General features: G+C 63.6%; 46 protein-coding genes (1 of these 46 running past the window's edge). 16 read left to right on the forward strand and 30 right to left on the reverse strand.

Annotation, left to right across the window (positions count from 1 at the left end; genetic code table 11):
- Nucleotides 1–58: 58 nt before the first annotated feature.
- Nucleotides 59–601: a hypothetical protein gene (locus HNP33_RS16320; protein ID WP_184710454.1), complete on the reverse strand. Its 543-nt coding sequence runs from the start codon at nt 599–601 to the stop codon at nt 59–61.
- Nucleotides 602–1,072: 471 nt separating this feature from the next.
- Between HNP33_RS16320 and HNP33_RS16325 the strand changes: the two genes are divergently transcribed.
- The 10 genes from HNP33_RS16325 to HNP33_RS16370 all read left to right on the forward strand — a co-directional run bounded on the left by HNP33_RS16325 (nt 1,073) and on the right by HNP33_RS16370 (nt 15,322).
- Complete coding sequence (locus HNP33_RS16325) at nt 1,073–2,800, forward strand: VRR-NUC domain-containing protein (RefSeq protein WP_184710452.1); 1,728 nt, start codon at nt 1,073–1,075, stop codon at nt 2,798–2,800.
- The gene (locus HNP33_RS16330) at nt 2,797–5,115 is read left to right on the forward strand and encodes an ATP-dependent DNA helicase (RefSeq protein ID WP_184710450.1); all 2,319 of its coding nucleotides are present in this window, start codon (nt 2,797–2,799) and stop codon (nt 5,113–5,115) included. The genes HNP33_RS16325 and HNP33_RS16330 overlap by 4 nt, the downstream gene beginning before the upstream one ends.
- A 375-nt stretch (nt 5,116–5,490) precedes the next feature.
- Nucleotides 5,491–6,153, forward strand: coding sequence for a DUF2760 domain-containing protein (locus HNP33_RS16335; RefSeq protein WP_184710448.1), 663 nt, complete (start codon nt 5,491–5,493; stop codon nt 6,151–6,153).
- A 2-nt stretch (nt 6,154–6,155) separates the two neighbouring features.
- A complete protein-coding gene (locus HNP33_RS16340) occupies nt 6,156–8,033 on the forward strand; it encodes an Hsp70 family protein (protein ID WP_184710446.1) in 1,878 nt (625 codons plus the stop codon).
- Between the two features lie 89 nt (nt 8,034–8,122).
- Nucleotides 8,123–8,755 carry an HNH endonuclease gene (locus HNP33_RS16345; RefSeq protein WP_221452101.1) on the forward strand — a complete coding sequence of 211 codons (633 nt, stop codon included), beginning with the start codon at nt 8,123–8,125 and terminating at the stop codon, nt 8,753–8,755.
- Between the two features lie 73 nt (nt 8,756–8,828).
- Nucleotides 8,829–11,759: an Hsp70 family protein gene (locus tag HNP33_RS16350; RefSeq protein ID WP_184710442.1), complete on the forward strand. Its 2,931-nt coding sequence runs from the start codon at nt 8,829–8,831 to the stop codon at nt 11,757–11,759.
- A gap of 107 nt (nt 11,760–11,866) precedes the next feature.
- On the forward strand, nt 11,867–12,328 hold the full coding sequence (locus HNP33_RS16355) for a GNAT family N-acetyltransferase (protein ID WP_184710440.1): 462 nt from the start codon (nt 11,867–11,869) through the stop codon (nt 12,326–12,328).
- Between the two features lie 83 nt (nt 12,329–12,411).
- Nucleotides 12,412–13,437, forward strand: a complete 1,026-nt coding sequence (locus HNP33_RS16360; RefSeq protein ID WP_184710438.1) for a Bug family tripartite tricarboxylate transporter substrate binding protein — start codon at nt 12,412–12,414, stop codon at nt 13,435–13,437.
- Nucleotides 13,430–14,500, forward strand: coding sequence for a P1 family peptidase (locus HNP33_RS16365; RefSeq protein WP_233464563.1), 1,071 nt, complete (start codon nt 13,430–13,432; stop codon nt 14,498–14,500). Before HNP33_RS16360 ends, HNP33_RS16365 begins: the two co-directional genes overlap by 8 nt.
- Nucleotides 14,501–14,503: 3 nt before the next feature.
- Nucleotides 14,504–15,322, forward strand: a complete 819-nt coding sequence (locus HNP33_RS16370; protein WP_184710436.1) for a M55 family metallopeptidase — start codon at nt 14,504–14,506, stop codon at nt 15,320–15,322.
- 42 nt (nt 15,323–15,364) lie between these two features.
- Here the strand turns inward: HNP33_RS16370 and HNP33_RS16375 are convergent, their stop codons facing one another.
- From HNP33_RS16375 to cphA (HNP33_RS16385), 3 genes are all read right to left on the reverse strand, one after another.
- Nucleotides 15,365–15,853, reverse strand: coding sequence for a CreA family protein (locus HNP33_RS16375; RefSeq protein ID WP_184710434.1), 489 nt, complete (start codon nt 15,851–15,853; stop codon nt 15,365–15,367).
- 144 nt (nt 15,854–15,997) lie between these two features.
- Nucleotides 15,998–18,577 carry a cyanophycin synthetase gene (gene cphA, locus HNP33_RS16380; RefSeq protein WP_184710432.1) on the reverse strand — a complete coding sequence of 860 codons (2,580 nt, stop codon included), beginning with the start codon at nt 18,575–18,577 and terminating at the stop codon, nt 15,998–16,000.
- A gap of 95 nt (nt 18,578–18,672) precedes the next feature.
- The gene (gene cphA, locus HNP33_RS16385) at nt 18,673–20,853 is read right to left on the reverse strand and encodes a cyanophycin synthetase (protein WP_184710430.1); all 2,181 of its coding nucleotides are present in this window, start codon (nt 20,851–20,853) and stop codon (nt 18,673–18,675) included.
- Nucleotides 20,854–21,085: 232 nt separating this feature from the next.
- Here cphA (HNP33_RS16385) and HNP33_RS16390 point away from each other — a divergent pair, with 232 nt between their 5' ends.
- From HNP33_RS16390 to HNP33_RS16405, 4 genes are all read left to right on the forward strand, one after another.
- Nucleotides 21,086–23,434, forward strand: coding sequence for an ABC transporter ATP-binding protein (locus HNP33_RS16390; protein ID WP_184710428.1), 2,349 nt, complete (start codon nt 21,086–21,088; stop codon nt 23,432–23,434).
- Between the two features lie 24 nt (nt 23,435–23,458).
- Nucleotides 23,459–23,959, forward strand: coding sequence for a DUF1854 domain-containing protein (locus HNP33_RS16395; RefSeq protein ID WP_184710426.1), 501 nt, complete (start codon nt 23,459–23,461; stop codon nt 23,957–23,959).
- A 114-nt stretch (nt 23,960–24,073) separates the two neighbouring features.
- Nucleotides 24,074–24,553 carry a hypothetical protein gene (locus tag HNP33_RS16400; protein WP_184749481.1) on the forward strand — a complete coding sequence of 160 codons (480 nt, stop codon included), beginning with the start codon at nt 24,074–24,076 and terminating at the stop codon, nt 24,551–24,553.
- A 228-nt stretch (nt 24,554–24,781) separates the two neighbouring features.
- Nucleotides 24,782–26,902 carry a TonB-dependent receptor domain-containing protein gene (locus tag HNP33_RS16405; protein WP_184710422.1) on the forward strand — a complete coding sequence of 707 codons (2,121 nt, stop codon included), beginning with the start codon at nt 24,782–24,784 and terminating at the stop codon, nt 26,900–26,902.
- A gap of 122 nt (nt 26,903–27,024) precedes the next feature.
- Here the strand turns inward: HNP33_RS16405 and HNP33_RS16410 are convergent, their stop codons facing one another.
- From HNP33_RS16410 to gcl, 7 genes are all read right to left on the reverse strand, one after another.
- Nucleotides 27,025–27,924, reverse strand: coding sequence for a 5'-nucleotidase (locus HNP33_RS16410; protein WP_184710420.1), 900 nt, complete (start codon nt 27,922–27,924; stop codon nt 27,025–27,027).
- A gap of 71 nt (nt 27,925–27,995) precedes the next feature.
- Nucleotides 27,996–29,213 carry a type II secretion system inner membrane protein GspF gene (gspF, locus tag HNP33_RS16415; protein ID WP_184710417.1) on the reverse strand — a complete coding sequence of 406 codons (1,218 nt, stop codon included), beginning with the start codon at nt 29,211–29,213 and terminating at the stop codon, nt 27,996–27,998.
- Between the two features lie 185 nt (nt 29,214–29,398).
- On the reverse strand, nt 29,399–30,049 hold the full coding sequence (locus tag HNP33_RS16420) for a glutathione S-transferase family protein (protein ID WP_233464564.1): 651 nt from the start codon (nt 30,047–30,049) through the stop codon (nt 29,399–29,401).
- Nucleotides 30,050–30,127: 78 nt separating this feature from the next.
- Entirely contained in the window at nt 30,128–30,823 is a 696-nt protein-coding gene (locus HNP33_RS16425) for a helix-turn-helix transcriptional regulator (protein WP_184710413.1), read from the reverse strand.
- Nucleotides 30,824–30,999: 176 nt separating this feature from the next.
- The gene (gene glxR, locus HNP33_RS16430; protein WP_184710411.1) at nt 31,000–31,914 is read right to left on the reverse strand and encodes a 2-hydroxy-3-oxopropionate reductase; all 915 of its coding nucleotides are present in this window, start codon (nt 31,912–31,914) and stop codon (nt 31,000–31,002) included.
- A 54-nt stretch (nt 31,915–31,968) separates the two neighbouring features.
- Nucleotides 31,969–32,772, reverse strand: coding sequence for a hydroxypyruvate isomerase (gene hyi, locus HNP33_RS16435; protein ID WP_184710409.1), 804 nt, complete (start codon nt 32,770–32,772; stop codon nt 31,969–31,971).
- Between the two features lie 32 nt (nt 32,773–32,804).
- Nucleotides 32,805–34,595 (reverse strand): glyoxylate carboligase, encoded by a 1,791-nt coding sequence (gene gcl, locus HNP33_RS16440; RefSeq protein ID WP_184710407.1) that lies wholly within the window; start codon nt 34,593–34,595, stop codon nt 32,805–32,807.
- Between the two features lie 198 nt (nt 34,596–34,793).
- Between gcl and HNP33_RS16445 the strand changes: the two genes are divergently transcribed.
- Nucleotides 34,794–35,711 (forward strand): LysR family transcriptional regulator, encoded by a 918-nt coding sequence (locus HNP33_RS16445; protein ID WP_184710405.1) that lies wholly within the window; start codon nt 34,794–34,796, stop codon nt 35,709–35,711.
- A gap of 71 nt (nt 35,712–35,782) precedes the next feature.
- On the opposite strand, the gene HNP33_RS16450 is transcribed toward HNP33_RS16445, so the two are convergent.
- The 11 genes from HNP33_RS16450 to HNP33_RS16500 all read right to left on the reverse strand — a co-directional run bounded on the left by HNP33_RS16450 (nt 35,783) and on the right by HNP33_RS16500 (nt 47,933).
- On the reverse strand, nt 35,783–37,117 hold the full coding sequence (locus HNP33_RS16450; protein WP_184710403.1) for a glycerate kinase type-2 family protein: 1,335 nt from the start codon (nt 37,115–37,117) through the stop codon (nt 35,783–35,785).
- A 116-nt stretch (nt 37,118–37,233) separates the two neighbouring features.
- Complete coding sequence (locus HNP33_RS16455) at nt 37,234–37,791, reverse strand: hypothetical protein (protein WP_184710401.1); 558 nt, start codon at nt 37,789–37,791, stop codon at nt 37,234–37,236.
- 108 nt (nt 37,792–37,899) lie between these two features.
- Entirely contained in the window at nt 37,900–38,904 is a 1,005-nt protein-coding gene (locus tag HNP33_RS16460) for an LLM class flavin-dependent oxidoreductase (protein WP_184710400.1), read from the reverse strand.
- A gap of 65 nt (nt 38,905–38,969) precedes the next feature.
- Entirely contained in the window at nt 38,970–40,157 is a 1,188-nt protein-coding gene (locus tag HNP33_RS16465) for an acetyl-CoA C-acyltransferase family protein (RefSeq protein ID WP_184710398.1), read from the reverse strand.
- Nucleotides 40,158–40,193: 36 nt separating this feature from the next.
- Nucleotides 40,194–40,976, reverse strand: a complete 783-nt coding sequence (locus HNP33_RS16470; protein ID WP_184710396.1) for an enoyl-CoA hydratase/isomerase family protein — start codon at nt 40,974–40,976, stop codon at nt 40,194–40,196.
- Between the two features lie 64 nt (nt 40,977–41,040).
- Nucleotides 41,041–42,864, reverse strand: a complete 1,824-nt coding sequence (locus HNP33_RS16475) for an AMP-dependent synthetase/ligase (protein ID WP_184710394.1) — start codon at nt 42,862–42,864, stop codon at nt 41,041–41,043.
- Nucleotides 42,865–43,033: 169 nt separating this feature from the next.
- A complete protein-coding gene (locus tag HNP33_RS16480; protein ID WP_184710460.1) occupies nt 43,034–43,855 on the reverse strand; it encodes an ABC transporter ATP-binding protein in 822 nt (273 codons plus the stop codon).
- Nucleotides 43,856–43,899: 44 nt separating this feature from the next.
- Complete coding sequence (locus HNP33_RS16485) at nt 43,900–45,087, reverse strand: ABC transporter substrate-binding protein (RefSeq protein WP_184710392.1); 1,188 nt, start codon at nt 45,085–45,087, stop codon at nt 43,900–43,902.
- Between the two features lie 48 nt (nt 45,088–45,135).
- Nucleotides 45,136–46,173 carry a branched-chain amino acid ABC transporter permease gene (locus tag HNP33_RS16490; RefSeq protein ID WP_184710390.1) on the reverse strand — a complete coding sequence of 346 codons (1,038 nt, stop codon included), beginning with the start codon at nt 46,171–46,173 and terminating at the stop codon, nt 45,136–45,138.
- 12 nt (nt 46,174–46,185) lie between these two features.
- Entirely contained in the window at nt 46,186–47,067 is an 882-nt protein-coding gene (locus HNP33_RS16495; protein ID WP_184710388.1) for a branched-chain amino acid ABC transporter permease, read from the reverse strand.
- Entirely contained in the window at nt 47,064–47,933 is an 870-nt protein-coding gene (locus HNP33_RS16500; RefSeq protein WP_184710386.1) for an ABC transporter ATP-binding protein, read from the reverse strand. The genes HNP33_RS16495 and HNP33_RS16500 overlap by 4 nt, the downstream gene beginning before the upstream one ends.
- A 127-nt stretch (nt 47,934–48,060) precedes the next feature.
- Here HNP33_RS16500 and HNP33_RS16505 point away from each other — a divergent pair, with 127 nt between their 5' ends.
- Nucleotides 48,061–48,837 carry a TetR/AcrR family transcriptional regulator gene (locus tag HNP33_RS16505; RefSeq protein WP_184710384.1) on the forward strand — a complete coding sequence of 259 codons (777 nt, stop codon included), beginning with the start codon at nt 48,061–48,063 and terminating at the stop codon, nt 48,835–48,837.
- Between the two features lie 15 nt (nt 48,838–48,852).
- On the opposite strand, the gene HNP33_RS16510 is transcribed toward HNP33_RS16505, so the two are convergent.
- From HNP33_RS16510 to HNP33_RS16545, 8 genes are all read right to left on the reverse strand, one after another.
- On the reverse strand, nt 48,853–49,137 hold the full coding sequence (locus HNP33_RS16510) for a hypothetical protein (RefSeq protein WP_184710382.1): 285 nt from the start codon (nt 49,135–49,137) through the stop codon (nt 48,853–48,855).
- An 89-nt stretch (nt 49,138–49,226) separates the two neighbouring features.
- The gene (locus HNP33_RS16515; RefSeq protein WP_184710380.1) at nt 49,227–50,588 is read right to left on the reverse strand and encodes a GspE/PulE family protein; all 1,362 of its coding nucleotides are present in this window, start codon (nt 50,586–50,588) and stop codon (nt 49,227–49,229) included.
- Between the two features lie 19 nt (nt 50,589–50,607).
- Nucleotides 50,608–52,923 carry a type II secretion system secretin GspD gene (gene gspD / locus HNP33_RS16520; protein WP_184710378.1) on the reverse strand — a complete coding sequence of 772 codons (2,316 nt, stop codon included), beginning with the start codon at nt 52,921–52,923 and terminating at the stop codon, nt 50,608–50,610.
- Nucleotides 52,924–53,014: 91 nt separating this feature from the next.
- Complete coding sequence (gene gspN, locus HNP33_RS16525) at nt 53,015–53,824, reverse strand: type II secretion system protein N (RefSeq protein WP_184710376.1); 810 nt, start codon at nt 53,822–53,824, stop codon at nt 53,015–53,017.
- 14 nt (nt 53,825–53,838) lie between these two features.
- Nucleotides 53,839–54,393 carry a type II secretion system protein GspM gene (gspM, locus tag HNP33_RS16530; protein WP_233464565.1) on the reverse strand — a complete coding sequence of 185 codons (555 nt, stop codon included), beginning with the start codon at nt 54,391–54,393 and terminating at the stop codon, nt 53,839–53,841.
- Entirely contained in the window at nt 54,390–55,652 is a 1,263-nt protein-coding gene (gene gspL, locus HNP33_RS16535; protein WP_184710374.1) for a type II secretion system protein GspL, read from the reverse strand. The genes gspM and gspL overlap by 4 nt, the downstream gene beginning before the upstream one ends.
- Nucleotides 55,653–55,932: 280 nt before the next feature.
- Nucleotides 55,933–56,937 (reverse strand): type II secretion system minor pseudopilin GspK, encoded by a 1,005-nt coding sequence (gene gspK, locus HNP33_RS16540; protein WP_184710372.1) that lies wholly within the window; start codon nt 56,935–56,937, stop codon nt 55,933–55,935.
- Nucleotides 56,934–57,671, reverse strand: the 3' portion of a protein-coding gene (locus HNP33_RS16545) for a PulJ/GspJ family protein (protein WP_233464566.1). The gene runs 75 nt beyond the window's last position; the window shows 738 of its 813 coding nt (coding positions 76–813); its start codon lies beyond the right edge, outside the window; it ends in the stop codon at nt 56,934–56,936. The genes gspK and HNP33_RS16545 overlap by 4 nt, the downstream gene beginning before the upstream one ends.

Here is a 57,671-nt window from a genome sequence, read left to right on the forward strand (position 1 = left end):
AGTTTGTGGTGCGGTACTTGCGCCGACCCCAGTTCGTCTCACTCATCATCCGAGCCTACTACCGCTGCGGCCCGGATTTGTGCAACAAAGCCCCTACCAAGCCAAAAAATCCGGCTATTCGTACATCGCTGCCAAGCACATTCCAACGGCTAAAAATCTCTGTCCAGTCATGATCACCGCCACCAACTAGTGGTAGCAGCTGTGCACGTGCATCTTTCATGTAGCGCGCCACATTCAACAGGCTTGCGCCAAACCACAGCCAGCTAGCGGCAAAACCCAGGCTTTGGCGCTGTCGCCAAAAATGGTGCACGAACAAGAGCGGAAACAGCAGTTGGAAAAGGGTGCCGCCGTACACGGCCAGGTGGCTGGAAAAGATGCCTACGATGGGATGCCCGGCTTCATGGATGGCAAGGTTGGCGTGGTCCAGCAAGAACACCCAACGACCCTCAGTAAACAGATGCTGCCATAGCACATACAGCGCTGCCACGGTGAGGGCAATGCATGCCTTGGTGCTGGTGGGTTGCCAGTCTTCTGTAGTCACTTCTTCCCAATAGTCCCTCAGCCACATACGTTGCCTTTGTTGTCTGTTCTTTAAACCCACTAAAACCACCCTTGATACGTCATTGCTTCGCCGGTGCGCCCAGCCGGGGGCCTAGCCTTGTTGTACGTCTGTACTGCGTGCGGCTTCGCCCGGCGTGGCCCGGCCTGACGCGGCCCGGCCTGACGTTGCCCGGCGCCTCGTCTCAACGGCAAATCTACGATTTGCTGGTTTGTGTTAGCGGCTCTTCATGTGTGGTGAGCGGGCATGCCTGTGCAGATGGTGCTGTCCGCGTTTCACCACGGGGTCGATCCTTTTAAGTGTTTGCCACAGGCCCAGCCATGTCAACCAGGGGTGTTGGGTTATGTGCTTCTGCGTTGAAGTAGTCCGGTTTTGTATGACGCATTGAGCCAGCCGCTTGCTTCGCCCAGCAAAGCCAGGGCGCCATGCACGCGCATGAATCCCTGCTTGCGTGTGACGGTGGAGTGACCGCACTGAATAGGGCTGTATGAAAAAACAGTATCATTTGCGCAAATGCTGCCGCCCCACCGTTTCTACTACCTGCACAACTTCCAGCGGGCGCTCGACTGGATTGGCGAGCGCTATGCGGATTTGCTGGATGCGCGCGAGCAGGCGTTTCTGGCTGGGTTTTCCGGGCTGCCGCAGCCGTCGCAGGCGCTGCTGGTGCGCATGCTGATGCGACGGGGGCCGTGGTTTCGGGCGGACAAGCTGGTGTATGAGGAAATCCCCGATATTCCAGAGGCCGCGGGCCCTTTGCTCGCGCAAGGCTGGATCGATGCGGATGCCGCCATGGCCTTGGACGAGTTGTTTGCGCTGCACACGAAGCCAGAGTTGCTGCAGATACTGAATGGTTTTGGCCTGCAGCGCTCGCTGGGTAAGCGCGAAATGCTTCAAATTTTGCAGCAGACCGAACCAGAGGCGAAGCCCTACGCGGCATGGTTTCCCGCTGCTCCGCATGCGGCGTGGCGCGTGGCGATCAGCGATCTGGCCGAGCGGCTGCGGCTGATGTTCTTTGGCAATCTCCACCAGGATTGGTCGGAGTTTGTGCTGGCCGATCTGGGTATCTTCCAATACGAATCGGTGGCGTTCGATGCGCAGTCGCGGGCTTTTCAGTCGCGTGCCGATGTGGACGGCTACCTAGCCCTGCAACAGTTGCGCCAGTTGCTCGACGAGAGCGGTGATGCGGCGGCGGTGCTGGCGGCCATTGACGATGGCCGCAGCGAAGACTGCTGGCGCAACCCCTGGCTGGAGCGGCGCCGCTCCAAGCTGCTGCTGCGTGTGGGCCAGGCTTGTGAGCGCGCGCAGGATTGGGCGCTTGCCAGCAAGGCGTATGCGCTGTGCAACTACCCGGGCGCGCGCCACCGGCGCATTCGGGTGCTGGAGCGGCAGGCGCTTTTCGGCGATGCGCTTGCACTGGCGCGGGCGGCGCAGGCTCTGCCAGAGAGCGACGAGGAAAGCCAGCGCATCGCGCGCATGCTGCCGCGCCTGTTGCGCAACCTGGGCGAAGCCCTCCCTGGCCGCCGTGCCCATCTGCAGCCCGAGGTGGCGCAGATGCGCATCGATGTGGAGCTGGATGCGCCACGCCCGCCCACGGCGGTGGAATACGCACTGCGTGACCACTGGCAGAGCGATGCGGCGCCGGTGTTCTATGTGGAGAACGCGCTCATCAACTCGCTGTTTGGCCTGCTGTGCTGGCCGGCCATTTTTGCGCCGCTGCCGGGAGCGTTTTTCCACCCTTTCCAAACCGGCCCGGCAGACCTGAGCGCGCCGGATTTTGCAGCGCGCAGGGCGGCGCTGTTTGATGAATGCCTGGCGCTGCTTGATGGCGATGGCTGGCGCGAGGTGATCCTCCAGCGGTTTGACGCCAAGGCGGGCACGCAGTCGCCCTTTGTGTTCTGGGGCACGCTGACGCCCGAGCTGCTGGCGCTGGCGCTGGCCTGCATTCCTGCGGCGCATCTGAAGCTGCTGTTTGCGCGGCTGCTGCGCGATGTGAAGGCCAACCGCAGCGGTTTTCCCGATCTGGTGCGGTTCTGGCCTGCAGAGCAGCGTTATGAGCTGGTGGAGGTGAAGGGCCCGGGCGACAAGCTGCAGGACAACCAGATCCGCTGGCTGGAGTACTGCGCCGCGCACGGCATTGCGGTGCGCGTGTGCCATGTGCGCTGGCGCGATGGGGAGACGCCCCCTCTGGGGGCGCCCTTGGGCGACTCCGCCGTGGGCACCTTGGGTGGAGGCACCGCGTGAGCTACACCGTTGCCGTGCGCGCGCTGTGCGAGTTCACGGCCCGCGCGGGCGATCTGGATTTGCGTTTCACCCCTGCGCCCACGGCTCTCGAAGGTATGGAAGGCCACGGCGTGGTGCGCGCACGGCGCAGCCCGGGGTACGAGGCAGAAATCAGCCTGTGCGGCCAGTGGGAGGATTTGCAGGTGCGAGGCCGGGCCGACGGGTTTGACCCGGAGGCGCAGCAGCTGGAGGAAATCAAGACCTACCGTGGCCAGCTGGAACGGGTGCCCGCCAACCACCGCGCGCTGCACTGGGCGCAGGCCAAGGTGTATGCGCACCTGCTGTGCCAGGCGCGCGGCCTGCCGCAGATACGGGTGGCGCTGGTGTATTTCAACATCGGCACGCAGCAGGAGACGGTGCTGGCCGAGAGCTGGGACGCCGCGCCGCTGCAGCAGTTTTTTGAAGGGCTTTGCCAGCGCTTTCTGGCCTGGGCGCGCAGCGAGGCGGCGCACCGCAGCGCACGCGATACGGCGCTGGCGGCGCTGCGGTTTCCGTTTGCGCAGTTCCGTGCCGGGCAGCGCGAGCTGTCGGTGGCGGTGTACCGCACAGCCAGCACTGGCGAGGCGGGCGCCTGCCTGATGGCGCAGGCCCCCACAGGCATCGGCAAAACGCTGGGCACGGTGTTTCCCATGCTCAAGGCCTGTGCCACACAGGGGCTGGACAAGCTGTTCTTTCTGACGGCCAAAGGCACCGGCCATGGGTTGGCGCTGCAGGCGCTCGCCACGGTCAACGCACAGTTGCGCAGCCAGGGCGAGGCCGTGCAGCTGCGGGTGGTGGATTTGCAGGCGCGCGACAAGAGCTGTGAGCACCCGGACAAGGCCTGCCATGGCGAATCCTGCCCGCTGGCACGTGGTTTTTACGACCGGCTCGCCGCTGCACGCGCCCAGGCGTTTGCCCACCACAGCGCACTGGAGCCTGCGCAGGTCCGCCAGGTGGCGCTGGCGCACCAGATCTGTCCGTACTACCTGACGCAGGAGCTGGCGCGGTGGAGCGACGTGGTGGTGGGCGATTACAACTACTTTTTCGACAGCGCGGCCATGCTGTATGCGTTGACGCACGTCAACCAGTGGAAGGTGGGCGTGCTGGTGGACGAGGCGCACAACCTGCTCGAACGCGCCCGCCGCATGTACACGGCCGAGCTGCCGCAGTGGGCGCTGGTGGCCGCGCGTGCATCGGCCACCGGTGCGGTCAAAAAGGCGCTCGATGGCCTGCAGCGCCAATGGGCCGCCATCAACCAGGCGCAGGTGCAGGATTACGAGGTGCATGAGAGCGTGCCCGCTGGCTTGCTGGGCGCCCTGCAGCGCGTGGTGGGCGCGATTGCCGATGCCCAGGGCGACAGCCCGCTGCTGCCGGGCGACGCGGTGCTGGATTTTTACCTGGCAGCGCTGCAGTGGCTGGCGCTGGCCGAGCAGTTTGGCCCGCATGCGCTGTTTGATGTGAGCCGGCATGCCAGCGGGCAGGCTGCCATGGCGCGCACTGCTGGCCGCAGAAAGCCATTGTCCACCCTGTGCATTCGCAATGTGGTGCCTGCACCGCACCTGGCGCCCCGCTATGCGGCAGCGCAGGCCGTGGTGCTGTTTTCGGGCACGCTCAGCCCGTCGCAGTTCTACCAGGATCTGCTGGGGCTGCCAGAGGCATCGCGTTGCGTTGATGTGCCCGCGCCCTTTGATGCGGCGCAGCTGCAGGTGCGGGTGGCGGGCCATATCTCCACCCGTTTCAAGGACCGCGAGCGCTCGCTGGTGCCGATTGCCGATCTGGTGGCAGAGCAGTACGCCCGCCTGCCGGGCAATTACCTGTGTTTTTTCAGCAGCTTTGATTATCTGCAGCGCGTGGCGGCCTGCATGTTGGAGCGCCACCCCCGCCTGCCCCTATGGCAGCAGACGGCGGCAATGGACGATGCCAGTCGCACGGCCTTTCTGGACCGTTTTGTGGAAGACGGGCAAGGCATTGGTTTTGCCGTGCTGGGCGGCGCGTTTTCCGAAGGGGTGGATTTGCCGGGCAAGCGCTTGATTGGCGCCTTTGTGGCAACCCTGGGCTTGCCGCAGGTCAACCCCATCAACGAACACATGATGCAAGCCATGGCCGGGCGGTTTGGCGCTGCCCGGGCCTATGACTACACCTATTTCTACCCCGGCCTGCGCAAGGTGGTGCAGGCCGCAGGCCGGGTGATCCGCACCGAGCAGGACCGGGGTGTGGTGGTGCTGATCGACGATCGCTACCGGCGCGCCCAGGTGCGCGCCTTGCTGCCCGCGTGGTGGCATGTAGAGGGGCGGTAGCAGGCAGTTTGCTATGCTATTTGATGGTTTGGTGCGCATCCACCAAGCGCTGGCGGCTGGTTCTGTATAAATTCTGGCGCAGCGCTGCCGTGCAATGGCCTCCAATGGCGTGGCCGCGTGCGAGGGCGGTATCACGACGGCGCACACGCAGGGTGGGGGGCAGGCACCTTTGCAGGGGCAACCAACCCATCGCCAGATTGAGAAGCGCCATGAGCTGGGGCGCACTGCGGGGGCATAGGCGCAACCCGTAAAATCACCGCTTTTGCAGATGCCTCCGTGGCCCTGCATGCCTGATTCTGAACCGCCCAATGTTCCTGGCGGCCCGGCGCGCTCTGCGCAGCCTGGGCCCCGGTGCGGGCGCATGTTGGTGCTTTCATGAACAACACCCCCCCATCCTTTTTCAGCCGCATCGCCATTGCGATCGGCAGTTTCTTCGCCATTCTCGGCAACGGCCGTCTGGCGGGCGATGTCAGCCGCCTGCGCGGCGGCGAGGCCCTGGCCGCCGATGTACAGCCCCAAGAAGTGCGCGTAGAAGTCCCTGTCGAGAAGATCGTCGAAGTCCGCGTGGAAGTGCCCGTGGAAAAAATCGTCGAGAAGACCGTGGAAAAGCGCGTCGAGGTGCCGGTCGAGAAGCTGGTGGAGAAGACCGTTGAGGTGCCGACCAACACCGCAGCCCTGCAACTGCTGGGCCTGATGCAGCGCGAGGCGCGCTTTGTCGACTTCATCCAGGAAGAGGTCGCCCCCTATACCGATGCCGAGATTGGCGCTGCCGCCCGCGTGGTGCACGAAGGCTGCCGCAAGGTGCTGCGCGAGCATTTCGCCATGGAGCCCGTGCGCCCGGAGGCAGAAGGCAGCCGCATCACCCTGCAGGCCGGTTTTGACGCCGCTGCCGTGCGGCTGACCGGCCATGTGGTGGGCCAGGCGCCCTTTACCGGCACGCTGGGACATCGTGGCTGGCAAGTGACGCAAGTCAAGCTGCCGCAGCTCACCGATACGCAAGCCGCCAACATCATCGCGCAGGCCGAGGTGGAGCTGTGAGCATGGAGCACAACGCAAAGTACAGCATCGGCATTGACCTGGGCACCACGCACTGCGGACTCTCGTGGGTGGACAGGGCCGCCAGCGACGGCGAGAAAGTGCTGCAGGGCGTGCTGGACATTCCCCAGCTCACCGGCCCGGCCAGCGTAGAGGCCAAGCCGCTGCTGCCATCCTTTCTGTACCTGCCGCACGAGAGCGAGCTGACGGCGGCCGACATGGCGCTGCCATGGGGCGCGCAGCAGGATTTTGTGGTGGGTGAGCTGGCGCGCACGCGCGGCGCTGCCACGCCGATCCGGCTGGTCTCCAGCGCCAAGAGCTGGCTGTGCCATCCTGGTGTGGACCGCCGCTCGCCGCTGCTGCCCGCCGATGCGCCACCCGAGGTGCACCGTGTATCGCCGCTCACCGCCTCCATCCGCTACCTCTCGCACCTGCGCTGGGCCTGGGAGCAGGCCCACCCCGAGGCGCCGTTTGACGCCCAGGACATCACCGTCACCATTCCCGCATCGTTCGACCCTGCCGCGCGCGAGCTCACGGCCGAGGCGTGCAAGGCGGCGGGTTTCCAGAACCTGACGCTGCTCGAAGAGCCCCAGGCCGCGCTGTACAGCTGGATTCAGGCCACGGGTGGCGACTGGCGCAAGCAGGTCAGCAACGGCGACGTGATCCTCGTCGTGGACGTAGGCGGCGGCACCACCGATTTATCGCTGATCGCCGTGCTGGAGCGCGATGGCAATCTGGAACTGCAGCGCGTCGCCGTGGGTGAGCACATCCTGCTGGGTGGCGACAACATGGACCTGGCCCTGGCCTATGGCGTGGCACGCAAGCTTGCACAAGAAGGCAAGCAGCTCGACGCCTGGCAGACCCGGGCGCTTGCCCATGGCTGCCGTGCCGCCAAGGAGCAGCTGCTGGCCGACGAAAACCTGCAGGCCGTGCCCGTGGTGGTGCCCAGCCGTGGCAGCAAGCTTATCGGCGGCAGCATCCGCACCGAGGTGACACGCGCCGAGGTGCTGGCCATGCTGGTGGAAGGCTTCTTCCCCCAGGTGGCCGTCAGCGACAAGCCCCAGACCCGTGCGCGCGGCGCGCTCACGCAGCTGGGCCTGCCCTATGCGCAGGACGCAGCCGTCACCCGCCACCTGGCGGCCTTCCTGTCGCGCCAGGCCGGGGCGACCGAGCAGATCGAAGGCCTGCAGGGCACGCAGCCTGCGGGCGCGAGCTTCCTGCACCCCACGGCCATTCTGTTCAACGGCGGCGTACTCAAGGCTGCGCAGATCGAGCAGCGCATTCTCGCCGTTGTGAACGGTTGGCTGGCGGCTGAAGGTGCGCAGCCCGCGCGCCTGCTCGATGGCGCCAACCTCGATCTGGCCGTTGCGCGCGGCGCTGCCTACTACGGCCATATCGCTGCCCAAGGCCACGGCGTGCGCATCCGTGGCGGCACAGCGCAAAGCTATTACGTGGGCGTGGAATCAAACATGCCCGCCATCCCTGGCATGGAGCCACCCATCTCGGCGCTGTGTCTGGCGCCCTTCGGCATGGAAGAGGGAACGGAAGTGGCGCTGGACGCGCAGGAGTTCGGCCTCGTCGTGGGCGAGCCGGTGCGGCTGCGCTTCTTCGGCTCCAGCGTGCGCCGCAGCGACGCCGTTGGCACCATGCTCGACTTCTGGGGCCCCGAAGAACTAGTGGAACTGCAGGAGATCGAAGCCCATCTACCCGCCGAGGGCCGCGCGAGCGGCGAGGTGGTGCCCGTCACCCTGCATGCCCGCGTGACCGACATCGGCACGCTGGAGCTCAACGCCGTGCCCGTGGGCGGCAGCGAGCGCTGGAAGGTGGAGTTCGATGTGCGGGCGGAGACCACGGTCGCCGACGATAGTTTTGCTGTGCACTGAATTACATCGAATCGGGAGTGGATATGAGGGGAAACGTAATCTCTTATATCGAGATGTGCCAGAAGGAAGGGACTAGCCTGCAGCGCGGAATGAATTTCCGCTTAAAGGGTCGTCATTCGGTCATCTTGATGTCGGTACGGCCTAACTCTCCTTATCGAGACGAAGTGAGGGAGGGGGGGACGGTCTTGATCTATGAAGGTCACGATGTGGCCAAAACACAAGGTATTTCGGATCCCAAGCTTTTAGATCAGCCCATGACTTCCAATCGTGGAGCGCTGACTGAGAATGGGAAATTTCATAGAGCTGCACAGCACTTTAAGTCTGGCGATAAAGGGCCAGATATCGTCCAGGTATATGAAAAAATCAAGGAGGGTATCTGGGCCGACAATGGCTTTTTTCATTTAGTCGATTCTTGGGTAGAAAACGACGGGGTTCGCAACGTCTGCAAGTTCAAGTTGGTTGCAATAGAAAGCGTTTCTGATGTTGCTGCAGCTGAAGAAATGTCGAACAACATAGTTGAGCGTAGTCGAATTATTCCAACCCATGTGAAGTTGGAAGTTTGGAAGCGTGATGGAGGCAAATGCGTCACTTGCGGTGCGACAGATGAACTTCATTTCGATCACATTCTTCCCTTTTCTAAGGGTGGAACTTCACTCAAAGCAGAGAATGTGCAATTGCTTTGCGTACGTCACAACTTGGGCAAGAGTGCAAAAATTCAGTAACCAGAGAGCAGTGCTTTTCTCATCGTTATGAGGCAAGCTCATCTCAATAGTTTTAATGTGAACCACTTGCCGCATGACTGCCGTGACTGAAAGCACTTCTTTTGGCTCCGCGCGTTATGTGGTGGGCATCGACCTGGGCACCAGTCACACCGTCGTCGCCAGCGTGCCTTTGGGGGGTGTGGCCGCAGAGATTGCACTGCTGAACATTCCCCAGCGCAGCACGGCTGGCGAAGTGCTTGCGCAGCCGCTGCTGCCTTCGGTGCGCTACCAGGCAGCACCCGGCGAACTGGGCGACGCCTGGCGCGAGCCCTGGCCGCCGCAGGGTGCCGATGCGCAGGCGCCTGCCGTCATCGGCCGCTGGGCGCGTGATCTGGGCACGGCCGTGCCTGGGAGGCTGGTGGCCAGCGCCAAGAGCTGGCTGTCGCACACCGGCGTGAACCGCACGGCGCCCATCCTGCCCTGGGGCGCGGCTGAAGATGTGGCCAAGGTATCTCCGCTGGCAGCGTCGAGCGCCTACCTGGCCCACGTTCGTGCCGCCTGGGACCGGGCGCACCCCGAGGCCCCGCTGCACCAGCAGGCCGTGGTGCTGACCGTGCCTGCCTCGTTCGACGAAGGCGCGCGTGCGCTGACGCTGGAGGCCGCGCAGCTGGCGGGCCTGCCCGGCGTGCATCTGCTCGAAGAGCCCAAGGCCGCCTTTCACGACTGGCTGGTGCTGCAGGGCGAGCAGCTGGCATCTCAATTGGCGGGCAGCCGGTTGGTGCTGGTCGTCGATGTGGGCGGCGGCACGACCGATCTGACGCTGATCCGCGTGGAGGCATCGCCCGATGGCGGCCTGCCCGTGCTCACGCGCACGGCCGTGGGCGAACACCTGATGCTGGGTGGCGACAACATGGATCTGGCGCTTGCCCACCAGCTGGAGGCGCAGTTTGCAGGGGAAGGCGAGCGATTACCCGCGCCAAGGTTTGCCCAGCTGGTGCAGCGCTGCCGCATCGCCAAGGAGCAATTGCTCGCCGCCGATGCCCCCGAGAGCGTGGCGGTGACGCTGCTGGGCGGCGGCAGCCGCCTGCTGGCCCAGGCCCGTAGCGCTACGCTTACGCGCGAGCAGGTGCGGCAATGGGTGGTCGATGGTTTTTTGCCGCCCGCGCAGATCAGCGATGTGCCCGCCCGGCGCCAAGGCGCGCTGCGCGGCTTTGGCCTGCCATATCCAGCCGATGCGGCGATTTCGCGGCATCTGGCGCAGTTTCTGTCGCAACACGCTGCTGGCACTGATGCGGCCCACCTACCCGATACCGTGCTGCTCAACGGCGGCGTCTTCCACGCCCATGCCGTGGTGGAGCGGCTGACCGAGCAGCTCTCGGCCTGGCGCGGCAGCCCGGTGCACGTGTTGCACAACCCGCACCCCGACTGGGCCGTGGCGCGCGGCGCGGCAGCGTATGGACTGGCGCGTTTTCAGCCGATTGTTGAGGAAATAGCGGATCCGGGCGAGCACGATCAGGCGCAGTCTGCTATCAAAATTGACAAGCCAGTGATTGCCGCGCGCCTGCCACAGATCGGTGGCGGCTCGGCGCGCAGCTACTGGCTGCTGTTGCCCGCAAAATCTGGCGCCCGCCCGCAAGGCATCTGCCTGTTGCCACGCGGCACGGAAGAGGGCGTGCGCATCGTGCTCTCGGGCCGGCGCTTTGCGCTGCGGCTGGGCGAGGCCGTGCGCTTCAACCTGCTGGCCAGCAGCCGCAGCGATATACCGGCGCAGGCCGGGCAGATTGCAGAGATCGGCGGCGAAGGCTGGGTGGAGCTGCCGCCGCTGTCTGCGGTGCTGCCCGCACCGCAGGGGCGCGATAAGGCCCAGGTCGAGGTGCAATTGCAGGCCAGCATGACCGAAGTGGGCACGCTGGAAGTGCGTTGCGTATCCGCCGAGAAGTCCGACGGTGCCTCCCCCTCCTGGCTGCTGCCTTTTGCTGTGCGTGGTGCTGTGCGCGGAGCGGTAGAACATGATGCTGCTGCTGATTTGGTAGCTGACGGCGCAGATAGAGAAAGCGCTGGTGGCCAGAACGGCTTGAAATCATCGGATGCGCGTTTGCCCGAGGCCGTGGCACTGATCGACCGCATTTTCGGCAACCAGGCGCAGGACGTGACGGCCAAGGAAGTGCGCCAGCTGCGCCAATCGCTGGAAAAAGTGCTGGGCCCGCGCGAGGCCTGGGGCATTGCCCTGCTGCGCGCCTTGTTCGATACCTTGCTGGCCCGCGCCCGGCGCCGCCGCCGCACCGTGGAGCACGAGCGCGTCTGGCTCAACCTTGCAGGCTGGTGCCTGCGGCCCGGCGTGGGGGCCGAACTCGATCCCTGGCGCATGGAGCAGATCTGGGCGCTCTATCCCCATGGCCTGGGCCATGGCAAGGAAGCAGGCAACTGGACCGAGTGGTGGGTGTTCTGGCGCCGCGTAGCGGCGGGCCTGAACGAAGCGCAGCAGATGGAGCTGCTTGAAGACGTGGCCGGCCACATGCAAAAAACCGTGCAGCAAACTGCCCGGGGCAAGAGCAGCCACGGCAGCTACGACGACATGCTGCGCCTGTTTGCCGCCATGGAAGCCGTGCCCTGGCAGTACCGCCAGGAAATGGGCCAGTGGATGCTGCAGCGCTTGAAGCGCCCCGAGGAAACCGCGCAGACCTGGTGGGCCATCGGCCGCCTTGCCGCGCGCCAACCGCTGGCCGCCAACGCGCACCTCGTGATGCCACCCGAGGCGGCGCAGGAGTTTTTGAACGCCACGCTCGCCCAGGATTGGCGCAGAAACGAAACGGCCATGTTCGCTGCCGTGCAGATGGCCCGCATGACCGGAGACCGCGCGCGCGATCTGCCTGATGCCACGCGCGCCCAGGTGCTGGAGAAAATGCGCGCCGCAGGCGCCCCGCCGCGCTGGATCGCCATGGTGGAGCAGGTGGTGCAGATGGAAGCCGAAGACCAGAAGCGCAGCTTTGGCGATAGCCTGCCTCCAGGGCTGGTATTGCTGTAGCAGTAGCAGCTTTTGTCGCCAATGCGGAACGGTTCGCGCATGCCGTGGGCGCTTTGCCTGTAAATTGGCAGCTTCCGTGTCATTTGTGGGCCATGGGCCGCTGCGCCATGAAAGATTCTGTATTGGACATCCGGCCGCTTGCCACTGGCGATTTGCAGGCGCTGCTGGCGCTCTACCAGCACTTGCATGCGTCAGACGATCCTCTGCCGTCTCTTGCCCGCGTGGAGTCCATCTGGGCAGGCCTGGTGGCCGATCCGCACAATCTCTACCTGGGCGGCTTTGTGGGCGGCCAACTCGTGGCCAGTTGCGTGCTCACCACCATACCCAACCTCACGCGCGGCTGCAGACCGTATGGTTTGATTGAGAACGTGGTGACACACGACGCATTCCGGCAGCGCGGGTTTGGCAAGGCTGTGTTGCAGCACGCCTTGCAACGGGCCTGGGCCCAGGGGTGCTACAAGGCCATGCTGATGACCGGCCGCAAGGACGAGGCGGTCATGCAGTTTTATGAAGGCGCGGGTTTTGACCGGCACGACAAGCAAGCCTTTGTCGCCCGGCCACCTGTGTGACCGATGCAACAATGCACAGGTTCCAGCGTGCAGCAACCGGGAGGGTGCTGCCGACAAGCACAAAACCATAGAAAGAGTTCGCTATGAAATTTGATGTTGTGGCGCGCACTGGCCATGCGCCAGAAGCTGTTTTTGCTTCCAAACGCCGATGGCTGGTAGTGGCCGCTGGCGCTGCCGTGCTGGCTGGTGCGCCGCAGGCCTGGGCGCAAGGGGCGGCGGGCAACTGGCCTGCCAAGCCCATCACCTTCATCGTGCCCCAGGCGCCCGGTGGGGCCAACGATGTGATTGCGCGCGCGGTGGCGCAGGGCCTGGAAAACTCGCTGGGCCAGCCCGTGGTGGTGGAAAACCGGCCCGGCGCCAATGGCAACCTGGGCACCAGCCAGGTGGCGCGCGCTGCGGCAGACGGTTACACCTTCCTGGTGACGGCGCAAAGCGCCTACACCATCAATCCGGCGCTCTACACCACGGTGCCGTTTGATCCGCTCAAGGATTTCACGCCCATCATGCAACTGGCGGTGGCGCCATACCTGCTGGTGGTCAACCCCAAATTCCCCGCCAAAAACCTGGACGAGCTGGTGGCCTATGCCAAGGCCCACCCGGGCAAGGTGGAATATGCCTCGGCAGGCAACGGCACGCTCAACCACCTGCTGGGCGAAATGCTGAAAAAGCAGAAGAAGATCGAGCTGCTGCATGTGCCGTACAAGGGCGCATCGGCTGCAGCCACCGATGTGGTGGCGGGCCAGTTGCCCATGACGTTCGGCAGCTTTCCCGGCGTGATGCCCTTTGTGGCCAGCGGCAAGCTGCGCGTTCTGGGCGTGGCTTCCGACAAGCCCACACAGCTGGCCCCCGAGATCGTGCCCCTGGGCAAAGATCTGGCGGTCACCAGCTGGTATGGCCTGTTTGTACCCGCTGGCACGCCCGATGCCATCGTCACCCGGCTGCACGCTGCCATTGCCAAGGTGATGGCTACGCCTGCTATGGCTGAGCGGTTGAAGGGGCTGGGGGCAGAGCCCGTGCAGTCCGATCCGCGCAGCTTCAAGGCAGGCCTGCCTGCCGAGCTGGCCTACTGGAAGCAGGTGGTGCAGGATTCGGGGGCACACATTGACTGATGCACAACTGCTGGCAGCCTGCGCCGCCTTGCCCCGGGTTGGTCATTTGCCCCCCGGGCCGCGCAATACCATCACCGATGTGGCGGGCCTGCGCGTAGGCCACTGCACCGTTGCCCAAGGCGACCTGCAGACCGGTGTGACGGTGGTGGTGCCGCCGGTGGCCAATCCCTTTTTGCACAAGCTGCCTGCGGGGCTGGCGGTGATCAATGGCTTTGGCAAAAGTGCGGGCCTGGTGCAACTGGCCGAGCTGGGCCAGATTGAAACCCCCATTGCGCTCACCAACACCTTTGGCGTGCCTGCCGTGGTGCAGGCGCAGATTGCCGAGTGCATTGCCGCCAACCCCGAATGCGGCCGCAGCCTGCCCACGGTGAATGCGCTGGTGCTGGAGTGCAATGACGGCTATCTGAGCGACATCCAGCGCATGGCGGTGACGGCAGACCACTACCGCGAGGCGGTGGAGTCTGCTTCCTATAGCGTGGCCCAGGGCGCAGTGGGTGCGGGGCGCGGCATGTCGTGCTTTCAGCTCAAGGGCGGTATCGGTACGGCCTCGCGCGTGGTGGAGATGGCTGACTGCCACTACACCGTGGGGGCGCTGGTGCAGGCCAACATGGGCAAGCTCGCTGACCTGCGTTGGGGCGGTGTACCCGTTGGTGCAGCGCTGCAGCAGCGCCTGCATGCCAAGGAGCAGCAGGCCGCGCTGGGCGATGGTGTGGACAAGGGCAGCATCATCATGCTGCTGGCCACCGATGCCCCGCTGGACAGCCGCCAGCTCACCCGTATGGCCCGGCGCGCCGCAGCAGGGCTGGCGAATACCGGCTCCTGCTATGGCCATGGCAGCGGCGATATTGCGCTGGCGTTCAGCTGCGCCTACACGCAGCCTGCCGATGTGAACGAACCCATGCCCGCCATGCCGATGCTGCACGAGACGCTGCTCGACCCGCTGTTCCGCGCCGCATCAGACGCCGTGGAGCAGGCGATCTACCATGCGCTGTGGCATGCGCAGATGGTGCAGGGACGCGATGGCCACCGCCGCTGGGGCTGGCAGGATCTGTGGAAAGACTGAGCTATGAAAGTACTGATTTCTGTTGATATCGAAGGCGTGGCCGGTGTCTACCACGCCGAACAGGTGCGAGCCGGCAACCCCGAGTACGAGCGCGCCCGCCGCTGGATGGCCCAGGAGGCCAATGCAGCGATTGATGGCGCCTTTGCAGCCGGGGCCACCGAGGTGTTCGTCAATGATTCGCATGGCGGCTTTCGCAATATGCCGCCCGATCTGCTGGATGCGCGGGCGCAGGTGATTCAAGGCAAGCCGCGTTACCTGAGCATGGTGGCAGGCGTAGAGCTGGGCATGGATGCGGTGTGCATGGTGGGTTACCACTCGCGCGCGCAGGGGCGCGGCATTCTGGCGCACACCATCAACAGTTTTGCGTTTGCGCGTGTGTGCATCAATGGCCAGCCAGCCAGCGAAGCCCATCTTTACGGCGCGCTGGCCGGTGCCTATGGCGCGCCGGTGGTGATGCTGGCGGGTGATGATGTGCTGCGCGCAGAGAATGAGGCCCTCTTTCCCTGCGCCGTGTTTGTGCAGACCAAGCGCGCCACGGGCCATGCGAGCGGCATCAGCCTGTCGCCCGAGCAGTCTCAGGCCGCCATTCGTGAGGGGGTGGTGCTGGCATTGGCGCAGCGCGCGCAATGTCAGCCGCTCCTGGCTGCCAGTCCGGTGCAGGTGGAGATCACGGCCACATCGCCGGGCATGGCCGATCTGTTCTGCCAGTGGCCGACGCTGGAGCGTGTGGACGGCTGCACGGTGCGCTTCAGCGCGCCAGAGATCGAGTCGGCCGTGCGCATGATCAACTGCCTGTCGGCCATGTCGTCAATGCTCCGTTAGGCCGCTGCACCACGGTGCTTCGTGCAGCAGCCGCGGCGTTGCTCAGCGTACAGGTATCTGCACCGCAGCGGGTACCGGCACCGCCGTCACGCTGTTCTGTGGCGAGCCTTCGATCACGCGGTCGGAATAGGTCATGTAGACCAGCGCATGGCGGCTGGTGTCGACCATGCGTACCACGCGCAGGCGCTTGAAGAGCAGCGACGTGCGTTCGCTGAACACTTCATCCTGCTGCTTGATCGGCTTTTCGATGGTGATGGGGCCAACTTGCACACAGGCAATCGACGCTTCGGAGCGGTCTTCCGCAAGGCCCAGGCCGCCTTTGATGCCGCCGGTCTTGGCGCGCGATACATAGCAGGTCACGCCCTTGACCTGGGGGTCGTCATAGGCTTCGACGACGATTTTGTGGTCGGGGCCGACCAGCTTGAAGACGGTGTCCACCGAGCCGATGGTTTCCGGGCTGGCCATGGCATGGCCTGCTGCAGCGCAAACACCGGCCACCAGCATGGCGCGCAGGCAAGAGGTAAATCGCATCATCGAACACTCCTGTAAAAAATCCTTGAAATCTGCGCTGCCGCGCATCTGTCAAGGATTTTGTATTTTATTTTGATAGCAGATGCCGGCAAGACCGGCATCTTGGGGGGCAGCGCGGTTTCAGCGCAGCCGCTACGCAGTCTCTCAAGCCAGAGCGGCTTCTGCCACGTGCTTGCGCAGATGTGCCAATGCTTCTTCCACCTGGTCGACCAGCACCAGGCACAGGTCGTCCGGCTGCAGGCGCGAGAGCGCGTGGTCAATGGCGATGAATTCGCCGTGGATCTCGGTGACGTAACTGGTGCGTGGCGCGCCTTGCAGACCCTTTTGCAGCAGGGCGAGTACCTCGCCGTCTTCGCGGCCCCGCTGGCAGGCATCCTGGTACAGGATCACGTCGTCGAACACCTTGCCCAGAATCTGGGTCTGCTCGATGATGTCCTGGTCGCGGCGGTCGCCCGCACCGCTGATGACCACGCTGCGGCGCTTGGCGGGCATGGCTTCCACGGCTTGTACCAGCGCACGCATGGCATCCGGGTTGTGGCCGTAGTCGGCAATGATGGTGGCGCCCTTGTAATCCATCACATTGAAGCGGGCAGGCGCATTGTCGCTGTCGCTCAAGAAGCCCGCGAGCCCGCGGCGGATGGTTTGCCAGGGCAAGCCCGTTGCCCAGGCGGCGCCGATGGATGCCATGATGTTTTCCACCTGGAAGGTGATGGTGCCGTTGCGGGTGAGCGGAATCTCGCGCAGCGGAATGGATTCGCGCCACGAGCCTTCGGCGGCCACGATGCTGTCGCCATCGACGTAGACCACGCGGCTGCCCTGGGCACGGTGCGTGGCCATGACGGGGTGGTGGCGGTCGGCGGCAAAGAAGATGACCTTGCCAGGGCAGACATGGGCCATGGCGGCCACGAGCGGATCAGCCGCGTTCAGCACGGCGTAGCCGGTGGGCGCCACGTTCTGCACGATGACGCGCTTGAGCACGCCCACATCTTCCTTGGTGGTGATGTAGTTCAGGCCCAGATGGTCGCCTTCGCCCACATTGGTGACGACAGCCACCTGGCAGCGGTCAAAGCCCAGGCCTTCGCGCAGGATGCCGCCGCGCGCGCATTCGAGCACGGCCGCATCGGTTTCGGGGTGGGCGAGGGCGTTGCGGGCGCTCTTGGGGCCAGAGCAATCGCCGCTGTCGATCTGGCGGCCGTTGACCCACACGCCATCGGTGTTGGTCATGGCGGTGCGCCAGCCGTGCGAGGTGAACAGGTGCGCGATCACGCGCGTGGTGGTGGTCTTGCCGTTGGTGCCGGTGACTGCTACCACGGGAATGCGGCCATCGTCACCCGGAGCGAACAGCTCGTCGACCATGGGCACGCCAACATTGCGCGGGCGGCCGAACGAGGGCGCCAGGTGCATGCGCAGGCCGGGAGCGGCGTTGACTTCGACAATGCCGCCGCTTTGCTCTTCCAGCGGCTTGAGCATGGTCTCGCAGACCACATCCACGCCGCAGATGTGCAGGCCGATGGTCTGCGCGGCTTCAATGGCGCGGGCGGCAATCTCGGGGTGCACGTCGTCGGTCACATCGGTGGCGCTGCCGCCGGTGGACAGGTTGGCGTTGTTGCGCAACACCACGCGCTGGCCCTGGGCGGGAACGCTGTCTGGCGTGAGGCCTTCGCTGGCGATACGGGCGATGGCGATGTCATCGAGGCGAACCTTGGTGAGCGCCGTGCCGTGGCCCGAGCCGCGGCGCGGGTCCTGGTTGACGATGTTCACCAGCTCACGGATGGTGTGCTGGCCGTCGCCCAGCACCTGGGGCGGTTCACGGCGTGCCGCTGCCACCAACTGGCCGCCAACGACCAGCATGCGGAAATCGTGGCCGGGCAGAAAGCGCTCAACCAGGATTTCGTCGCCGAACTCGCTTGCCACCTTGTACGCGGCTTCCAGTCCTTCGCGGGTGGTGATGTTGACCACAACGCCCTTGCCCTGGTTACCGTCCTGGGGCTTGACCACGACGGGCAGCCCCACTTCCTGGGCCACGGCCCAGGCGTCTTCCACATCGACCACGGGCCGACCCATGGGCACGGGCACGCCTGCGGCGTGCAGCAGGCGCTTGGTCAGGTCCTTGTCCTGCGCAATCGATTCGGCGACGGCGCTGGTGGAATCGAGCTCTGCCGCCTGGAAGCGGCGGGCCTTCGAGCCCCAGCCCAGCTGCACCAGCGAGCCGGTGGTGAGGCGCCGGAAAGGAATGCCCCGGGCAACGGCGGCATCGACAATCGCGCCGGTGGAGGGGCCGATGCGGTCGTCTTCGTCGAGCTCGCGCAATTGGGCAATCGTGGCGTCTGCATCAAAGGCGGTGTCGTTCAGCGCGGCCTGGATCAGCGCCTCGGCCTTTTCCATGGCCAGCTTGCCCACCGCTTCTTCGGTGTATTCGACCACCACCTGGAAGGTGCCGCGCTCCACGGTCTCTTGCGTGCGGCTGAAGGTAACGGGGCAGCCAGCCTGGGCCTGCAGCGACAGCGCAGCGCGCTCCAGCACATAGGCCAGCGACAGCTGCTGGGCCGCGCCGTGCGGCTGCAGCGTGCCAATGGTGGGGAAACGCGCGCGCAGCTTTTCTTCAAAGCCGGGCATGGCGGTGTACAGCAGTTCGCTGTCGTCACAGTGCACGACGGTTTCGATGGCGGTGCTGCGGGTCCAGAGGTTGGGGCCGCGCAGGGCTCGGGTGCGGGTGATCTGCATAGTGTTCTTTCAGCTGAATATCAAGCTTTGTATTGATTTGCGCTTCTGGGGTAAGCGGTAGCAGCTATATTTATAGGAGCAATTGAGGTGCAGGCTCAAACTTGGTATTCAAAGGTCTTGATGCCCGCGCCGATCAGATCGGGCGTGATATCGAGCGCCCAGGCTGTTGCAATCGCAGCCAGCAGCGCAGGGGTATCGGGCTTCTTGCCGCCGGGCAGCGACAGCGCATCGAGCGTGCCCAGTACGCGTTCCTGCGTGCCGGTGGCCAGCACCACGTTGTTGCCCTTGACGAACACGGCGCGGCCGCCTTCGTGCTGGGCTTCGGTGTTGGCGCGGTGGGCAGCTACGGCTTCGTTGCCGGCATCGGTCGAATACAGGATCACTTCGCCGTCGCACAGCTCGGCGAGGTCTGCCACTTCGGGCAGGTCGGCGTTCAGCACGCCTGCGCCTTCGTCCAGCACCACATCGATCTGGGTGCGCATCACGCGGCGCATCTGGCCGGGCTCCAGCACATCGTGGTCGGCCAGTTGCTCGTAGCCGTCCATGTCGGTGACTACACCGACCAGGCAGCGGTCGTAGGCAAGGCCTTCTTCGAGGATCGAGCGGGCCGTGGTCTGGATGACAGCGGCCTGGGCCAGCCGGTTGGTGAGCAGGCGGTGGGCGCCAGCCCAGTTGCCGGTATTGGTCTTTTGCGTCTGGCGGTTGGCGATGAACATGCCTTCGCTGCTGGCAACGCCGGTGGCCTTGCCCGACAGCTGCAGCAGCCAGCCCACCAGGCGGGCGATGAAGGCATTGTTGCGGGTACCGACGATACCAGCAATGGGAATGCGACCAGCGCCAGGACCGTCTTCGCGTGGGAAGAGGTGATCGGCAATTGCCATGCCGACAGGGCGTGGCGCACCGCTGGTGGGCTTGAGGTGCATGAGCAGGCCCGGGCCCGCGTTGACTTCCAGGATCGCGCCCTGGCCCTGCATGGGCTGGGAGACATCCTTGAGAATCATGTCCATGCCGGCGATATCGAGGCCCACGATCTTTGCGGCGAGAACAGCGTAGTACGCCACATCGGGGTGCACGTCGTCCAGGCAATCGATGGCCATGTTGCCATTGCGCTGCAGCAGCACGCTCTGGCCTTGGGGAATCACGCTGTCGGGGGTGACATGCTGGCGGTTGAGCTCCAGCTTGACGGCACCGGCTTCCAGATTGATCCAGTCGAGCGGATATTCCTGCTCAGGACCGCGGCGCGGGTCCTGGTTCAGCACGGCGACCAGCTCGCGCAGCGTGGCCTTGCCATTGCCGTACACGCTCACGGTTTCGCCCTTGGTGGCTGCGACGACCTTGTCGCCCACCACCAGCAGGCGGTGTTCCACGCCGTCGATGAATTTTTCGACGATGACATCCGAGCCTTCGGGCTCTGCCAGTGCAAAAGCGGCCTTGATGTCTGCTTCTTCAGACAGCTCCAGGGTCACGCCACGGGCGTGGTTGCCGTCTGATGGCTTGACGGTGACGGGAAAGCCGATGTCCTGTGCGACTTCCCACGCTTCTTCGGCCGAGGCGACGATCTGGCCTTCGGGCACTGGCACTCCGCAGGCGGCCAGCAGGCGCTTGGTGAAATCCTTGTCCTGGGCAATGCCTTCGGCAATCGCGCTGGTCTGGTCGGATTCAGCCGTCCAGATGCGGCGCTGTGCGGCGCCATAGCCCAGTTGTACGAGGTTGCCGTCGTTCAGGCGGATATGGGGAATGCGGCGCTCGCTGGCGGCATCGACGATGCAGCCGGTCGATGGGCCAAGGTAACGGTCGTTGATCGCCGTCTTGATGGCATGCACGGCGGGCTTGAGATCGAATGGCTCATCATTGATGGCCGCCATCAACAGCTTGTGGCCATGCTCCAGCGCCACGCGGGCCACGGCCTCTTCGGGGCAGCGGAACACCATACGGTACACGCCGCGCCTGGAGATCTCGCGCGTCTGGCCGAACTCTGCAGGCATGCCGGCCAGGTTCAGCAGTTCAATGACCACGTGCTCCAGCACATGGCCCATCCACGTGCCGCCTTCGAGGCGCTGAATGAAGCCGCCGCGCTCGCCGACGCCGCAGGTGTGCTCGATCAGGTCGGGCAGCCAGCTGGTCAGGCGTTCATTGAGACCGGGAATCTTGTTGGACGGATAGTCTTCCAGCTCTCCCAGATCAAGCCAGACCTCCAGTACCGGGCGGTAGGTCCAGACGCTGGGGCCACGCAGGAAAGTTGTGCGCAAGAGTTGGATGTCGTTGAGTTTCGCCATATCAATCAGCGGATAAACATTGGTAACAATTCTGGGGAATTGCCGTCGATGGGAATGCATTGTGCGCCCAAATTGGGCAAGGCGGTGGGCTGTCAGCCCAAATGCATGGTCATGCGTTAATGGGGAGATTGACGGGTGCCAACGTCATTCCGTATCGCCGCAATAATAGGCGGCCTGCCGGCAGCATCGCTGGACAGCTGCGACCGCCAAGGGCGGGGAAAAACAACGCTATATGCAAAATCACCAATCCGCGGATGCTTCAGCATTCTTTGCTGGCCCTTTGGGGGCCGAACTGCGAGCCAAGCTCAATACCCAAGAAAACGTTTTAGCCGTCGCTCCCGTTGACTTGGGGGCCGATTTGCGTTTTGCGAGTGGGCTCATCGTGCTGACCTCACAGCGCGTTCTGGTGGCCGATCCCACGACCCGACAGTGGAGCGAGTGGGCGCTTGCTACGGATTTGAGCGTGCGTTTCTATGACCACGGCGGTGTAGGCAATCTAGAACTGCACGACACCACGCAGCGCCTGGGTCTGTGGCGCATGACCTTGAGCCACCAGACCGCCGTGCTGGGGCTGGTGCAAAAGTTCGAGCAGCAGCGCGAACGCCTGCTGCGCAACGAGGCCTACCAGCACCTGGAAGACGACCGCGCCCACTGTCAGGTGTGCGGAACCTTGCTGCCACCCGATGCCGAAGAATGCCCGGCCTGCGCCCGCCAGAACAACGCCCCCACATCCAGCTGGGTATTGCTGCGCCTGTGGCGGTTTGCTGAGCCCTACAAAATGCAATTGTTGTTGGGTTTTGTGCTGACCTTGCTGGCCACAGCGGCCCAAATGGTGGCACCGTACCTGACGATCCCGTTGATGGACAGGATCCTGATCCCGTTCCAGAACGGCGAGAAGATCGACAAAAGCCTGGTGATGTTCTACCTGGGGGCGTTGCTGGTGTCTGCACTGTTGGCCTGGGTGCTGGGCTGGGCGCGCACCTTTGTGCTGGCGCGCGTGTCCGAGCGCATTGGCGCCAATCTGCGCACCACTACCTACAACCATCTGCTCAAGCTGTCGCTTGATTTCTACGGCAGCAAGCGCACGGGCGACCTGATGGCGCGCATTGGTGCAGAGACTGATCGTATCAACCTGTTCCTGTCGCTCAATGCGCTGGATTTCGCCACCGATGTGCTGATGATCGTGATGACTTCGGTCATTCTGTTCTCGATCAACCCCTGGTTGGCGCTGGTGACTCTGGTGCCGCTGCCCTTCATTGCCTGGATGATCCATACCGTGCGCGACAAGCTGCGTACCGGCTTTGAAAAGATCGACCGCGTCTGGTCCGAGGTGACCAATGTGCTGGCCGACACCATTCCCGGCATTCGCGTGGTCAAGGCCTTTGCCCAGGAGCAGCGCGAAGCCGACCGCTTCGCCCACGCCAACCAGGTCAATCTGGAAGCGAATGACCGCGTCAACAAGACCTGGTCGCTGTTCACCCCCACCGTCACGCTGCTGACCGAGATCGGCCTGCTCATCGTCTGGGCATTTGGTATCTATCTGGTGGCCAACGAGCAGATCACGGTCGGTATCCTGACAGCGTTCATCGCCTACATAGGCCGCTTCTACACCCGCCTGGATTCGATGAGCCGCATTGTCTCGGTCACGCAGAAGGCGGCCGCTGGCGCCAAGCGCATCTTCGACATTCTGGACCATGTGAGCAACGTGCCCGACCCGGTCAACCCGGTCAAGCTGGGCAAGGTGCAGGGCGCGATCACCATGGAGAGCGTGGGCTTCCGCTATGGCAGCCGCTCGGTCATCAAGGATCTGAACCTGCAGATCAAGCCTGGCGAGATGATTGGCCTGGTGGGCCACAGCGGCTCGGGCAAGAGCACGCTGGTCAACCTGATCAGCCGCTTCTATGACGTGACCGACGGCTCGATCCAGCTCGATGGCGTGGATGTGCGCCGCATTGCGGTGTCGGATTACCGCAGCAACATCGGCCTGGTGCTGCAGGAGCCGTTCCTGTTCTTTGGCACGATTGCTGAAAACATTGCCTATGGCAAGCCGCAGGCCACGCGCGAAGAAATCGTGGCTGCCGCCCGCGCGGCCCACGCGCACGAATTCATCCTGCGCCTGCCGCATGGCTACGACTCGCTGGTGGGTGAGCGTGGCCAGGGCCTGTCGGGTGGCGAGCGCCAGCGCATCTCGATTGCCCGAGCACTGCTGATCGATCCGCGCATCCTGATCCTCGACGAGGCGACTTCGGCCGTCGATACCGAAACGGAAAAGGAAATCCAGCGTGCGCTGGACAACCTGGTGCAAGGCCGCACCACCATTGCGATTGCACACCGCCTGTCCACCCTGCGCAAGGCCGACCGCCTGGTGGTGATGGACCGCGGCGAGATCGTGGAAGTGGGCCCGCACGACGAACTGATGGCCAAGGAAGGCGCCTACTGGCGCCTGTACATGGCCCAGGCCCGCCGTGCCGAAGAAGATGCCGAAGCCGCAGGCGTAGTGACGGTGCGCGCCGCTGGCGTAACCTACGACGTGCAGGCCATTCCCAAGACGAATGCCGAGTCACTGAATGACAACGCCTGACCACCCGGCGCAGAAAGTACCCGCATGAATACGAACCTTACCCCTGCAGCCACTCCGTTGAATGCGCCAATGCCGCTGTCGCGCAACCCCTTTGGGCGTCTGGTGCTGCAAAAGGAAGACGGAACCAGCGCCGTGGTCAACCCGGTGCGCGCATTTCCGCTGTCTGCCCCGGTGCATGGCATCTCGCTGGTTGCCGAAGACGGCAAGGAAGCGCTGTGGATTCCCGATCTCGATGCCGTTGACGCCGCAGCGCGCGCCCTGTTGGATGAAGACTTGGCCGCGCGCGAGTTCCAGCCGCTGATCGAGCGAATTCTCAGTGTCTCGACCTTCTCCGTACCCAGCATCTGGGAGGTCGAGACCGACCGTGGCCCGGTACGCATGACCCTCAAGGCTGAAGAAGACATCCGCAAGCTGGGCAGCCGCCAGAACCTGCTGATCACTTCGGCCGATGGTGTGCACTACAAACTGCCTGACACCACCCGGCTCGACAAGGCGTCGCGCAAGCTGCTGGAGCGCTTTTTGTAGGCGTTTGCCGCTGCCCACCCATTCAGGCCTGCCATGCAGGCCTTTTTCATGCCCGCGATGTGGAATAATGCAACGTTGTTGCAATAATTGGCAATTTACATCGCGCACACGCCCATGTACCGTTTTCACCCGCCCCGCTCCTTCATGGCCCGACAGGCCCATGGAAGGCTGCGCGCGGCCGGTGTGCGTTGGCTCCTGTTGTGCTGTGTCTTGCAGGTGTTCATGACCATGCTCGGTCAGATGCACCAGGTGGCCCATGCCCCGGGTGCAAGGGCGGCATGGAAGACCGGCACCGATGCGCTCAGCCTGCCTGTGCCTGGCGTTGCCCAAGCCGCTGCAGATAGTGCTGCAGAGAAGGTGGCAGGCGATCCGGCGGCCGGCGGTGTTGAGCGCTGGTTTGGTGCGCATGGCAATGCGGACTGCGAGCTTTTCCACCATCTGGCATTGGGGCCCGCCATGGCTGGTGTGGTCACTGCCTTGCACACCCTGCTGTTTGCACCCGTACGCAATGCCTGCATGGGTGCCGTGCTGTTGCGCCAGAGCCCGGCGCTGTTCTTTGCACGTGGCCCGCCCACGGCGATGTTCCATTTTTGAATCAGGGATCTGCGCTGCCGGCTGTACCCGCCTCATCTGGCTTTTGCTGGGCGTGGTACCGGGAGGCGCGTTGCGCACTCTCGCGCAATGCTCTGATCTGAAATGGATTAATGCTATTCATTTTGTAGCTTTTGGCGCTCTATCCATAGGCGCAACAGGCCGTTTCTTCATATCTTTGGTTGCCTGCCCGCTGGCGTTGCATGCGGGCGTGCGGCCCTTGGGCATGCCATGTCTTATTCTTCCAAATATTTTTCTTCTTTCACGATGGGCCTGGCACAGCCGGCCATCGTTGCCGCAGTGGCTGCGCTGTGCACCAGTACCGCTGCCTTTGCACAAAATGCGGTGGACACGCAACAATCGCCCGAAGAGGTCACGTTGGGCCAGGTGACAGTGCAGGCCGACGCGCTGGCGCGCAGCGTGGATGATCTGACCACGCCTGCCGACGTGCTCACTGGCGACGAGCTGGTACAGCGCCGTGGCGCCAACCTGGGCGATACCTTGTCAGGGGAGCCGGGCATTCAGGCCACCCACTTTGGCGCAGGGGCGAGCCGTCCGGTGATCCGTGGCATGGACGGTGCGCGCGTCAAGGTACTGCAAAGCGGTGCGGCGATTCAGGACGCCTCTACCGTGAGCCCCGACCATCTGGTGACGACGGAGCCCATGCTTGCCCGGCAGATCGAGGTATTGCGAGGGCCATCGGCGCTGATCTATGGCGCGGGTGCGATCGGTGGTGTGGTCAACGTGCTGGATGACAAGATTCCCACCAGCGTGCCGAAAAAGGGTTACGAAGGCCAGGTTGAAATGCGCGCGGGTACGGGTGGTGCCGGTGCGGCGGGCGCGGTGTCGGTAACTGGTGGCAGCGGCAATTTCGCCATTCATGCCGAGGGCATGGCGCGCAATGCGCACGACTACCGTGTGGGCAGCGGCTGGGAAGGCGGCGGCAAGGTTGCGGGCAGTCGCTCGCGCGGCAATGATGGCAGTATTGGCCTCTCCTGGATCGGAGATGACGGCAGCTACCTGGGCGCAGCCTACACGCGCCAGACGGCAAACTACGGCCTGCCTGGTCACAACCACAGTATCGAAGGCTGCCACCTGCATGGTCTGCACCTGCACTGCGGCGGGCACGACCATGGCGACGGCGACCATGAAGATCACGACCACGACCATGAAAGCGGCGATGTGCCCGTGGTGCGGCTGCAGAGCGAGCGCTACGATCTGCGCGGTGAATGGCGCAACCCCATAGCAGGGATCAGCGCCGTTCGGCTGCGCGGCGGCGTCACGGATTACAAGCACGATGAAGTCGAAGATGGCGCAGTCGCCACCACCTTCCGCAACCGCGCCCACGATCTGCGCCTGGAAGCCGTGCACGAACCCATTGCCGGGTGGACGGGCGTGTTCGGCCTGGAAACCTCGCGCCGGCGCTTCAGCGCCGTGGGGGAGGAGGCCTATCTTCAACCCACCGTCACTCGCCAGAATGGCCTGTTCCTGATGGAGCAGCAGCGGTTTGGTGATGTCAGCGTTGAAGCCGCCGTGCGCCACGACTGGCAAAGTGTCAATGCCGACGAGGTGGAGGGCGGCGAGCGCCGCAGCCACCACGGCACTTCGGCTTCGATCGGTGCAGGGTGGCGCTTTGCGCCCGGCTGGCGCCTGACGAGCCATCTCACCACCGCGACCCGCATGCCGACTGCCGAAGAGCTGTATGCCAATGGCCTGCACATGGCAACGGCCACCTACGAGCTGGGCAATTCGAGGCTGCGCGCCGAGCGCTCCAACAACATCGATCTGGGGCTGGAGCGCAAGTTCGATCCCCAAGGCAACACCATCGCCAGTGTCAACCTCTACCGCAACCACATTGCCAACTACATTTACGGCAAGACGCTGGACGCGGTGGACGGTCTGCAACTGCTGCAATACAGCCAGCAGACGGCCACCTTCACCGGGTTGGAGGCCAAGGTGCAGCACAAGATCAATGCGAACTGGCGTGCCACGGTCTGGGGCGATATGGTGCATGCGAGGCTGGATGACGGCAGTCACGTCCCGCGCCTGTCTCCCGCACGCATTGGCCTGCGGCTGGCTGGCCAGTGGGAGCATTGGCGCAGTGAGGCAGAGTGGACGCTCGTCAAGCGCCAGAACAAGGTGGCGGAGTACGAGAGTGAAACGCCCGGTTATGGCATGCTGGGCTGGCGCCTGAGCTACCACGACCGTGCCAGCGACGGCTCGCCATGGCAGGCTTACCTGAAGGTGGACAACCTGACCGACAAGCTCGCGTACGCGCATACCTCGTACATCAAGAACGCGGCGCCGCTGCGTGGGCGCTCGGTGACGGTGGGGTTCGTCAAGCAGTTCTGATGGCTTGATTGCTATGGAAGAAGAGCTGCAGGCGTCTTTGTTGGAAGACGCCTGCAGCTCTTTTCATTCGCTTTGAAAAAAGAAGACGCTGTTCAAGCCCGGGGCGCAGGCAGCTTCTGCCCTCAGGTGTTGGCAATCCCGCTGCTCACATGACCGGCAGGCACATGGCGTGCGGCACTGTTGACGTGGCCGGTCTGGTCGTCAAAGAAAAAATCTGGCTCGAACTCGCGCAGGAACTCTCCCTTGGCCAGCCCTCCCAGAAACATCGCTTCGTCCACGCCGATATTCCAGTCCATCAGTGTGCGGATGGCGCGTTCGTGCGCAGGTGCGCTACGCGCCGTCACCAGCGCCGTGCGGATGCGCATCTGGCTCTGCGTATCCTGCTGCAGCCGATGCAGGGCCGCCAGCAGGGGTTTGAAAGGCCCATCGGGCAGCGGGTGCGAGGCGCGCTCGATTTCGTGGCGCTGAAAAGCATCCAGGCCCTGGGTCTGGTACACGCGCTCGGCTTCGTCGGAGAACAGTACGGCATCGCCGTCAAAGGCAATGCGTACTTCATGCGGATGGCCATCGTGCGCCTGCACCGATTCGGTCAGCACGCGCGCCGCCGGAAAACCCAGCTGCAGCGCCTGCTGCACGTCCACCGCATTGGCAGAGAGGAACAGGTGCGCGCCCAGCGGCTTGAGGTAGCTGAACGGATCGCGCCCCTGGGTGAACACCCCGCGCTGGATCGAATCGAGCCCATGCGCCTTGCAGGAGCGAAACACACGCATGCCGCTGACGGGATCATTGCGCGACAGGAGCACCACTTCCACCTTCTGGTCGGTGCCGCTGTTGAAGGCCAGGAGCTTCTTGACCAGTGAAAACGCCACGCCCGGAGGCGCAGGCACGTCCAGCCTCTGCATCTGCAGAGCGACATAGGCGCGGTCGTTACCCTGCTCGAAAACGAGGTTCTCTTCCTCAAAATTGAACAGTGCCCGTGACGAGATGGCAACGACGAGCTTGTTATCGAGCGTGACGGGCATAGGTTTCTCTACGGACTGAGAAGGGGCAAAAAATGCGGTGAGACGGGCAAGGCCGCACAGCGGCACATGCGCTAGCGCACAAACTGGTTGAGCTGGATGATGGGCATCAGCACCGCCATCACAATGATGCCGACAATGATGCCCATGCCCACGATGAGCAGCGGCTCCAGAATGGTTGCAAGGCGCATCGACCGGCGCTTGACATCGCCCGCCAACTGGTTGGCCACGCGCTGCAGCATCTGCGGCAGCTCGCCGGTCTGCTCACCCAGGCGGGCAAACATGGACAAAAGCGCGGGGTAGCGCTTCTTCTGCGCCAGGGCCGATGCCAGAGGCGCACCTTCGCGCACCATGTCCAGCGCGTCGATGGCATCCTGGCGCATGGCCTGGTTGTTCACGGTCTGCGCGGCAGCCTGCAGGGCTTTCAGGATAGGAACACCAGCGTTGCTGAGCATGGCCAGCGTAGAGGCAAAACGCGCCGCGTTGTAATTACGGGCCAACTTGCCAACGATGGGCAACTGCAGCCATCCCGCATCAAACCGCTGCCGAAAATGCGGCTGCCGCAACGACAGGCGCAGCACCACCGTGCCTATCACCGCCACACCCGCTGCCAGCCACCACCAGTGGCGAATCAGCGCGCTGAAAGCCAGCATGATGCGGGTGAGCATCGGCAGCGCATGTTTGGTGCCGGCAAATACCTCGGCAACCTGCGGCACCACATAGCTCATCAGCACCATCACCACCACAAAGGCAAAGCAGGTGACGATGGCCGGATAGAGCGCAGCGCCCACCAGGCTGTTCTTGAGTTGTTCGCGCTCCTCCAGGTCGTCGGCCAGGCGCTCCAGCACGCGGTCGAGGTGGCCGCTGTGCTCGCCTGCATCGATCACGGCGCGGTAGATCTGCGAAAAATCGCGTGGATAGAGCCCCAAGGCGTTGGCAAAGGTCGATCCGCCATTCACCTCGGCACGCAGGCTGGCCACCAGTTGCCGCTGGGGTTCGCTGTCGATCTCCTCCATCAGCGCGGTGAGCGCCCGCTCCAGCGGCAGGCCAGAGGTGATCAGGCCCGCGAGCTGACGCGTCCAGACCGCCAGCCCTGTGGCGTTGAAGACCGAGCGGCGGCTGCGCGATGCGCCGGGCGTTGTGTCGTCGCTGCCGGAGGCGGGCTCGACGACCAGCGGCACCATGGCCTGGGCGCGCAACTGATTGCGCGCTGCCTTGGCGCTGTCGGCCTCGATCATGCCCTTGCGGGTCTGGCCCTGGGCGTCTAGAACTTCGTACGAAAAAGCTGGCATGGGTGGCTGAGTGGAACAAGGTGGCACCGGCCACACCCGGCCTATTGTGCCTGATCCCCATGGCACGACGATGGCACGGCAATGGAACGGCAACATGCACTTCCACGATGGCGTGCAGAAACCGCATTTGCGATATCTTTGGGCGATAAAGCGCACACGGGGTGCGCGCTGGAAGGGTTATCGCTTTAAGCGGCTGCAGAGGGTTTGGGGGCAATCGGGCCATCGAGCGCATTGCTGCGCACCGATGCCGGGCGCTGCAGCAGTGGTGTTGCGTAGGCCAGGAATGCCTCCTTCTGCGGCAGCGCACCCACCGCCATGCCCCAGCCCAGATAGCTTGCCATGTACACATCCGCAGCGCTGAAGTGGTTTTCGCAGAGCGTCTGCCTCCCGCTCACAGCCTTCTCCAGCGTCTGCACCACTGCATCGAATTGGCCAAAGCCCGGTGCAGCCGAGCGCCATTGTGCGGGCTCCTGCAGCCAGCCATACATTCTGGCCGTGGTGGCTTCTGCCGCACCCGCCACAAAAAACAGCCAGCGGTAGTATTCGCCGCGCGCCGTGCTGCCCAGGGGCGGGGCCAGGTGCTTTTCAGGGAATTTGTCTGCCAGATAGGCAAGAATGGCGGCGGTCTCGGTGATGACCGTATCACCATCCATCAAGGTGGGAACTTGTCCCAGCGGATTGATGCGCAGGTACTCGGCAGATTTCATGGAGGTACCGAATTCCAGCTGGACAGGGTCATAGCGGGCTTCGCATTCTTCGAGCATCCAGCGCACGGTACGCGCACGTGATTGTGGGTGGAAGAAAAAGCGGAGAGAAACATCAGTTGTGGGTGTCATTGCATTCATCCTTCAGGTGTCGATGGAATGGCGGCGCCGCCATGCAAGCAATGTATGCACGAGGACTGACAGATTCTGTCAGCAGCGTTGTCCGGCTTTGTGCCCCATCTGCCGGGACCAGCGCTGGATGAGCCGAGCCCGCGATTCGGGATAGCGTTCGGCCAGAATTTCCACCTCCAGCACGCGGTCGGCCCGGAAATGGCGAAAGTCCTGGCGCAGTTCGCACCACGCGGCCAGGACCCGGACATGCTCAAAAAACCCCATGGCAAATGGCCAGACGCGCCGCTCGCTTGTCTGGTCTTTCTGGTCGCGGTAGTGCAGCAATACCTTGTGCTGACTGCGTATGGCCGCCCGCAGAGGGCCTTGCCAGGGCTCTTGAGGAATGGCCTGCGTGCTGGGAACCAACAGGCCGCTGGTATCGAGTTCTATGCGCAAATCCATGGGCAAATTCGCGCGGATACGCCCCAATGCCGAAGCGGCAGCGGCAGCCAATTGTCCGTCTGCCTGGTTGCCGACCCATTGAGCGCCCAGCATCAGCGCTTCCAGCTCGTCTGGCGTGAACATCAGCGGCGGCAGCAAAAAGCCGGGGCGCATTTCAAAACCCAGCCCGGGGTCTCCCAGAATGTCTGCGCCCTGATCGCGCAGGGTGCCAATATCGCGGTAGAGCGTTCGCAGGCTGATGTCCAGCGTCTGGGCCAGCGCTGGCCCGGTTTGTGGCTGGCGCGCGCGGCGCAGCAGATCGAGCAATCGCAGTAGGCGGGCAGAGCGGGACATGGCGCAAGCATAGCGTGCCTGTGCCGGATGCCGGTGGAGAGCGGCGCAAAAATGGTTGGCCGGCCCTCATTGGGGAAAGAGGGAAAGGAGGGAAACGGTTTCTCTCTGAATCATTCATGCCATCAAAAAAGGCCGACTTTGTCTGCCGGCCCTTCACTCGCAAATTTCAGAGGTCTTTAAGCCGGTGCCTTCTGCCCGATCTCGAAATTAGCCTGGATCTCCAATGCGCGCACCAGGCCTGAATGGTCCCAGCCCGCGCCGCCATGCGCCACGCAGCTGTTGAACAACTCCTGCGCCTGGGCCGTGTTGGGCAGCGACACGCCCAGCTGGCGCGCGCTGGACAAGGCGAGGTTCAGATCCTTCTGGTGCAGTGCAATGCGAAAGCCCGGGTCGAAGGTGCGCTTGATCATCCGCTCGGCATGCACTTCCAGAATCTTGGAAGAAGCGAAGCCACCCAGCAGTGCTTCGCGCACGCGGGCAGGATCGGCGCCAGCGCGCGATGCGAACAGCAATGCCTCGGCCACGGCCTCGATATTCAGTGCCACGATGATCTGGTTGGCGACCTTGGCGGTCTGGCCGTCGCCGTTGCCGCCCACCAGCGTGATGTTCTTGCCCATCTTCTCAAAGAGCGGCTTGACGCGCTCGAAGGCGGCGTCCGGGCCGCCGACCATGATGGACAGCGTGGCATTCTTGGCGCCCACTTCGCCGCCAGAGACGGGTGCGTCCAGGTACTGAACGCCCAGCGCCTGGATGCGCTTGGCAAATTCCTTGGTGGCGACTGGCGAGATGGAGGACATGTCGACCACGATCTTGTCGGTGCTGCCCTTGAGGCCTGAGGCCAGCCCGTCTTCGGCGAACAGCACCTCCTCGACATCGGGGGTGTCGGGCACCATCACGAAGATGATGTCGGCGCGCTCGGCCACGCCGCGCACGGTGGTGCATTGGGTGGCGCTGCTTTCTGCAATGTTCGCAGGCATCTTCCCCCGGGTATTGACGAACAGTTGGTGGCCGGCCGCAATGAGGTGGTTGCACATGGGCGCACCCATGATGCCCAGGCCGATGAAACCCAGTTTGAGGGGCGTTGCGTTCATGAAGAGATCTCCTTGGTTTTCTTGAATATCAATTTCTACAGCGGGTGGCGTTTGTCAGATTGCAACTGCAGCGCCTTTCTGGCCTGCAACAGTCTCGATCCAGCGCAGACCGGATTCGGTGTCCCTGGCGGGCTTGTATTCGCAGCCGACCCAGCCGGTGTAGCCAATGCGGTCCAGGTGCGAGAACAGGAAGGGGTAGTTGATTTCGCCCGAGCCCGGCTCGTTGCGGCCCGGGTTGTCGGCCAGTTGCACATGGCCAATGCGGGCCAGGTGCTTTTGCAGGGTGGCGGCCAGCTCGCCTTCGGTGCGTTGGGCATGGTAGATGTCGTACTGCACAAAGGCATTGGCGGCGCCCACCTCGTCCAGAATGTCCAGCGCCTGGTCCGTGCGGTTCAGATAAAAGCCGGGAATGTCGAACGGGTTGATGGGCTCCACCAGCAGGCGCAGGTTGGCCATCTTGAGCGCGGCTGCAGCAAAGCGCAGGTTTTCGACGAAGGTGCGGCGCAGCGTGGCGGTGTCTACACCTGCAGGCACCTTGCCGGCCAGGCAGTTGAGCTGAGGCACGCCCAGCGCGTGGGCATAGGTCACGGCCTTGGCCACACCGGCGCGGAATTCATCCACGCGCCTGGGGTCGCAGGCGATGCCGCGCTCACCCGCATCCCAGTCGCCAGCAGGCAGGTTGTGCAGCACGATCTGCAGGCCGGTGGCGTTGAGTCGCTCCTGGATTTCTTCGACCGTGTGGGCATAGGGGAACAGAAATTCAACGGCTTCAAAACCTGCATTGGCGGCGCGCTCGAAACGATCGAGGAACGGTACCTCGGTAAACAGCATGCTGAGGTTGGCAGCAAAACGGGGCATGGCAAAACTCCAGTGAAAAAGCGAACGGTCAATCAATCCAGCAGGGCGAGCGCGCTGGGGGCATCGGCCTTGTCTGCGGCGAGGCCCTCGAACTCGACCACGTTGTCGATTTCGGTGCCCATGGCGATATTGGTCACACGCTCCAGAATGCATTCGATAACGACCGGGGTCTGGTGCTCGGCCATCCAGGCTTCTGCCTGTTGCATGGCGGGGGCAAAATCTTCGGGGCGGTGCACCCGGATGGCCTTGCACCCCAGGCCTTCAACGACCTTGACGTGATCCACGCCGTAGCCGCGTGCGGCTTCGTCTTCACCCATGTTGATGTTGTCGAAGGCGAGCTGCACGCAGTAGTCGATGCTGAAGGCGCGCTGCGCCTGGCGGATCAGACCCAGGTAGCTGTTGTTGACCAGCACGTGCACATAGGGCAGTTTGAACTGCGCACCCACAGCCAGCTCCTCGATCATGAACTGGAAGTCGTAGTCGCCTGACAGGGCCACGATCTTGCGCTTGGGATCGGCCACGCGCACACCCAGGGCCGCAGGCGTGGTCCAGCCCAGCGGGCCGGCCTGGCCGCAGTTGATCCAGTTGCGGGGCTTGTACACATGCAGAAACTGGGCGCCTGCAATCTGCGACAGTCCGATGGTGGACACATAAGTCGTGTCTCGGTCCAGCGAGCGGTTCATGCACTGGTACACGCGCTGGGGCTTCATCGGCACGTTGTCGAAGTTGGTCTTGCGCAGGTATTCGATGCTGTTCTTGCGGCCCTGGCATTCGGACACCCAGACGCTGCGGTCCTTGAGCTTGCCAGCGGCTTTCCATTCCCTGGCCACGGCAACGAATTGCTCCAGCGCCGCCTTGGCGTCCGAGACGATGCCATAGTCGGGTGCAAACACGCGGCCGATCTGCGTAGGCTCAATGTCGACATGGATGAATTTGCGGCCCTTGGTGTACACATCGACCGAGCCGGTATGGCGGTTGGCCCAGCGGTTGCCGATGCCGAACACGAAATCCGATGCCAGCATGGTGGCGTTGCCATAGCGGTGGCTGGTCTGCAGGCCGCACATGCCTGCCATCAGCGGGTGATCGTCAGGGATGGTGCCCCAGCCCATCAGTGTGGGAATCACGGGCACATTCAGCGTCTCAGCCAGCTCCACAAGCAGATCCGCTGCGTCGGCATTGATGACTCCACCACCGGAGACGATCAGCGGACGCTCGGAGGCGTTGAGCATCTCGATGGCCTTTTCGGCCTGCTTGCGCGAGGCTGCGGGCTTGTAGGCTGGCAGCGGCTCGTAGGTGTCGATGTCGAATTCGATCTCGGCCAGTTGCACATCGATGGGCAGATCAATCAGCACGGGGCCGGGGCGGCCCGAACGCATCAGGTGGAATGCCTGCTGGAAGGCGCGGGGCACCTGGGCAGGCTCCAGCACGGTGGTGGCCCACTTGGTGACGGGCTTGGCGATGGATGCAATGTCCACGGCCTGGAAGTCTTCTTTCTGCAGGCGAGCGCGTGGCGCCTGGCCGGTGATGCATAGAATCGGGGTGGAGTCGGCACTGGCCGAGTACAGGCCGGTGATCATGTCGGTGCCGGCCGGGCCGCTGGTGCCGATGCATACACCGATGTTGCCTGCGACGGCACGGGTATAGCCTTCGGCCATGTGGCTCGCGCCCTCGACGTGGCGGGCCAGGATATGGCCGATGCCGCCGTGGTCCTTCATTGCTGCATACAGCGGATTGATTGCAGCGCCGGGCACGCCGAACGCAACAGTCACACCTTCTTTTTCGAGCACGCGGACTGCGGCTTCGATTGCTTTCATTTTGGCCATGAGGTCTCCTTTACAACTGGGATTGACTGTATTGAAGACAAACGCTTGCCGGAAGGCGCATGCAGACCATAAAATTTATTCCACTCAAGAATATATAAGAGTGTTCAGCATGGATCGAAGCGCTGGCCGTATCTGCGATTCAGATGCGCAAGCGGCATTGCGCGCGGTCCGAGCCAAACATTCCAAGGAGACAAAATCATGGACAGACTCGATGCCATGCACATGTTTGTGCGCGTGGTGGAAACCGGCAGCTTTACCAAGGTGGCGCAGGAGTTCTCCACCACCCAGCCCACCGTGACCAAGCAGGTTGCGGCGATGGAGGCGCGGTTGAAAGTGCGCCTGCTCAACCGCAACACGCGCGGCGTGAGCCTGACCGAGGCTGGCGCGCTTTACTATGAAAAATGCAAGCTCATCGTGAGCGATGTGGCCGAGGCCGAGAATGTAGTCAAGGTGCGGCAGACCCAGGTGCAAGGCCAGTTGCGCATTGGCAGCTCGGTCGCTTTCGGGCGGCGTGTGTTGATTCCGCTCGCGATGGAGTTCATGAAGCACAACCCCCAGGTGCAGGTGGACCTGAGCTTTGAGGACCGCTACACCGATCTGGTGGCCAATGGCATTGATGTAGCGCTGCGCCTGGGCAAGCTGGCCGATTCATCGCTGGGCGCGCGCATGCTGGGCGTGAATCCGTGGACGCTGGTGGCGTCGCCATCGTATCTGCGCAAGCACGGTACGCCCCGCAGGCCATCCGATCTGAAAGAGCACTCTGCGCTGATCTACAGCAGCGTGCAGGGCAACGATATCTGGCGGCTGCGCAATGCCAGCGGCGAGCCGGTCTCGGTGCCCGTGACGGGGCGCTTGCGCTCCAACAATCTATCGGCTCTGTTGGCTGCCGCGCGCTCGCACATGGGCATTGCGGCGTTGCCGCGTTATGTGGCCCATGAATCGCTGAAAGCCGGCCGCGTGGTCGAGGTGCTCAAGACCTGCCGCCTGCCCGAGCAGGAGATTCACGCCGTCTACCCGTCACCGCGCCTTGTGCCGCAGAAGGTGCAGTCATTTATTGCCTTTTTGCAAGGCACGTTCGATGCCGCCTGGTGGGAGAATCTGTCCAATGGGGGTTAGCAGAAAGCGAAAGTTGTGATGCTTTGAGGCGCTTGTCAATCAAGCAGAAATTGCTATAAAAATAAAAGCAATCAAAGCACCAGAATCGCTCGAAAATCGTTGACGTTGGTATGCGTTGGCCCGGTAACCACCAGGTCATCCAGTACCTGGAAATAACCGTAGGCATCGTTGCGGTCCAGATGGTCGCTGATACGCAGATTCTTGTCTGCTGCGCGTTGCAGGGTGTCTGGTGCCACGCGGGCGCCAGCATTGTCTTCCACACCATCGATGCCATCGGTATCGGCGGCCAGGGCCCAGACCCTTTCCTGGCCCTGCAGTGCTTGCGCCAGGCCCATGCAGAACTCTCCTGCGCGACCCCCGCGTCCCTTGGCCGCGCCGGGCTGGCGCGGGCGGATGGTCACCGTCGTCTCGCCACCCGAGAGAATGACGCAAGGCCTGGCAAACGGTGCGCCATGGCGGGCAACGGCGCGTGCCATGGCGGCATGTACCTTGCCTACTTCGCGCGATTCGCCTTCGATCTCGTCAGACAGTACATGCGCGGCGATACCAGCCGAGCGCGCAGCAGCGGCGGCGGCATCCAGCGATTGCTGGGGCGTGGCGATCAGGTGGACCTCGTGGCCCGCAAAGCGTGGATCGCCGGGTTTGGGGGTTTCCAGTGTCCCGTCTTCCAGCGCAGCGCGCACGGAGTCGGGGATGCTGATCTGGTAGCGGTTGAGGATGGCCAGCGCATCGGCACAGGTCGAAGCGTCCGGCACCGTGGGGCCGCTGGCGATGATCGAAGGATCGTCGCCAGGCACGTCGCTGATGGTCAGTGTCACCACCTTGGCCGGGTGGCAGGCCGCAGCAAGGCGCCCGCCCTTGATGCGCGAGAGGTGCTTGCGCACGCAGTTCATCTCGCTGATGGCGGCGCCGCTCTCCAAAAGCGCCTTGTTGATGCGCTGCTTTTCCTGCAGGTCAATGCCATCGGCGGGAAGTGTGAGCAGGGCCGATCCGCCGCCCGAGATGAGGCACAGCACCAGATCGTCCGCCGTCAAGCCTTCGGTCAGCGCCAGTATGCGCTCGGCTGCAGCAAGGCCCGCCGCATCGGGCACGGGGTGCGCGGCTTCCACCACCTCCAGGCGCTGTGGCAGCCCTTGGGGGCGCGGCGGAATGTGCTCGTAGCGCGTGACAACCAGGCCTGACAGCGGTGCATCGTGGGGCCACAATGCTTCGAGCGCCTGGGCCATGGAGCCGCCTGCCTTGCCTGCGCCCAGCACCACCGTGCGCCCTTTGGGTGGCTTTGGCAGGTGCTGCGCCATGGTGTGCAGGGGCTGTGCACGTTGCACGGCGGTGCGGTACAGGTCCAGAAGAAACTGCTGGGGATCGCGCCGGGGATCGGCCAGCACGGGGTGCGGTGCGTTGTTCATGGTGTGGTGTCTCCGCTGCCTATTATGAAAGCAGCCACCATGAAAGCAGCCACCAGCCATGGGTGGAATATGCGTTATTCCTGCAAGGGCCTGCGCACGCCGCGCCGTGAGACCGATCAGCCAAGCGGCGGTGTGCGGTTGCCCCAGTCGGTGTAGTACACGCCGTCCGTGCCTTTTCGGATGTAGGCATAGGCTGGGCCGGCGTGCGTATCTCCGTGGGCGTTGGCCTTGTCAGGAATGCGCCAGTAATACACCGTGCCATCCGGCTCAGGGTAATTGCCCATGTATTCCAGATCCTGGGCCTGGACGGCATTGGTGTCCTGCAGAGTCTGACCCAGCTCCATGCGCACATAGCGCGGCAGCGAGCGCTCCTGTGCATCGCTCAGGCCTGTGTGTCCCAGCCAGGGAGCGCTTTCCTGGATCTGGGCTTCGTTCTGCAGCTGTTCCTGCTTGGTGCGGTATTCGCGGCGGAACTCCGGCGTCTTCATGTGCGCTGCAAGCGCGGGGTCTTCGTTGGCAGCCGGTGACGCAGGCGCAGCTGCCACCTGCGGCTGCGCAGGTGCGGATGCGGCGGGCGGGTCTTCGGGCGGCTGCTGGATGCAGGCTGCCAGCAAGGTACACAGCACGCTGGCGCTCAACACCCGGGTCGGGGCAAATCGTGAGGAGACGGACATGCCCCAAGCATAGCGCGGCTTCATGCCGCTGCGGTGAGCTTTAGGTGAAAAAGCGCGCAGGCGCAAGGCAGATAAAACCGGGTTGCTATCAAAATAATGTATTAAACCCTAGGAGCGCACAGCCTGTGCCGCAATCTCCAGCGAGCGCAGCCGCAGCTCTGCGTCGTAGATGTCACTCACCAGCATCAGTTCGTCGGCACCGGTGGAGTCGGCCAACTGCCGCATGCGCTGTTGCACACGCTCAGGCCCGCCAATCGATGCAACGGCGAGAAAACCTTCGATGGCCTGACGTTCGGCATCGTTGAGGTTGTCCATGAAGCCTTCCACGGGGCGTGGCAGCAGGCCGCGCTGGCCCGTCAGGATGCCGAGCACGCGTTGGTAAGTACTGCTTGCCAGGTACTCCGCCTCGGCATCGGAGGGGGCGGCAATCACGGGCGCACCGACGATGACATAGGGCTTGGCGAGGGCTGCAGAAGGTTTGAACAGGTCGCGGTACAGCTGCACTGCCTGGTACAGCATGCGCGGCGCAAAATGCGATGCAAACGCATATGGCAGGCCCAGGTGTGCGGCCAGCTGGGCCGAAAACAGGCTTGAGCCCAGCAGCCAGATCGGCACATGGGTGCCAGCGCCTGGCGTGGCGATGAGCTTTTGGCCCGGCTCTGCATCGGCCAGCAGGCGTTGCAGCTCCATGACATCGCGGGGAAAATCTTCTTCGCTCTCGACCCGGTCGCGGCGCAGCGCGCGCATGGTCATGCCATCGGTGCCGGGCGCGCGGCCCAGGCCCAGGTCGATGCGGCCCGGGTACAGCTCGGCCAGGGTTCCAAAGGCTTCGGCTACCACCAGCGGTGCATGGTTGGGCAACATGATGCCGCCCGAGCCCACGCGGATATGCTGCGTGGCACCGGCGATATGGCCAATCAGCACGGCGGTCGACGAGCTGGCAATGCCTGGCATGTTGTGGTGCTCTGCCAGCCAGTAGCGCGTAAAGCCGAGCGACTCGACGTGCTGCGCGGTGCGCACCGCCAGTTGCAGCGCCTGGGCGACCGTGCCGCCTTCGCGCACGGCCACCAGATCCAACATCGAAAGGGCGGGTCGTTTGTGTGTCTCAGTCATACAGACATTCTTGCCTAGGCAAATATCCTTTGCAGACTGTGGATATCGGTGTGACGTACGGCCGCTTACACCCGTTCAAAAATGGCCGCGATACCCTGGCCACCGCCAATGCACATGGTCACCAGGGCGTAGCGGCCGCCGGTGCGATGCAGCTCATAGATCGCCTTGGTGGTGATGATGGCGCCGGTGGCGCCCACCGGGTGGCCGAGTGAGATGCCCGATCCGTTGGGATTGACCTTGGAGGGGTCCAGCGCCAGCTCCTGAATTACCGCACAAGCCTGCGCGGCAAAGGCTTCGTTGGCCTCGACCACATCCATGTCGCCTACCGAGAGGCCGGTTCGCTGCATGAGCTTTTGCGTGGCAGGCACGGGGCCGATCCCCATGTAGGCAGGCTCCACGCCTGCATGCGCCCAGCCCACCAGGCGCGCCAGCGGTTGGATGCCCAGCGCAGCCAACCGGTCGCCAGCCACCAGGGTGAGGGCAGCTGCGCCATCGTTGATGCCCGAGGCATTGCCTGCGGTCACCGTGCCGCCATCCTTTTTGAAGGCGGGCTTCATGCCTGCCAGCACTTCAGGGGTGGTGCTGCCACGCACATGCTCATCAGTGTCGAACACGGTGGTGCCCTTGCGCGTTTCCAGCCGCACGGGCGTGATCTGTTCCTTGAAATACCCTGCCGCAATGGCTGCAGCGGCGCGCTGCTGGCTTTGCGCGGCCAGCGCATCCTGCATGGTGCGGCTGATACGGTAGCGCTCGGCCACGTTTTCGGCGGTGATGCCCATGTGCATCTTCTGCCACGGATCGTGCAGGATTCCCAGCATGTAGTCGATGCTCCTTGCATCGCCCATGCGCTGGCCCCAGCGCGCAGCCTGGTCGAAATAGGGGCCCCGGCTCATGCTTTCACTGCCGCCCGCCACGGCCACATCGCAGTCGCCATAACCAATGGCCTGCGCTGCCGACACAATGGCCTGCAGGCCCGAGCCGCACAGGCGGTTCACGTTCATCGCGGGCGTCTCGATCGGGCAGCCCGCATCGATGGCGGCCACGCGCGCGAGGTAGGCATCCTTGGTGTCGGTGGGGATCACATTGCCCATCACTACATGGCCGACCGCATCGGCGGCAATGCCCGCACGTTCGATGGCCGCCTTGACGGCGATGGTGGCCAACTGGCTGTTGGGCACATCTTTCAAGCTGCCGCCAAAGGTGCCGATGGCGGTACGGGCGCAGCTGGCGACGAATACATCACGGTGGGACATGGGAAGCTCCGAAGATAGGCAAATGGAAGGGATGGCTCAGGCGCCGATGAACTGTGGCTGGCGTCTGGCAAAAAAAGCGTTGATGCCTTCGGGCAGGTCATGCGTGCGGGTGCAATGCAAAAAGGCTTCGCCTTCAGCGTGCAGCTGCGTGGGCAGGTCGCGCTCGAAACCGCCGCGCATCAGGCGTCGCATTTGCGCATAGGCCTGCGTGGGGCCGCTTGCCAGTCGCTCTGCCAGTGCGGTGGTGGCGGCCTGCAATTCCGCAGCGGGCACCACGCGGTTGATGAGGCCCAGGCGCAGGGCTTCATCAGCGTCGAGGTTTTCGCCGAGCATGGCAATTTCCAGCGCGCGGCGCAGGCCCACGAGGCGCGGCAAGGTCCACGATGCACCAATGTCGCAGCTGGCGCCGATGTTGATGTAGGCCAGGTTCATGCGCGTGTCCTGTGCGGCCAGTACAAAATCGCACAGCATCATCAGCGATAGGCCAGCGCCAGCTACCGCACCATGCACCTGGGCAATGATGGGCGCGTGCAACTGGTGCATCAGGGTGGCTGCCTCGATCAAGGGCTCCAGCAAATCCTTGGCACCCTGTGTGGGGTTGGCCTGCAGGGTGGCCAGGTCGCCGCCTGCGATGAACGCCTTGCCTGCGCCCTGCAGCACCAGGGCGCGCAGCCCCTGGTCGGCAGACAGCGTGCGCATCGCGGCGGCAAATTCCTGTGCCAGTTCCACGTTCAGTGCATTGAATGCTTCAGGGCGGTTGAACTGCAGGGTGACGATGCCCCCCTGGCGCTGGATGATCAACGGCGCGGTGGATGTCATGTTTTGCTCCTGAATCAATAGCTTGATGCGCTTGTGGGGTTTGCGCTGCAGTCATCCATGCTGATTACTGGTACAGCGCCTCGATCTCTTGCGCATAGGTCTTGTAGATGCTGGCGCGGCGTACCTTCATGGTGGCGGTCACTTCGCCATCGTCATGGTCCAGCTCCTTCTGCAAGAGGTGGAACCTGCGGATCTGCGAGACCTGGGCGAGCCGGTGGTTGCCGTGGCTGATTTCTGCATCGATCAGTGCGCGCACCTCTGGCGTATCGACCAGCGAACGGAAGTGGGTGAATGGCAGGCGCTGGGCCTCGGCCCATTTGCCGACGGTCTCATAATCGATCTGCACCAGCGCTGCAACAAACTTGCGGCCTTCGGCCACGATGATGCATTCCTTGATGTAAGGACTGCCTTTCATGGTGTTCTCGATCTCGGACGGCGTCAGGTTCTTGCCGCCAGCGGTGATCATGATGTCCTTGAGGCGGTCGACGATCTGGAGCTGGCCTTGCACTTCGCGCACTACATCGCCCGTGTGCAGCCAGCCGTTCTGGATGGTCTGGGCGGTGGCTTCGGGGTTCTTGTAGTAGCCGGCAAACACCATCTCGCCCTTGATCTGCAGCTCTCCCTGGCTGCGGTCATCTGCCGTGCCAATCGGGCTCAGCCGGTACTCCACGCCTTGCGTAACGGGCCCTACGGTGCCAACCACGACCTGGTTCAGCGCATGGCCGGTGATCATGCCCGTCGATTCGGTGAGGCCATAGACCTCGATCAGCGGCACGCCCAGAACGCGAAAGTAACGCACCACATCGGGTGGAATGGGGGCGGCGCCGGTGAGCGCCACCTGGGCCTCACGCAGGCCGATGAAGTTCTGCAGGGCTCGGAAGACCAACCAGTAACTGGCGGCAAAGCGCAGCCGCTCGCCAGCAGTCCAGAGGCTGCGCGGCTTTTCGGCCAGCGGCGCGCAGGCTGCATAGGCCTTGGCGTACAGCGCCCTGCGCAGACGGCCAGTCTCCATCATCTTGATGGTGATGGCGGCGTGGAGCTTTTCCCAGATGCGCGGCACGCCCAGGAACATGCTGGGCGCGACCTCGCGCAGATCTTCCTGCACGGTACGGATGGATTCGCCGAAATTGACCTGCGATCCCAGATAGATGGGGCAGAAGGTGGTGAGCATCTGCTCCGCCACATGGCACAGCGGCAGATAGGACAGGTGTGTCGTTCGCATATCGAGCTGCAGGCGCTCGATGATGCCGGGCGCCACGCCGCGCATGTTGCGCCATGAGATCATCGCTCCCTTGGGTTTGCCGGTGGAGCCCGAGGTGTAGATCATCAGCCCGATGTCATCGAGCGTCTGCTGGGCCATGGCCTTGTCGATGATGTGGTACTGGCGGTTGGCGGCGCCGAGCTTCTCCACCTCGTCAAATGTGGTGATCAGCGCGCGCACCTCGGGGGCAAAGCTGCGCAGGCCCTTGGTTTCCATCACGATGATCTTTTTCAGCAGCGGCAGGTTGGGCAGTGCTTCCAGCACCTTGTCCGTCTGCTCCTGGTCTTCGCAGACCATGACCTCGATATCGGCATGGCCAATCACGTAAGCCACTTCGGCTGTGGGGCTGGTGGGGTAGACGCCCACGGTGATGGCTCCGATCAGCCCAGCTCCCATCTGGGCCAGTACCCATTCGATGCGGTTCTCGGCAATCACGCCGACATGGCCGCGCTCTGTCATGCCCAGGGCGGCCAAGCCTAGTCCGAAGTGGCAGGCGCGCTCGTGGTACTGCGCCCAGCTGATGGGCTTCCAGATGCCAAAATCCTTTTGCCGGATGGCGATGCGCTGCGCATCGGTGCGCGCACGTTGGCGCAGCATCTGGGGCAGGGTGAGTTCAGGAAGATTCATAGCGCTCATCCAGTACGCCATTCCCGGCGTACCCCTAAAAACTGGCGCGATCCAGGTGCGAGGCACCGAGGAGGCACCGCACTGCGCCAAGGATGTTGCCCTCCTGCCTGTACCGCTTTGCGATGCGAGAGTGGAGGGAAGGCGCGTAGCGCCCCAGGGGGGTGTTCTTTCAAGACAGCCACCTTTTCCTGCGCTTGTAGTGTTTGATGTCCTTGAAGCTCTTTGCCTCACCGCCGCCGCCCATGCCCAGATAGAATTCGCGCACATCCGGGTCGCTGGCCAGGCGCTCGGCCGTGCCATCGATCACGATCTTTCCGTTTTCCATGATGTAGCCGCTGTGCGCCACGGCGAGCGCGACAGTGGCGTTCTGCTCCACCAACAGCATGGAGGTGCCGCGTTCGGCGTTGATACGGGCGATGATGCCGAAGATGTCCTCGGTCAGCTTGGGAGAGAGGCCGAGCGAGGGCTCGTCCAGCAAAATCAACTCGGGCTGTGCGATCAGCGCGCGGCCAATGGCCAGCATTTGCTGCTCGCCGCCCGACAGGTAGCCAGCCAGGCCTTTGCGCCGCTCATGCAGACGCGGAAAGTAGGTGTAGACCAGGTCAAAGTCCGGCTTTGCGGCTTGCTGGCGGCCAGAAAGCGCATAGGTGGACGCCACCAGGTTTTCTTCCACCGTCAGGTCTTCAAACACGCGGCGGCCTTCCATCACATGGCTCAAGCCCTGGCGTACCAGCTGCTGGGGCGCAATACCGGCGGTGCTGGCGCCGTTGAAGCGCACGGTGCCTGATTCAAGTGCGCCGTTTTCCAGCGCCAGCAGGCCCGATACGGCCTTGAGCGTGGTGCTCTTGCCGGCGCCGTTGCTCCCCAGCAGGGCCACGATCTGCCCACGCGGCACTGCCAGCGACAGGCCACGCAGAGCCTGCACCACCTTGTTGTAGATGACCTCGATGTTGTTCACTTCGAGGACATGGTCCGAGCCGGTTTCGGTCATGGTCATTGGCAGAACGTCACTGTACATGCGCGATCAGGGTGCGTTCACAACTTGATCCAATCGGAGGCCGCTACCATTTTTTGGGCCTTCATATCGGCCTGGTAGACGCGGCCGACCGGGATTGAGTTGCCACTGATGGTGATGGGCACGCCAATCAGGCCGCCGGTGTCGAAGTCCTTGAGGCTGTTGAGCGCAGCCTTCAGGTTGGAGCCTGACAGGGGTTTGCCGGCATCGAGGCAGCGTTTGGCGGATTCGAGAAACAGCATGGCCGCCAGAAAGCCCTGGATGTAGGCGGTGCTCTGGTATTCGGGCCGCATGGCGCGAATCTTCTCCAGCATCGGGGCCTTCTCTGTGTCGTAGTAGTAGCGGAAGGGCATGACACCCATGAAGCCGTCGGCAGCTTCGCCCATCTTCATGACGGTGGAGCTGTCCATCGTCCAGAAGGTGCCCATCCATTTGCTCTTCATGCCTTGCTGCTTGCCCTGGTTGATGAACTCCGGGATGGGCGCGAGGATGTAGCCGTGAAAGATGGTGTAGTCGGGCGCGGCGCGGCGCAGCTTGATGACTTCGGTGGAAACATCCACGCTGCCTGCGGGTGTCATGATTTTGATCGGCACCGACAGGCCGAGCTTTTTGGCAGCCGCCTCGCTGGCTTCGATCGGGTCACGTCCGAATTCCGAATCCGAATAGACGAAGGCGACCTTGGCCCCTGGCTTTTCCTTGGCGATGTGCTTGAGCAGTATGCCGAACATCTCGGTGTAATCCGGCCCGACCAGGAACTGGTTGGGGTACTTCTTGGGGTCGTTCAGCTCAGATGCGAACGAGGCACCCGCCATCAGGATCTGGCCATTGCGGTCCAGCTCGGGGTTGATGGTTTTGGCAAAGCCGGTGCTGTCGCCGTAATACAGATTGATCTTGTTCTGGCTTGTGAGCTTCTTGAAGGTGGCAACCGAGACATCGACCTTGTAGCCCGTGTCCTCGGGCACGTACCTGACCTTGCGGCCTTTGATGCCGCCTGCGTCGTTGATGATTTTCACGTAATCCTGCATGCCGGCATTGATGCCGACCCCGGCAAAGGCGAATACGCCGGTCATTGGAATCGAGCCGCCGATGACGATCTCATCGGCGCCTTGGGCCAGCACTGACAGCGGCTGCGTGAGCGCCGCAAAGCCCGTCGCAGCGGCTCCCAGCATCAGATTGCGGCGCTTGAGAGAAATGTGTGGTTGCTCCATGCTTGTCTCCTGTGATTCTGTTGAGAGGAAATCGGTGGCCCACACCATTCAATTGCGGAAAGGCCACAGGTGGAAGAAGCGCCGCACACGGCGCCACATTTCTGCGAGCCCCAGCGGCTCGAACACCAGAAAGGCGATGATCAGCCCGCCGAAGATGATCAGACGCACGGGCGAGAGGAAGACGGTCAGCTCCGCCCCGCCGGGCAGCAGATCGACGATGAGCTTGAGCAGCTCGGGCACCATGGTCATGAACACTGCGCCCAGGATGCCGCCCAGGATGGAGCCCATGCCGCCCACGATGATGGCTGCGAGAAAGAAGATGGACATGGTGAGTGGAAAGCTCTCGGGTGTGACCACCCGAAAGAAGTACGCCCACAGGCCGCCTGCCACACCCGCATAGAACGATGACAGGCCAAACGACAGCAGCTTGTAGCGCAGCAGCGGAATGCCCAGCACTTCGGCCGAGATGTCGCGGTCACGAATGGCGATGAAGGCACGGCCGATGCGGGTACGGAACAGGTTGGCTGCGCCCAGCAGCATCAGCACCGTCACCGGCACAATCAGCCAGTACAGACGGAACGATGTGTCCAGATCGATACCCAGCATGCGCGCGGGCGGCATGGAGATGCCTGCCGTGCCGCCGGTGATCTTGAGGTTGGCGAACAGAAAATGGGCGATGAAGGAGGCAGCAATCGTGGCGATGGCCAGATACAGCCCCTTGACGCGCAATGATGGAATGCCGACGATGATGCCGCCCACCATGGCTACCAGGCCGCCAGCCAGCAGATTCAACGCGAACGGCGTGCCCCAGCGGGTTTGCAGAATAGCGACCGTATAGGCGCCCAGCCCCATGAAGGCCGCCTGGCCCAAGCTGACCAGGCCGGTGTAGCCAGTCAGAATGTTGAGACCGGTGGCGCTTGCCACATGGATGGCCACGAGGCATGCCAAGTAGAGCCAGTAGTCGCTGGCCGCAAAAGGAAACAGCACGAGCAGAACGGCGGCAATGGCCAGCCAGAGCTTTTGCGTGCGCGAGTCGAACAGCGCGGCGTCTGCGGTGTAGCTTTCTTTGAGGGTTCCGATGCGCATGGTGTTGTGCCCTTAAAGACGTTCGATCTCGTGCGTACCAAACAGGCCATAGGGCCGGATCATCAGGATGATGACCAGCACGACAAAGGTGGCCAGCAGCTTGTATTCGCCGCCCAGGTAGGCGCCCGCCAGCGCCTCCACCAGCCCGATGATCAGGCCACCGATCAGGGCGCCCAGCACACTGTCCAGGCCGCCCACGATCACCACCACCAGTACTGACAGGCCAAAAACGCCCATGCTTGATGAGATGCCGCCAATGGAGCCGACGATGATGCCGGAGATGGCGGCGAGCATGGCCGATACCACCCAGGCCAGCGAGAAGACGCGCGGCACATTGATGCCGACCGAGTAGGCTGCAGCCTGATCGCTCGCCGTGGCGCGCAGCGCAACGCCGCCGCGCCAGAATCGGAACACCAACAGCACGCACGCGATGAAGACTGCTGCAATCACCGCTCCCCAGAACACCTTGGGGGCGAGAAAGGCCTCGCCCACCATGATGGGCTGGTTGGGCATGAACTCGGGCAGGCGGCGCTGGTCGGCGGTCCAGATCATTTCGACCAGACCGATCAGAACCGACGAGAGCCCCACGGTGACCATGAAGACGGAGATGGGCGGCTCGCCCAGCAGCGGGCGGATCATGGTGCGCTCGATCACGGCGCCGAGCAGGCCGCAGGCCAGCACGGCAGCAGGAATGGCCAGCCACAATGGCAGCGCCCACATGGCGGCGAAGGTGAAGAACAGATAGCCGCCAGCCATCAGCATTTCGCCAATGGCGATATTGACCACGCGCGTGGCCTTGTAGACCATGACGAAGGCGAGCGCCGCCAGCGCATAGAGGCCGCCACCGGCCAGGCCTGTGAGGCTGATCTCGAACAGGTAGGCCCAATCCATCATGCGGCTCCTGCAGTTGCGGCGGCAGGACGCGCAGCCGCCTGGAGCTTGCGGCGCAGCTCGCCCACATCGCCCGATCCCAGGTATGCGCGGCCTACCTCGGGATCGGCCTGCACCAAGGCGGGTGTGCCCTGGGCAATCACCTGCCCGAAGTTGAGCACCACCACATGGTCGGACAGATCCATCACCATACCCATGTCGTGTTCCACCATCAGCACCGTGACGCCCCATTCGGCGCGCACGTCCAGAATGAAGCGCGCCATGTCTTCGGTTTCTTCGCGGTTCATGCCGGCCACGGGCTCGTCCAGCATCAGAATCTGCGGCTGCATGGCCAGGGCCCGCGCCATTTCAACGCGCTTTTGCAGACCGTACGAGAGGGCCGCTACCGGCGCGTGGCGGATGTGGTCGATTTCGAGGAAATCAATGATGCGCTCTTCAATGTCGCGGCGCAGTTCGGCTTCTTCCCGGCGGGCGCGGCCGAGGTAGAAGAGGGCGTCGAATACATTGGTCTTGAGGTGGGCGTGGCGGCCCAGTTTGATGTTGTCGAGCACCGTCATGCCGCGAAACAGGGCAATGTTCTGGAAGCTGCGCCCCAGGCCCAGCCTGGCTCTGCGGGGCGCGGGGATGCGTGTGATGTCTTGCCCCTGGAAATGGATGCTGCCGCTGGTGGGGCGGTAGAAGCCGGAGATGGTATTGAACAGCGAAGTCTTGCCCGCGCCATTGGGGCCGATGACGGCGGTGATCGAGCCTGGTTGCACGCCAAAGCCCACGCCCGACAGCGCCTTGACGCCGCCAAACGCCAGCGTGACCCCATCTACCTGCAACAAAGGGGCAGTTGCGTTGGCACTGCCCGGCTGTCTTGTCTCCATCGGCTTCCTCTACGGGTATGTTCGATGCGGTGGTGATCTACTTTTGCGTAGACTCTTTACTCGTGAGTAGATTTTGAAGATGATGATCCCGTATGGCATCGGTACTTTCCCGCTCCGATGAGGAATGATGATGGCGTCAACAGTTGCTAAATCAACAGATAAACAGCGCAAAGTGGCATCTCGATCGGGCAGGCCCACGGGGCGACCGGCGATGGAGGAATCGCCCTGGGCCAGTGCTCCCAGCCGCGAAATGCAGCGCGAAGCCAAGCGCAATGCGGTGCTGACGACGGCCGCAAAGATGTTCAACGAGCGCGGCTTTCCTGCTACCTCTTTGGACGATATTGCCGCGCGCCTGCAGGTCTCCAAGCCTACGCTGTATTACTACGTCAAGAACAAGGACGAGATTTTGCTGGAGTGCGTGCGCAAGGGTCTGCACATGACGCTGGACGGCATCGAGGCATCGCGCCAGGCAGGAGGCAATGCGCTGGACCAGTTGCAGGCCTGCATGCGCAGCTATGCGGCCATCGTGATCCAGCCTTTTGGCACCTGCCTGATCCGTGTCGGCGACGAGCAGGTGCCCGCTGAAAGCCGCAAGGAGTTGCGGCGGCTCAAGTCAGCCATTGACCACGAGTTTCGCAAGCTGGTGGCGCAGGGGATAGAGCAAGGTCTGCTGCGCCCCTGTGACCCCAAGATGGCGGCCTTTGTGATTGCCGGTGCGCTGAGCTGGATTGGCCGCTGGTACCAGGAGGATGGTGATTACACGGCAGAGCAGGTGATTGACCAGTGCGTGGAGCAGTTGCTCTGCGGGGTGTTGATGCCGGCGCCTGCTCCCCAGGCAGCTACACGCAAGCTAGGCACCAGAAAAGCACCAGCCAGGGCAAGGGAGCCTGCGCCCGGCGCTTGATGGTTTGCAGGTGGTTTATCTGCGTCTGGCGATTTCGCGCGCGCAGGTGATGCCTACCAGAATGCCCCACAGCAGGATCAGCAGCGCCGTGGCCAGGTATTGCTCGCCCTGCTGCATGGCCACCCAGGAGCCCGCCAGGGCAACGAGGGCTGCAACGCGCATCATGCGCCGCAGTTGCTGGCCCGAGAGGCGCGGGCGCAGATGCCACAGCGCAGCAAGCGATAGGACGGCGAGCGCCGTCATGGCGACAAACAGGGGGCCGCCGTATGGAGCGGCCCATTGGGTGAGGGAGTCGATCATACGGCGATTGTCGCAAACACCGGGTCAACTCGTGCACGCCACGGGTTTATCGGGGTGATGCGGCGCGTCACGCGAAATCAGAGCCGGAATCAGTCACGGGTGACCCGCATCACTTCCTCGGCGGTGGTGATGCCTTCGCGCACCAGCCGCTCGCCGTCGTCGCGCATCAGATGCATGCCCGCAGCAATGGCGGTGCTGCGAATCTCGGATTCCGGCGCCTGCGCATGGATCTGCGCGCGGATCTGGTCGTCAACCACCAGCAGCTCGAAGATGCCGGTACGCCCGCGGTAGCCGCTGGGCTCGGTGCTGTCTACGCGGCGCACCAGGCGCTGGGCCAGCACGCCCAGAAGCGATGAAGAGAGAAGGAATGGCTCCACGCCCATGTCGGTCAGGCGGGTGATGGCGCTGGTGGCATCGTTGGTGTGCAGCGTGGCCAGCACCAGGTGGCCCGTGAGCGATGCCTGGATGGCGATCTGCGCGGTTTCGAAATCGCGGATTTCGCCGATCATGATGATGTCCGGGTCCTGTCGCAGAATGGCGCGCAGGGCCTTGGCAAAGGTCAGATCGATCTTGGGGTTGACCTGCGTCTGGCCGATGCCGGGCAACTCGTATTCGATCGGGTCTTCCACCGTCATGATGTTGCCCTGGCTGGCATCGAGCTGGCTCAGCGCGGCATACAGCGTGGTGGTTTTGCCCGAGCCCGTGGGCCCGGTCACCAGCACGATGCCGTGTGGCTGGGCCACCAGCTTTTCAAAGCGGTGCAGGGTTTCGCCTTGCATGCCCACCGAGCCGAGGCTGAGCTTGTTTTCGCTCTTGTCGAGCAAGCGCAGCACGGCGCGCTCGCCATGGGCGCTGGGCAAGGTGGAGACGCGCACGTCGATGGCGCGCATGCCCAATCGCAGGCTGATGCGTCCGTCCTGCGGTAGGCGTTTTTCCGAGATATCGAGATCGGCCATGATCTTGAGGCGTGAGATCAGTGCGGCGTGCAGCGCGCGGTGGGGCTGCACCACTTCGCGCAGTGCGCCGTCGATGCGAAAGCGCACGCTCGAATGGCGTTCGTAAGGTTCGATATGGATGTCGCTGGCGCCGTCGCGCGCTGCCTGTGTGAGCAAGGCGTTGAGCATGCGGATGATGGGCGCATCGCCTGCGGATTCCAGCAGGTCTTCCACAGCCGGGATGTCCTGCATCATGCGCGAGAGGTCGGTGCCTTCCTCCACTTCGCTGATCACGGTGGCAGCGTTCGATTCGCTGTGCGAGTAGGCAGCGCTGATCCGCTGGGCCAGCTCGGCATCGGCCAGGTGGGCCAGGTGCTGTACCGGGAACTTGCGCAGCACTTCGGACAGTGCAGCGCTGTTAGGTACGGCTCCGTGCCACAGCAGGTACTGGCCGGCATCTTCTTCCAGCAGCAACTGGCTGCTGCGCGCAAAGGCATAGGGCAGGGGGTGGCGCATCAGGTCAACCGTTCTTCGATCAAGGCTCAAAACGCATGCCTTGCGGCGTGACGGTGAGCGCAGGCGCCTGCAATACCGGTGCCTCGGAATAGCCCAGCGGGGTGCCGGAGGTTTGCTGCGACATTGGCGTGATGATGGCCGAATCGTTGACCGGCACCATGGTGCTTGGTGTTGGCTGGTTGTTGATCTGCAGGCCCCGCATCAGGTCGTAGCGGTCGAGGCTGACCTGGCGCGTGGTATCGGCATCGCGCATGACAACGGGGCGCAGAAACACCATCAGATTGGTTTTCTTGCGTGAGCGGGTGTCGCTGCGGAAGAGTGCACCAATGCCCGGCAGATCGCCCAGGTACGGGATCTTTTGCACCGAGCCGGAGTATTGGTCCTGCAGCAGGCCGCCGATGACGATGATGGAGCCGTCATCCACCAGTACGGTCGATTCGATGGAGCGCTTGGTGGTGGATGGCCCGTTGGTGTCCTTGGCTGTGCCGTCGATGACGTTGGAGGTTTCCTGGTAGATGGTCAGCTTGACCGTGCCGTTGGCATTGATCTGCGGGCGCACGCGCAAGGTCAGGCCTACGTCCTTGCGCTCGACCGTGGTGAAGGGGTTGACCGTACTGGTGCTGTTGGTGGATGCGTAGGAGCCGGTGACAAACGGCCGGTTTTCGCCCACCAGGATCTGCGCTTCCTGGTTGTCCAGGGTCAGCAGGTTGGGAGTGGCCAGAATGTTGCCGTCCGCGTTGGACTGCAGCAGGTTGGCCAGGGCGCCCAGCACGTATTCGCCGTTGTGCTTGAAGGCGATGCCCGCGTTCATGCCTGCGCTGGGCTTTGCACCTGCGTAGTTGCCGTTGTTCTGGCCGGTGGCAATGCCCGCTGCAAGGTCGAACAGGTTGGCGCCGCCGACGCTGAAATTGTTGCCTAGTATGCCGACCACGTTGTTGCCCTGGCCGAGGAGGCTTTGCCATTGCACACCAAACTGGGCGGCTTTCTCGGCGCTGACTTCAACGATCAGGCTTTCCACCAGCACCTGGGCGCGGCGGCTGTCCAGCTGGTCGATCACGGCGCGGATCTGGCGGTACAGCGGCTCGGGGGCAGTGATGATGAGCGAGTTGGTTGCGGTATCGGCCTGGATGATGCCACCGGTGGCGCTGCCAGTTTCGGTGCTGCTGCTCAGGGCGGTGCCGGTATTGAGGCGGTTGTTGCCACCCAGGGTGCTGTTGTTGCTGGTGCTGGTACCCAGCGAGCCGGAGGATGTGCCGCCCAGCGACGTGCTCCCGCCCATGCGGGTGCTGCTGCTCTGGCTGCTGCCCGATAGGTTGATGGCCGGGCTTGCGCCGCCACTGTCCTGGCCGGACAGGGCCGCCCGCAAGGTGGTGGCGAGCGCCGTGGCATCGGCATTGCGCAGATACACGACATGGATGTTGCCGGAGGCGTCGCCCCGGCTTGGGCTGTCGAGCTTGCTGATCAGGTTCTTGGCCTGCGCCAGGCGGGCTGGGTTGGCTGCACGCAGCACAATGCTGTTGGTGCGGCTGTCCGCCAGGATGGCCGTGCGGTAGGCGTTGTCCGTCTGGGCTCCGCCCGGCTGCGCGGCCGCGCTCGGCACGCCGCCACTGCTGGTGGCGTTGCCTCCTTCTACCAGGCGTTGGAGCAGCGGGACGATGTCGCTGGCCACGGCGTGCTGCAGCGGCACGATTTCGACATCGCTGGCGTTGGCTACGTCCATGCTGGCAACGATGCGCGAGAGGCGCTGCAGGTTGTCGGCATAGTCGGTGATCACCAGCGAGTTGTTGCCGGGATTGACGTTGATGGTGTTGTTGGGACTGATCAGGGGGCGCAGCACGGGAACCAGGTTGCTGGCGTTTTCATAGTTCAGCTTGAAGATCTGGGTCACGATCTGGCCGCCGCCCTGCACCTGGCCACCGGCACCACCCTGGCTGATGCGCACGGAGCCGCCCTGCAGCTTGGCATCGGCCTCGGGCACCACCTTGTACAGGCCCGCGGCTTCGACCACGGTGTAGTTCTGCAGGCGCAGCGCGGCAAGAAACTGCTCGAAGGCTGCACTGGGCGTTACCGCCTTGTCGGTCACCAGGTTCATCGTGCCTTTGACGCGCGGATCCACCACCACGTTCTTGCCGGTAATGGTGGCCATGGTCCGGGCGATTGATTCGATGTCTGCATTGGCAAAGTTCAGCGTCACCGGCTCGCCGGGGCGAATGCTGGATGTGGCCGTGCTGACAGCGGTCTGCGCATGGATGCTGCCTGTGGCTCCCGCCAGCAAAATGCCTGCTGCGATTGAATGCAGAGCAAATCGAACGCTGTTCTGTGTGAGATTCTTCATAAATTCAGTCATTCAGGTCGCAACGCACCAACTGGGCGCTATCCGCAGTTCTCAGGGGAGAGGACGCGAAGCGTTTCAAGGGGGAATTCATCTAACCCACCGATAGCAGCACACGCTTGCCGTTGCGCTGCCCAATCATAGTCAAGAGATTGGCAAGGGCTGCTTCGCGGCCTTCGGCCGCCCAGGCCTCGCCTTGAAAACGCAGCCGTTGGCCAATCCATTGGCCCTTGCCCTGCAGTTGCAGAGCGCCGTCAAGGGTAGACAGCTGCAAGGTGGTCATATCGCCGCCCTGCACCTGTACCCGGTAGCTGCCCAACGGCTGGATGGTGGACAGGCGCGATGTAACTGCCATGGCATCCAGCTCGGCGCCGCCTTGCACCTGCAGGCGCCCTGCGTTCAATGCCAGCGAAAGATCATGCGTTTTGAGCAGCAGTTGTCCTTGTGCCTGGATGGTGTTCCATGGCGTGCCCAGGCCTGCCAGCAGGGCGGCGGGCCAGCGGCTTTCATGCGTTGCCAGGGTGATGGTTGCGCCGCCCCAATGGGGCTGGATATGGATGGGCAATGGCGTCGCCATGCAGCAGTCTGCATTCCAGCGCATCGCAAGGCCCGTGAAGTTGGGGCGCAGTTGCCAATCGACCCGGCCAGGCAGCGCCATCTGGTCGCGGCTGGCTTTGCCACCGGTCAGCACCCACTGGGCTGATCCACTCCAGACGGTGCCGCGCGGCTCGCGCAGCTGCAACTGGTCCTGGGTTGCCCAGGCTAGGGCCTGCGCCAGCCAATACGCGGGCGCGTATGCCACCAGCGCCGCCGCGCCGCCCATGCATGCACCGGCCACTGCCCAGCGCCAGGGCGCGCGAGCGGGCCTGGCGGCGGTGGTTGGGTGCGAGCGGTGCAGAAACATGGAAATGCGCCGCCTTACTGTCCGGCCTGCGCCGATAGTTGCAGCACGATGCTGCCTGACCAGGTAGGTGCCGCATCTGCCTTGGCCGCATTGTTGCGAGTCAGACGCAGCTCGACTGGAATGGCATGGGCATTGGCGCGCACTTGGCCCAGCCAGCGCTGGGTGGAGACTGCGGATGCATTGCTCAATGTGACGGTGACACGCTCGCCTAGCACAGAAAGCTTGGCGGTCGCGCCCAGTTGCTGGGTGAGGCTGGATTCCAGTTGCTGGCGCGCTTGCGCGGTCGTCAAGGTGGTGGCCGATTGCAGCTGGCGCGCTTCGCTCTGCAGCGACTGCATGCGGGCAAGGTCGGCATCCAGGCGCGCATGTTCTGCGGGCGCAGTGCGCCAGGCCTGCAGCACAGGGGCAATGGCCAGCCACCACAGCAGGGCAATCAGGACAACGGCTGCAGCCAGCGATACGCCGCGGCGCTCGCGTGCGTCCAGCGCTATCCAGCGCTGGCGCAGTTGCGCGAAGGCGGTATTGGTGGAGGCCGCTTTGCGGACAGGCATGGAGGCGTTGTTTCTCATGGCCGGGCCTCCGCGCGGATCACCCACTGGTCGTTTTGCATGTCGGCCCGCAAGCCTTGGGCCTGCAGCTTGGTGCGGAAGGCGTCAAAGCCATCCGTGGGCAGGCCGCGCAGGCGCAATTCGCTGTTGCTGTATTCGATGCCCGATGGTGTGGCGCTGGCTGGCAATGCGGCCAGTGCTTCGCCCGCCGCAGCAAGCAGTGGCTCAGCGTCGCCCGCTGTCAGGCCGCCCGAGGCTTGGCGCAGGTTGGCCACTTCGCGGGCCATCTGAACCGGGGCATCGACTACGACCTGCACCTTGGGGAAAGTCGTTGTGAGGGTGTTTCGCACCAGCGCGGCCTTGGCGCGCAGTTGCTGGCGCTCCTGCCAGGCCCAGATGTTGGCGCCGATCAGGGCAATCAGTGCCAGGGCCACTACGCCCCAGCGGGCAGGTTTCCAGGCGGGGGCGTGCAGTACATCGTTGAGTCCGCTGCCCAGGCGGCGCTGCAGGCGGTTGCGGCCACTGTTGGCAAATTCCAGCTGGGCCAGATCCCAGTCGCTGCGCGCCGCATCCAGCAAGGATTGGGCTTGGGGGTAGAGGCGCGCCGGGCGTTGCAAGAGTTGTTCGGCAGTGCTCGCCACGGCGGGCTCGGCATGCACAACGCTGTCGGCATCCAGGGCGGGCAGCAGCGGCGCGGTGTCGCGCGACAGAGGCAGCACCAGCACGGCGTTATCGGGGCCGGTGCCATACACCACGGCCTGCGGCCACTCGGGGCTTGCGGTGATCAGCAGTTGCGCACCATCTGGCGAGGGCTCGCCAGGTGCGTGGCTGGGCACGACGCGGGCTACGGCGCGGCCTGCGGATTCGAGGTTTTGCAGATGTTCGCGCAGCCAGGCGCGGGGGCAACAGGCAATCCAGATGGGCTCGCCTGCCGCAATATGAGCCGCATCCGGCTGCAGTGCAAAATGCAGCTGGGCCGGGTCATCGAGCAGGTGTTCTTCCAGCACGCCCTCCAGTACGGCGCGCAGGCGGGGCGACCCGAGCCCCACGCCCTGTGGCAGGGGGGCGCGTTGCCACGACAGCATGGCCGCAGGTACCACGGCCACCACTTCGCCTGTGCGGCCCGGCTGGGGCAGGAGACCGGCGGTGGTACTGCCTTGCTGGCTGATGGCCTCGCCGTCCGGCGACAGGGCATAGCTGTAGCTGGGGGCTGTGCCAGCTCCCAGGGCGCCTGTGTCCGGGCCATTGGCCATCGGCAATGAAATCAGTAATGTACTCATGAGCGTGTTGTGCGCTGCATTGTAGAGGGCTGGCGTTCACCAAACTGCAATACGCTTGTCATGGCTTGTCTTTACGGCGATCTGGCCGCCGCCATATGGAAGAGGGGGTGTCTTCAAAAATAATAGCTGCTGGCGTATGTGGTGTTTGAGTTCTGAGTGAAACGCATGAAAAACCTCAAGTCCGCCAATGAGAGGCAGCTCTCATTTTGATGGCAACCTGGCCCCTGGGGTGATGGGGCAGCAGCGTGGGTTGTCGTGGTTGAAAGAATGCGTGGCGTCGTCACTGCCCTCCAGGAAAGGCAGAGCCGCCTTCTGCCAGCAAAGTGGCGGGCATGGCCGCCCCGCGCTCGCGCACCACGGTCGATACAGACAGGCCCTGGCGGTAGACCAGCGATTTCTCCTGTACCACCAGGTCATCAAAGCGCAGCCGCGCCCAGACTTCAAAGTAGGCGGTTTTCACGTCAAGCAGGCCGATAGCCGCTGCCAGTGCCTGGTTGTTGGGAAAGCGCTGCTTGATATCCGCAGTGTTTTCAAATGCCTTGGTTGTGCGCATCTGCGCGATCTGCTGGGCCGTGGCAAAGTCCAGGCCATCGACCGCCGCCCAGATGACCGTGGGCGAAGCGGTATTGATGTTGACCAGCGTGGTCTGCGGCAGAAGTGCCACGTAGGGCTCCAGCGCCGCCAGCGTGGCGGGCGACAAGCCCCACCAGGCCAGCTCCTTGTAGGTGCGAGGCAAGAGCGGTGCGTTGGCGGCCTTGCCTTCGCTGCGCAGTGCGGCGAGCGCCTGTTGGTTCAGCAGCGTCAGTTCGGCGCTGGGCAGGCCCAGGCGTTCAAACAGGCGCTCGAACTGGCGCTGGGCAGGCAGATTCAAGGCATTGCTGCTGACCAGATTGCGGATGTTGAGCCGTGCCTGCGCGTCCACGACTGCCCCGGATAGAAAGGCCTGCGCGGCGTCGATGGTGGCGTCGTCGATATTGCTCTGGTTGTTGGTGGCCTGCAAAAAGGTGGACAGACGTGCCTCGGCCAGCGGTACCGACCAAGGTTCGGTCAGCGAGTCGGTGCCGCCGCTGGTACGCGCATCATGGCGCAGGATCTGACGTGAAAAATCCAACCCGCCCAGTAGCAGCCATGCGGCCTGCACGCGCGTGCGCTCGGCGCCTTCCACTTCAAGGTTGCGCCATTGCTGCCACACGGCGCTGGCCGCAATGGTGGCCACCAGGGTGACGGTGAGCATGGCCGCCAGCAGGGCGGCGCCGCGCTGGCCTAAGCGGGTGCCATGGCTCATGATTTGTTGCCCCCCAGGATCGGGTTCACCCAATCGGATGTGATGGTTCCGGACAGCGCGCCGGGCGCGGGCAGCTCCAGGCTCAGGCGCACGCCATCGGGCAAGGGCGTGTCGGTGGGGTTGTTCGGGTCGGCTCGGGTATCGGTGGCACTGCTTGACAGCGGGTTGCTCCAGCTATTGCCGCGAAAGTACAGCAACTGCCAACCGCGCACTGGCATCAGCACCGTGGTTTGTGGAATGCCGTCGCCGTTGTTGCCAGTATTGCCATCCACGGCGCCATTGGTGACGGCATGGTTGGCCATCTCCCAGGCCTGCTGCCATTCCTGCGCATTGCGCAGCGGGGGCGACTGCCAGCGCACCCAGTAGGAGCGGCCCTGCACATTGCGCAATGCCCAGCCCACCACGCGCAGGCCTTGCTCGTTGATGTCGCTGCTGCGGCGGGTGATGCGCAGGACGCGGCCGTTCCATTCGATGGGGGTGGTGGCACCCACGCGCTCGATTGCGTTCAAATCCGTATTCCACTGCGCCAGCGCTGCCTGCGCCACCATCACTTCTTCGCTGTAGATGCGGGCCTGTTCCTGAGCGCGCACCATGCCATCAATGCCGCGCCAGCTGGCTACTGTCATCACGGCCAAAATGGCGATGGCGATGAGCAGCTCGATGAGCGTAAAGCCGCGACCGCGACTGGTAGCTTTGCACCGCCTTGGTGCCGCATAGCCAGCAAGAACCACGTC

Origin of the sequence: Comamonas odontotermitis, from assembly GCF_014207855.1 — a bacterium.
GTDB lineage: Bacteria > Pseudomonadota > Gammaproteobacteria > Burkholderiales > Burkholderiaceae_C > Comamonas > Comamonas odontotermitis_A.

What these genes read in the sequence shown, in the direction of transcription:
- gspM (WP_233464565.1), bottom strand. Translation starts at nt 54,393, where the DNA reads ATGAGAAACAACGCCTCCATGCCTGTCCGCAAAGCGGCCTCCACCAAT.
- HNP33_RS16465 (WP_184710398.1), bottom strand. Translation starts at nt 40,157, where the DNA reads ATGTCCCACCGTGATGTATTCGTCGCCAGCTGCGCCCGTACCGCCATC.
- hyi (WP_184710409.1), bottom strand. Translation starts at nt 32,772, where the DNA reads ATGCCCCGTTTTGCTGCCAACCTCAGCATGCTGTTTACCGAGGTACCG.
- HNP33_RS16425 (WP_184710413.1), bottom strand. Translation starts at nt 30,823, where the DNA reads ATGTCCCGCTCTGCCCGCCTACTGCGATTGCTCGATCTGCTGCGCCGC.
- HNP33_RS16345 (WP_221452101.1), top strand. Translation starts at nt 8,123, where the DNA reads ATGAATTTCCGCTTAAAGGGTCGTCATTCGGTCATCTTGATGTCGGTA.
- glxR (WP_184710411.1), bottom strand. Translation starts at nt 31,914, where the DNA reads ATGAACGCAACGCCCCTCAAACTGGGTTTCATCGGCCTGGGCATCATG.
- gspL (WP_184710374.1), bottom strand. Translation starts at nt 55,652, where the DNA reads ATGAGTACATTACTGATTTCATTGCCGATGGCCAATGGCCCGGACACA.
- HNP33_RS16515 (WP_184710380.1), bottom strand. Translation starts at nt 50,588, where the DNA reads ATGCGCCACCCCCTGCCCTATGCCTTTGCGCGCAGCAGCCAGTTGCTG.
- HNP33_RS16445 (WP_184710405.1), top strand. Translation starts at nt 34,794, where the DNA reads ATGGACAGACTCGATGCCATGCACATGTTTGTGCGCGTGGTGGAAACC.
- HNP33_RS16490 (WP_184710390.1), bottom strand. Translation starts at nt 46,173, where the DNA reads ATGCGCATCGGAACCCTCAAAGAAAGCTACACCGCAGACGCCGCGCTG.
- HNP33_RS16375 (WP_184710434.1), bottom strand. Translation starts at nt 15,853, where the DNA reads ATGCGATTTACCTCTTGCCTGCGCGCCATGCTGGTGGCCGGTGTTTGC.
- HNP33_RS16405 (WP_184710422.1), top strand. Translation starts at nt 24,782, where the DNA reads ATGTCTTATTCTTCCAAATATTTTTCTTCTTTCACGATGGGCCTGGCA.
- HNP33_RS16390 (WP_184710428.1), top strand. Translation starts at nt 21,086, where the DNA reads ATGCAAAATCACCAATCCGCGGATGCTTCAGCATTCTTTGCTGGCCCT.
- HNP33_RS16455 (WP_184710401.1), bottom strand. Translation starts at nt 37,791, where the DNA reads ATGTCCGTCTCCTCACGATTTGCCCCGACCCGGGTGTTGAGCGCCAGC.
- gcl (WP_184710407.1), bottom strand. Translation starts at nt 34,595, where the DNA reads ATGGCCAAAATGAAAGCAATCGAAGCCGCAGTCCGCGTGCTCGAAAAA.
- HNP33_RS16500 (WP_184710386.1), bottom strand. Translation starts at nt 47,933, where the DNA reads ATGGAGACAAGACAGCCGGGCAGTGCCAACGCAACTGCCCCTTTGTTG.
- gspK (WP_184710372.1), bottom strand. Translation starts at nt 56,937, where the DNA reads ATGAGCCATGGCACCCGCTTAGGCCAGCGCGGCGCCGCCCTGCTGGCG.
- HNP33_RS16340 (WP_184710446.1), top strand. Translation starts at nt 6,156, where the DNA reads ATGGAGCACAACGCAAAGTACAGCATCGGCATTGACCTGGGCACCACG.
- HNP33_RS16370 (WP_184710436.1), top strand. Translation starts at nt 14,504, where the DNA reads ATGAAAGTACTGATTTCTGTTGATATCGAAGGCGTGGCCGGTGTCTAC.
- HNP33_RS16470 (WP_184710396.1), bottom strand. Translation starts at nt 40,976, where the DNA reads ATGACATCCACCGCGCCGTTGATCATCCAGCGCCAGGGGGGCATCGTC.
- HNP33_RS16475 (WP_184710394.1), bottom strand. Translation starts at nt 42,864, where the DNA reads ATGAATCTTCCTGAACTCACCCTGCCCCAGATGCTGCGCCAACGTGCG.
- gspD (WP_184710378.1), bottom strand. Translation starts at nt 52,923, where the DNA reads ATGAAGAATCTCACACAGAACAGCGTTCGATTTGCTCTGCATTCAATC.
- HNP33_RS16460 (WP_184710400.1), bottom strand. Translation starts at nt 38,904, where the DNA reads ATGACTGAGACACACAAACGACCCGCCCTTTCGATGTTGGATCTGGTG.
- HNP33_RS16355 (WP_184710440.1), top strand. Translation starts at nt 11,867, where the DNA reads ATGAAAGATTCTGTATTGGACATCCGGCCGCTTGCCACTGGCGATTTG.
- cphA (WP_184710430.1), bottom strand. Translation starts at nt 20,853, where the DNA reads ATGGCGAAACTCAACGACATCCAACTCTTGCGCACAACTTTCCTGCGT.
- gspN (WP_184710376.1), bottom strand. Translation starts at nt 53,824, where the DNA reads ATGTTTCTGCACCGCTCGCACCCAACCACCGCCGCCAGGCCCGCTCGC.
- cphA (WP_184710432.1), bottom strand. Translation starts at nt 18,577, where the DNA reads ATGCAGATCACCCGCACCCGAGCCCTGCGCGGCCCCAACCTCTGGACC.
- HNP33_RS16505 (WP_184710384.1), top strand. Translation starts at nt 48,061, where the DNA reads ATGATGGCGTCAACAGTTGCTAAATCAACAGATAAACAGCGCAAAGTG.
- HNP33_RS16335 (WP_184710448.1), top strand. Translation starts at nt 5,491, where the DNA reads ATGAACAACACCCCCCCATCCTTTTTCAGCCGCATCGCCATTGCGATC.
- HNP33_RS16480 (WP_184710460.1), bottom strand. Translation starts at nt 43,855, where the DNA reads ATGACCGAAACCGGCTCGGACCATGTCCTCGAAGTGAACAACATCGAG.
- gspF (WP_184710417.1), bottom strand. Translation starts at nt 29,213, where the DNA reads ATGCCAGCTTTTTCGTACGAAGTTCTAGACGCCCAGGGCCAGACCCGC.
- HNP33_RS16325 (WP_184710452.1), top strand. Translation starts at nt 1,073, where the DNA reads ATGCTGCCGCCCCACCGTTTCTACTACCTGCACAACTTCCAGCGGGCG.
- HNP33_RS16395 (WP_184710426.1), top strand. Translation starts at nt 23,459, where the DNA reads ATGAATACGAACCTTACCCCTGCAGCCACTCCGTTGAATGCGCCAATG.
- HNP33_RS16400 (WP_184749481.1), top strand. Translation starts at nt 24,074, where the DNA reads ATGTACCGTTTTCACCCGCCCCGCTCCTTCATGGCCCGACAGGCCCAT.
- HNP33_RS16420 (WP_233464564.1), bottom strand. Translation starts at nt 30,049, where the DNA reads ATGACACCCACAACTGATGTTTCTCTCCGCTTTTTCTTCCACCCACAA.
- HNP33_RS16350 (WP_184710442.1), top strand. Translation starts at nt 8,829, where the DNA reads ATGACTGCCGTGACTGAAAGCACTTCTTTTGGCTCCGCGCGTTATGTG.
- HNP33_RS16495 (WP_184710388.1), bottom strand. Translation starts at nt 47,067, where the DNA reads ATGATGGATTGGGCCTACCTGTTCGAGATCAGCCTCACAGGCCTGGCC.
- HNP33_RS16485 (WP_184710392.1), bottom strand. Translation starts at nt 45,087, where the DNA reads ATGGAGCAACCACACATTTCTCTCAAGCGCCGCAATCTGATGCTGGGA.
- HNP33_RS16410 (WP_184710420.1), bottom strand. Translation starts at nt 27,924, where the DNA reads ATGCCCGTCACGCTCGATAACAAGCTCGTCGTTGCCATCTCGTCACGG.
- HNP33_RS16360 (WP_184710438.1), top strand. Translation starts at nt 12,412, where the DNA reads ATGAAATTTGATGTTGTGGCGCGCACTGGCCATGCGCCAGAAGCTGTT.
- HNP33_RS16510 (WP_184710382.1), bottom strand. Translation starts at nt 49,137, where the DNA reads ATGATCGACTCCCTCACCCAATGGGCCGCTCCATACGGCGGCCCCCTG.
- HNP33_RS16450 (WP_184710403.1), bottom strand. Translation starts at nt 37,117, where the DNA reads ATGAACAACGCACCGCACCCCGTGCTGGCCGATCCCCGGCGCGATCCC.